The sequence below is a fragment of the Streptomyces albus subsp. chlorinus genome, assembly GCF_013302895.1.
GTDB classification, from domain to species: domain Bacteria; phylum Actinomycetota; class Actinomycetes; order Streptomycetales; family Streptomycetaceae; genus Streptomyces; species Streptomyces chlorinus.
Genome location: NZ_VJOK01000001.1, coordinates 4,032,204 through 4,087,394, shown reverse-complemented (window position 1 = coordinate 4,087,394; position 55,191 = coordinate 4,032,204). Strand labels below are relative to the sequence as shown.

Here is a 55,191-nt window from a genome sequence, read left to right as displayed (position 1 = left end):
GTGGACGCCTTCCTCAGGGCGGCGACGTCCGGCTCGTAACCGGTGCAGCCGCGCATGTTCTGGCCCAGCAGCGGGTCGTCCCGGGACCCGTCGTCCCCGGTGGGCAGCCCGAAGGCGGCCGGGTCGGGAGCGGGGCGGCCGGCCCAGTCGGCGGAGAAGGGGCCCGTCGCGCCGGTGAGGGCGATGAACTTCGCCATCGCCGGGCCCATGCCCGCCCGCAGGTACGTCTCGTGGACGTCCACGCACGCCGCCCACGCGTACTCGCGGTCCGGCAGCACCCGGATCGCCGGCGGCTCGTGCGCCACGTACGTGCGCACCAGGTCGGGCCGCGCAGCCACCAGCGCCAGCCCGTTCACCGCGCCACCGCTGCTGCCGAACAGGTCCACCGGCCCGACGCCGAGCGCCTCCATGATCCGGCGCAGGTCGTCCGCGTGCGTGTCCGGCACCAGCTCGCCGGTGCCGTCCGTCCGCACGCTGCGGCCCGTACCGCGCGGGTCGTAGGTGACGACGACACGGTCGGTGAAGTACGACGCGAGCGTGGCGAACCCGCTGGCGTCCATCGGTGAACCCACCAGCAGCAGCGCGGGATTGTCCGCACCGGCCTCCGCCAGGTCACCCCGGACGTCGTACCGGAGCGTCGCCCCCGGAACCTCCAGCGTGCGGGTCTCGGTGTGTACGGCGGTCGCCATGGGTCTCCCTCTGGTCCCACGCCCGCGGTCCGTCCGCGGGGCGCTCCTGGTGCCTCTCGCCTCTACCGACCCGCGAGCCCGCCCGAACTCATCGCCCCACACATACTTTTCCCGCACAGATCTTCCAACCCGACTCCCCCACGGGCCGCCCCGGCTGGGCCGCCCGCCGGAGGGGCCGCCCGCCGGAACGGGACTTCGGGGGCTTCCGTCTCCGGCGGGGATCCGTCCGTCTCTGGCGGGTGTTCGTTCACCTCCGGCGGGCCTTCCGGTGGGGCGAGCCTCCCGGCGGGACTTCAGCTGACGCGCGGGCGCCGACCGGGGGGCGCCGACGGAGCCCGACGGACGCAAGCAGGCGCAGGCAGGCGCAAGCAGGCGCAGGCAGGCGCCTCCGTACGACAGGTGGGCGCCGCTCTGCCAAGTGGGCGTCGCCGTACCACAAGTGGACGCCGCGCTACCGCGCCGCCCACGGCACGCGGCACACGTGGGGCGCGTCGCCCTCGGGGCACAGCGCGCCGAGGACGGCCTTGCGGAGGGCGCGCCAGACCTTCAGCGAACACCGCACGCCCACGGCGAGTTCCACCGGCTGCCGCGCGCCCGGGTCCTCACCGGGATGTTCGTACGCCCACTGCCGCCCCAGCTCCTCGTACAGTTCGGCGACCGGGACCCCGCCGAGCACCTCGCGCTCTTCCCGCCACTCCACCAGCCGGACGGCCCGGCCGCGCGCCTCGCGCCGGACGAGGTCCTTGACCAGTTCGACCCCGTCCTCGTCCGCGTACAACCCGAACCGCAACCATCGCATCCGGGCACGGTAGCCGCGCACCGGCAGGGCGCGCTCACCTTTAAGGGGAAGGCGGGACGGCCCTTCAAAGGGAGGCAGGGAGAGGCAAGGGGAAGCAAGGCGAGGGCGGGACGGGCCGCGCGGAGAGGGCACCTCTTCCCGGTGTCACTCCTCCGACGTCACCCCTCTCCGACGTCACCCCGCCCCGGCGTCGCCCCTCTCCGACGTCAGCCCACCCCGGCGTCAGCCCCCACCCCCTCATCAGCCCTTCCCGCGACCCGCCTTCTGCTTCATGCGCCGACGCTGCCGAGGGGTCGGCTCCTTGCGGCCGGTCTGGCGCAGGTAGACCTCTTCGCGATGCTCGTTCGTCACCTCGGACCGCCTCTCCACAAGGTGTGCGCTCGCCACAGGACGTGCGGTTCTCCACAGGGTGTGCGAGGGCACGGGTGGGGACTGTGCCCGCCCCCTCAGGGTGCGCCCGGGGAGCGCCGCCCGCATCCGGAGGCGGTCATCTCGAAGACAGCGGCGGTGACCATCCCGTACGTCAGGTGGGGGACGAGGTCCGCGAGCCAGTCCGCGGGCCGCCAGTTTCGGGGGTCGGAGACCTTGAGCGCGGCCATGGGCACGTCCGACCCGGCCATCGCGCCCAGCCCCGTCAGCAGCCCCGCCAACGGCACCGAGGGCCGCCACGGCAGGGAACGGGACGCCCCGTAGAGGGCACCGACGCCCACACCGGTGACCATGCCCAGGACGGCACCCACCCCCGAGACCCGGTTCTCGCGGGTCTCCCCCTCCCCGGGCACCGGTATCCCGGTACGGTCGCTCAGCTCCTCCACCAACTGCTGGGGCGCCGCACTCCCACCCCGGCCCCGCAGCACCATGTCCAGGTACGTAACAGCGTTGAGCGCAGTGGTGCCGGCGGCCCCCGCCACGGCCCCTGCCAGTGCCAGACGCATCATGCCCCTCGCGGTTCCCAACGGGTTCCCCCGGAAACACCGGAAGCCCCGGCCCAGAGAAACTCTGAACCGGGGCTCACCAGTAGGCCGTGTGGGACTCGAACCCACAACCAATGGATTAAAAGTCCGCTGACGCTCCATGTGGTCTGGTCCGGTCTCGGTCGACTCTGTCGGCTATTGCTTGCCTGACCTGGCGTTTTCCCTCGATCCGTAATGCGGTTTGATCTGGTCTCGTCGGGCCTCGTTCGGCCTTGTTCGAAGTCGTTCGGAATCGTTCGGGCCAGCAGCGCGCCAGCGGAAAGCTCCCGCCACCCGCGACGACGAGGACTGTGTGTGCACTGGCTGCCGGGACCGGCGACGACGACGTACTGCGCGCCGTCATCGCCGAACGCTCCCCACTCCGCCCGAACGAGAACAACACCGACGGCAACCGGGCGTTCTACGAGTTCGAGTGCGTCAACCGCGGTGACGGCAAGGACACCCGGCCGTTCGTCCAGCGCGACGCCATGGTGCGCGCCAGCGCCGCCCTGCTGCGCGCCCACGGCTGGAGACGGGGCGGCTCCGCCTCGGTCATCGGTCACCTGGAGTGGACCAACCAGAAGATCGACCCGCGCCCGGCGCGCGGCAACGCCGACGTCCGCATGTCGACCATCCGGCGCCTGGTAGCCGACCGCCTCGACCACGCCCCGAGCTGGTTCCCGAAGAAGTGAGGAACCCGATGCCGCAGAAGTTCGTGCTCGACCTGCTGGAGCGCTCGGATCGGACCGGCGTGCAAGCCGCGCTCGGCCTGGTCACCGTCGAGCTGGCCGACGTCCCCTGGGTGGGCCGCGCCCGTCGCGCTGGTGGCCTCGTCCGCGAAGTCGTGGGTGGCCGAACGCCTCGGTCAGTCCGGCACCGCAGCCACGCTGCCCGCCGGACACGACCCGGCCGGAGGCGCCGGGTGACGCCCAACGCGCCGATCCCGGACGGCTCGGTCATCATCACCCCGACCAAGGTGTGCGCCGAGGTCCGCGCCACCCACGACGAGGTCAAGCAGGTGTCCGCCAAGCTGGATGCCTTGCCGGAGCTGTCCGGGCGCCTGGACGACCACGAACAGCGCATCCGCACCCTGGAGCGGGGCCGCTGGCCGCTGCCAGCCCTTGCTGCCCTCACGGGGCTGGGGGCCTTGGTCCTCACCTTGTACGAGCTGCTCAATCGCTGACGCGCCCGGAGGCAGGGTGTACGCGGTGGGAGACTCGGGACGTTCCTATCCACCCGCTGGCTGCTGTGGAGGGAGGCCCTGCCGAGCTGTCGGCGGGGCCGCTGAGTACCAGTAGGTCGCCTTGTTCCGTCAGGTGCCTTTCCACGCCTGAACGATCAGAGTGCCCATCTGTCCCGTCTCGGGAGCTGGGTGGATGCGGGCATCAATGCGGTCGAACCCAATGCGCTTGAGTCGGTCGGCCCACTCCTGGGGCGGGTATTGCCACCGCAGCACCGTCAATTCTCGCTCGCGGCCTTCCAGCCACTTGCCGTGCATCTGCTGAGGCCCGTAAGCGTTACCGGGTTCGGCGTGGGAGAAGACCAGGACACCGCCGGGTGCCAGGCGCCGCCGGATGCGGGGCATCAGCTCGTCGGGATCGGTGAACCAGACAGCGCCCCAGTTGGAGAACACGGCATCAAAGGTGGTGTTGGCCTGGTCGAGGTAGCTGCACACCTCCGCGCACACGAAGGTGACACCAGGCTCGTCGGCCCAGAAGCGCCGGGCACGCTCCACCTGCACGGCGGAGAAGTCCACGGCGGTCACCTGGACACCGAGTCGGGCCAGATAGGCGGCTTCCGTGCCTTCCCCCGGGCCGAGTTCGAGAGCGGTCTTGCAGGGGCCGAGGAGGTCCGCGTCGGGGCCATGGCCCGGATACTGCGTCCAGTCGAACCGGTCCGCTGGCGGGGCGGGCTGTTCGCCTTCGCCGCGGTAGGGCTTGTACTTGTCCCAGTATTCGGGCAGGGACATCGGCAGCGTCGCGTGCGCCATGGGCCTCCTCGTGCGTCTGGTGGGGCCGGACACCGTAGCGACACTGGGGGTGCGACATGCCGGGGTGAACGAAGTCCATACGAAGAGGCCCGGAAGCGACCGCGCGCTTCCGGGCCTTGATGGTCACCAGTCAATGGCAGCTCTGCCCCGGTGCGCAGGGGCCGCACTTGCCGTAGTCGTGCTCCCACAGTGGCCAGTCCACGGGGAACCCGTTCTTGTGGAGGACCTTCGCGGTGCGCTCGACCGAGCCGTCGTACTTGAACTCGATCTCCGGGATGTGCTCCAGGAACCCGCCGTGGAAGTGCTCGGCGCAGAACTCGCGGTAGTTGCGGGTGTCGAGGATGAAGACGTGCACGGCGGTGTCCACCAGTCGCCCGCAGCACATCTCCAGACCCTGCCCGAACTTCTCCATCGCGGTGATCAGGTAGGCCACTGCCTGCCCGAACAGCCGCTCCGCCATGATCTCATCGAAGGGGTGGTCACGCTGGAGGAGGATCACCTCCCGATCCCACACCTCCGGCATCACGAAGGCTTTGGGGTCGCGGGCCTGGTCGGCTGGCAGAACGGGCCGGTCCATGACTGCTGTCGTCATCGTTGCCTCCCTCGATTCGGGGTCAGTGTTGACCTCTTCAGGACACCGCCATCCCGCGCGGGCCGGAAGGCGCAACGGGGGCTGCCGCACAGGGTGTGCGGGGTCGGCACACCGTGTGCGGGATGCGACGGCGGATCTGGGCGGGGTCGCGCTTCGGCGCTAGCGTGGGAAGGCTGAGGGGAGGGCTCCCATGGATGTGCCGATCTCCATCACCCCGGCGGACTTAGGCAAAGTTGTGCGGGCCGCCCGTGCAGCGGCCGGTCTGACTCAGGTCGAATTGGGGCGCCGCTGCGGATACTCGCACTCGGTGATCAGCCGCATCGAGAACGGGCACGTCACCCCGGACTGGCCCACCGTCGCCCGCCTGGCCACCGAGTTGCACGTCGCCCCGGAGCACCTCGGCCTGATCCATTCGGGGGCACCTGCACGAACGGGTGCCGCAGGCGCACCGGAGGCCACTAGTCTTCCGTCACATCCCACTGCCGTGGATGGGGAGGACGCCGTGCGCCGCCGCCACATGCTTACCCTGTCCGGATCTGCCGCGGCTGCGGTCGTCGTCGGCCCTCTCCACACTCCTGTAGACGCCGCCACACGCTCGGCCGCTGCCGCTTCCATCGACCTGTCCGGTCTGGAGGACGCGCTGCTGTACGGGCCGCCGCCGACCGCCGAGGAACCGACAGCGGCCGGGGTGAGCCGGACCGTGGCACGCGCCCGCGAAGCTCTTCACGCAGGTGCATACCGACAGCTGGTCGCCGCGCTCCCGCAGCAGCTCGCACTCGCCGAGGCTCTGGCCCAAGGCGGCGAGCACCCCGAGGGCTTGTCTGCGCTGTACGCGATTGCCGCCCGAGCAGCAATCAAGGCCAGCGACGACCGGCTCCTGGTGGTAGCCGCTGACCGGGCAGTGCAGGCAGCACGCGCCGGCGGGCACGTCCTGGCGCTCGCGGAGGCGTGCCGGATGGTCTCCAGCGGCTACCGCCGCGCAGGCCGCTACGACCGCGCAGTCCAGGTCGCCGCTCGGGCAGCTGACGAACTCGCTTCCGACCGCAACGCCCCGCCAGCGGCCCGAGCGTCGGCGCAGGGTCAATTGCTCGCCACAGCCGCCTACACCGCGGCCAAAAGCGAGGACAGTCAAAGCGCTCGGGAACTGCTCGCCCAAGCCGCAGTCTGTGCAAACCGGACCACCGAAGAACGGACCGGAACCGGCTGGTTCGGGCCCCGTCAGGTGGCGTTGCACGAGGTGTCCGTACTCCAGGTGCTTGGCGACCCGCCCGGCGCCATCACGGCAGCTCGCCGTGTCGAGACACGCGGTATGCCGCCGGAGCGCGCTGCGCGTCTCGGTCTGGATGTCGCCCGCGCCTTCGCGGACTGGGGACGGCCCGAGGATTGTTACAGGGCGCTGTTGGCAGTCGAACGCGCTGCGCCGCAGGAAGCGCGGCGCAGCAGCGTGCACTCCCTGACGAAGAGGCTGCTGCACCACGAGCACCGGCTGGATGGCGTCCGCGACTTCGCGCGCCGCACCGGGGCAGTAGCCAGCTAGACAACGCCGATCGCTATTCATCTGGCTGGCTGTGGTAGCTGGAAGGCCCCGTCGGCAACCACTCGGCGGGGCCTTGGCACAGCCCAACCGGGTGCCAGGAAGTGGAGCACGCGGCGGCCGTGGGGTATGTCAACGGCCCCTACCGGTTGAGGAGTAGGGGCCGCTGGCCCCTCCCGGCTCTCGGCGCCCTCACCGTGCTCGGCGCCCTGGTCCTGACCCTCTACGAACTGATCGCACGCTGACGCGCCCCCGTCCTCGTCCGGGAGGGCGGGGACGTTCACGCATGTGCAGCCAACAGATGAGCAACCCCGCGCGCGGGGATCACCAGCTGAATGTCGGCATCGACCGCATCGAGATGGGACCACCCCCGCAGGCGCGGGGAGCACCCGCACAGGGCGCACAGGGCGAGAGAGGCGCCCGCCGGGACCACCCCGCAGGTGCGGGAACCACCGCCGCACTGTCGGTCTACCACACGTCGAGGCCGCCGCGGCGCCACCCGATTTAGCTCACGAACGGGACATCCGAGTTCAGCCCATGGTCTATGCGTTGCCTCAGCGCCGGATGAACGGCATACGAGGGCAGGTCGGCAGGCGGGACCCAGCGAATCTCTGCTGCCTCGGACGGGTCGGGCGTGATCGTTCCTCCAACGACCTTGGCCCGCAGGCAGATGTTGATCGGCTGCCGCACCTCGTCCATCCGGTCACCGTGCATGTAGACGATGACGTGATCCGGAGTGGAGAACACGCCCACCAGGCCGACGATCTCGACGTCCAGCCCGGTCTCTTCCCTGCACTCGCGAACGCCGGCCTGGCCGACCGTCTCCCCCTTCTTCACCCCTCCAGTCGGGATTGTCCACAGGTCGTTGTCTACGCGCCTCAGCAGAAGCACTCGCCCGGTCTCGTCCTGTACGAAGACGCTGGCAGAAGTCTTCCGAGAGGTTGGCTCGGGCGCGGCGGGGTCGCGCCAATAGTCGATCCGGCGCGTAGCACTACTCACTAGTCCTCCACTGTTCTCCCGGCGGTACGGGCGCTTACCCAAACGCGTTCGTAGGACTCGATGTACGTGTGGAAGAACGCGCCGTCGATACGTCGCAGATGCATAGTCGGGGTGTGGGCCGCGAGAACGCCGTATGCATGAACGTTGACGAGCATTTCATCGTCAAAACGGTAGATGCTGTTGTATAGCGGGGTGTCATGGAGGCGGATCTCCACCTGTTCCGGCATGCGTTGCCGGTAGTAGTTGAGTACTGCGACGACTCTCCCTGCCACGCCGCCGCCGATGCGGTACTCAGCGTCCCGAGCGGCGAGCTGCACGCCCCGGGGGTCGCCCAGCAGCAACCGCACGCGCGCCCCTTGCTGTGCCTTCTGCGCCACGGTCGGTAGCCAATCCGTGTGCTCCTCCGTCAGGAACAGCCCTGCAAAGGCGAGAAGGTCAATGTCTCGCTGGGCCGCCCGGAGCAGTTCCGTCCATAGGTGGCGTGGAACATCACCGCGTCGGGGGTAGGTGGCAACCAGCTCCGCGCCCGCAAGCGAGGCGGAATTGGTGCTTTCAGGCCACAGATAAGTCTCGTCTTCCTGGAGTACGGCAGCCACACGGTAGCGGGTGCGGGGCACGGGACAGAATCGCCGCTGAGCCACCGCTCCACGCTCTTGGTCGAGACCTCAACGGCTGCGGCCAGGCCTTGGATATCCAGGCCAGCACGATGCATTGAGCGCCGGAGGCGTTCGTTCACCATCTGGCCAGGATGACACCTAGGGACGTCTAGCGGCAGGCAGATGTCCGAAGATGTCGCGCAGTGTCGATGCGCTGTCTGTAACCGCTTCTGATCATTGCGTTACAGGTCCCCGGGCCACCCGCAGCGGCACCAGGGGCTTCGTCAACGCTTCTAAGGAGCGTCAACGCGTGAACACCACTTCACCCACGAGGCCGTCAGCACGCCCTCCCTGTGATGTGAGACCGGGGGCGACTTTCGTAAACCCGTCCACCGCTTGCGAACGTGCCCATCTCGCAAGGCGGTTGGAGGGGGATGCTCGATCGTGAGCCGTATGACGATCCGCGTCTCCCGCGACTCGGGCCGCTCCTGGACCAGGCCGCGTATCGTCCGCGCTGCGACGGTGCCGGCGACCATGCGGTGGCCTGCCTGCCGGTGCCCGTGGTGCCGCCACCGCAAGGACGGCCGCCGTGATTGAGCCCGTCCCCGCACGCCTCGCGCTGCACCGGCCCGGCTGATACGGCACCTGTCCGCACTGCCGAAGGCCGCTGACCGTCCGCAACGACTACTGGACGACGGCATCAGAAGCATCGGTGCCCACTGCCGCGACTGCTCGGGCGAGAAGACCCCCACGCCCGGCCCCGCCGACAAGAACACTGGAGGAACGAGCAGATGAGTGCCGGATGGTGCCAGTGGCACCAGGCCCACGCTGATGACGTCGAGATCATCGACGTCATCGAACGCGGTTCGGGCCCTCCCGCTGCAGCGTCCGCCTGCCTGCCGTGCGCCCGGAAGATCCGCGGCATCCCCTACGGCGAGGTGGCCCGCGCGGCCGTCCAGGCACTGGAGCAGCGTGAGGCCGCGTCGAAGGGGCGGACCCATGCCTGAGAACAGGGTGCTCACCCTTGCCCAGCTGATGGCCGGCTTACTGGAGCGGGACGGCGGGATCGATGCCGTGTTGACGAACCGCTTCCTGCGGGTGCTGTGGAAGAACAGCAGCACCGAGGACCGGGCCGGCGTGCTGGCCCGGCACGCGTGGCAAGCCCGCAACTCGACGGTCACGACATCCAGAACACGCGACGCCTACCACCTCACCCGGCAGCTGCGCCAAGCCGCCCTCCAGCACACCGGCGACCCGTTCACCGTTGCCTCAGCCGACCTGCCCGGTGACGTGACGACCCACCTGGAGGCAGCCGTACTGCTGCTGTGGGCCTCATGGGAAGAGGAGGAGCGGACCGCATGAGCACGCGGCCAACGGTCATCGGAGCCTTGCTCTTCACCGCCTGGTTCTGCCTGGGCGGGGCAGTCCTCAGCGCGATAGGCCGCGGACCCTCCTACGTCGTGAAGATGCCCGGAGAGACCGGACCGCCCAGCCTGGGCGAGGCCGCACGGCGGGCCTGCTCGTGGCTCGCCTGGTGCTGTATCTGGCCCCGCGCCCTGTACCGCTGGGCCCGCGGCTACGGCGAGGTCCACGGCCACTTCGCCGCCGACTGCCCGCACCGTATCGAGATGGGAGGTGCCGACGATGCGACACCGCCGTGGGACCGCTACCGGCACGGCAAGGCGTGCCGTCGGCAGAAGTGACGCCGTGCGCGCCCACGTCCTCTACATCGCCGTCGTGCTGGTGCTGATAGCTGCCCTGGCCTACGGCACCACCGCCCACTGACCCCCCACCCCGACCAAACCCCGTGGGCGACCGGCGGGGGAGGGGACCGTCTCCGGCGGCTGCCCCTGCCCGAGGGGGGGCTGCCCGTCGAATACACCAACTCTGCCCTCCGACGTGCGGGGTGACGGCCACACGACCGGAGGGCGGGCCACGGCCGCCAACGGGGTAACCATTGACCGGCCCTGACCACCCGTGCCTCCCCCATCACAGACAGTCAGGGTCATGCACATGACATACACCCGCCTGCGGAGTGACATACTCCACGCCCCTCCCAGGCGCAGACGTCCGGCGCGTACCCCGTCGCGTTGCGGACACCAGGAGCCGCCGGGCACATGCCCGGCGGCTCCGTCGTGTTCACCAACCGCTTGCGGTCCCTTCGGCGTTGCTCACCCTCCCGGGCCAGCAGCGGGCCGGCAAACGATCTACGGCACCCCCTGAACGCCAAGAACCCCAGGTCGGATGTGCTCTGACCTGGGGTCCCGCGGTAGGCCGTGTGGGACTCGAACCCACAACCAATGGATTAAAAGTCCACTGCTCTGCCAATTGAGCTAACGGCCCGCACCGAGCAGCATAGCCCGGGGGTCGGGCGGGGTTCGAAGGCATTCCGGGTTGCATGCCTTCGGGGCTGTGCTCGGGCACGCGTTCGGCAGCCCCTCCCCGGGGCTGCCGAACGCTGCTCGGCGGGGGCCGGCAGGGGCCGCGTCGGCCTCAGCCGGCGTCAGCCGTTGCGCTTCCAGCGGGGCTTGTCGGCGCGGCGGTCCGGGGTGCGCGGGGCGGCGCGGCCGGGGCCGTGCGAGGTGGAGCGGTGGTCGCCGGTGCGGCCGACGGGGCGGCGGTCGTCGCGACGGTCACGGTGGTACGGGCGGTCGCCACCGCGGTATCCCTCGCGGAAGCCGTCGCGGCGGAAGGGACGGTCGCCACCGTCCCGGTCGCGGCGGACGTCGTCGCGGTCGCGGCGGAACCCGCCCTCGTCGCGGCGGTAGCCGCCACGCGCGCCGTCCCGGCCACCGTCACGCCGGTCCCGATCCCGGTCACGATCCCTGTCCCTGTCACGGCCGTACGGGCGGTCGTCACGGTCACGGTCGCGGTCCCGGCCGCCGTACGGGCGGTCGTCACGGTCACGGCGGAACCCGCCACGGTCCCTGTCCCTGTCCCGGTCCCTGTCACGGCCGTACGGACGGTCGCCGCGATCCCGGTCGCGGTCGCGGTCCCGGTCCCGGTTGCGGCGGTCGTAGGACGGACGGCCGCCACGGTCTCCGCGGTCGCCCCTGTCGCGGTCGCGCTCGGCGCGCTCCCGCTCGCGGCGCTCCGCCTCGGCCTTGGCCTCGCGGGCGGCCTCGGCACGGGCCTCCTCGGCGGCCTGGGCCGCCTCCGCCTCGGCCGCGGCAGCGACGGCCGCCTCCGGGTCCTCGCCCCGCTCGCGCGCGGCACGCGCGACCAAGAGGGTGGCCTCCTCGCGCAGTTCGGCGGCGCGGCGCTGGAGCTTCTCCAGCTGGCGGCTCAGCTTCTTGGCCTCGCGCTCGGCCTGGCGGGCGGAGTTGGCGGCGGACTCGGCCTGGACCTCGGTGAGGGAGCGGGCGCCGGTGATCCGCGCCACATCGTCGTCGAAGACGTCACCGCGGCCGATGATGTGCCGGGTCGCGTCCACACCGGCGTCCTCCATCAGCCGGAAGATCTGCCTCCGCTGGTGCGGCAGCGCCAGCGAGACGACCGTGCCGGACTCGCCCGCGCGGGCGGTACGCCCCGAACGGTGCAGGTAGTCCTTGTGGTCCCCGGCCGGGTCGACGTTCAGGACGAGGTCGATGCCGTCGACGTGGATGCCGCGGGCGGCGACGTCCGTGGCGACCAGCACGTTGACCTTGCCGCCCTTGAAGTCCTCCAGGGTGCGGGTGCGGGCGCCCTGCGTCATGCCGCCGTGCAGCGCGTCGGCGCGTACGCCCGCCTCCCGCAGCTGCTCGGCGACGCGGTCGGCACCGAGCTGCGTGCGGACGAAGATGATCGTGCGGCCCTTGCGGGCGGCGATGGCGGCCGTGACCGGCGCCTTGTCGCGCGGCTTCACGACGAGCACGTGGTGCGTCATCGTCGTCACCGCGCCCTGCGCCGCGTCCACCTCGTGCGAGACGGGGTCGACGAGGTAGCGCCGCACCAGCGAGTCGATCTCCTTCTCCATGGTGGCGGAGAAGAGCATCCGCTGGCCGCCCTCGGGGACGAGGTCGAGGATCTCGGTGACCTCCGGCAGGAAGCCGAGGTCGGCCATCTGGTCGGCCTCGTCGAGGATCGCGGTCGCGACGTCGTCGAGGGAGCAGGAGCCGCGGTTGATCAGGTCGCGCAGCCGGCCGGGGGTGGCGACGAGGATGTCGACCCCGCGCTCCAGCGCCGAGATCTGGTTGGCCATCGACGTGCCGCCGCAGACGACCTTCAGCCGGAGGCCGAGCGTGTCGCCGTACGGCTGGAGCGCGTCGGAGACCTGCATCGCCAGCTCGCGGGTCGGCGTGAGGATGATGCCGCGGGGGCGCTTGCGCTCGGTGCGTCCGCCGCTGAGGCGGGCGAGGAGCGGCAGGCCGAAGGAGAGGGTCTTGCCGGAGCCGGTACGGCCCCGGCCGAGCACGTCCTTGCCCGCCAGCGCGTCCGGGATGGTGGCGGCCTGGATCGGGAACGGCCGGGTCACGCCGTTCTGCGCCAGCTTGCGGACGACGGCCTCGGGCAGCCCGAGATCGGCGAAGGTGAGCGAAACCTCGGCAGCCTCCCCGGCCTCTGCGGGCTCCGCGACGTTCTGGATGTCCATGGCGTTCTGGGTGTCCACGGCGTCCTGGGTGCCAACGGCGTTCTCGGCGTCCACGCTGTTCTCGATGTCCGAGATGTTCTCGGCGTCCGAGGCGTGCCCGATATCGGAGACGTTCCCTCCGTCCTCGACGCCTCCGACGCCCTCGACGGGGGAGGCGCCTGCGGTCTGCTCGACGTCCACGACGTCCTCGGTGAATGCGGGCTCGATGGCCTCAGGTGTGGTGACAGACATACGAACTGCGAACCTTCCGGAGTAACTGGCACGCGCCCTTGACTCCGCGAAATCGCAAGAAACCGCCTCGATGCGGTCAGCCACGGCAAGAGAGAGAACGCGCCACACGGCGCGCTGTGATGACGGCGCCGGGCAAATGGGATCAAACGATCTACCAGCATACGCGGCCCGTACGGCAAGGCGCAAACGGGCCCCGGACGCCGGCTGGAGACTGGCATGTTCCGATCAGGCTCGATCAGGATCAGGTCAGGTGCCGATCAGGCCGGACTGGCGTCGGTACGGCGTGCGAAGGCGTCGGAACCGGTGGGCGACGCCGTGGTCCGGGTGGGTGAGGGGTCAGGTTCCGGCCGGGTCGGCGAGGGGGTGGGCGAGGTCGTGGGGGAACCGGAACCGCCGCTGTGACCGCCGCCGGCCCCTCCGGTACCACCGGAGCCGGCCGTACCGCCGGACGGCCGGGGCCGGGGCGGCCGGTTGCGGTCGCCGCCCGACGCGCCGCCGGGACCGGACCCCGCGTCGCCGCCGGAGGCCGTCTCGCCGCCCGTACGGCCACCGTCCGCGCCGCCCGGGCCCCCGTCGCCGGAGCGCCCGCCGTCACCGTCCTTGCCGTGCTTGCCGCGCTTGCCGCCCTTGTCGTCGTCGCGCCGGTGGCGACCGCCCGCGCCGTGGCCGTCACCGCCGACGCGGCCCTTGCGGTAGCCCGCGCCGTCGAGGCCGCTGTCGGGCTCCACCGCGCCGCCGTGGTCGTCGGAGCGGCTCCCCACCGGGGCGGCGCCGCCCTCGCCCGCGTCGTCGGTGCCCTGCACCGTCATGCAGCCGCTGAGCGTAGAGACCGCCGCGAGCATCAGCGCGCCGACGGCGGACCGGGCCAGCAGCGCCGCGCCCGAAGCCGTTCCGGAACGGGGGACGGAAGCCGCTTCGGAACCGGAACCGGAACCCAAACCAGAACCGGAACCGGAACCCGAAAGGGAAACGGGATCGGAACCGGAAGCCGTCCTGGCGGCGGGGGCCGTCCCGGAAGCACGAGCCGTCCGGGCAGCGGTAGCCGTACGGGAGGCGGTACGGGATCGGCGCACAGCGGGACCTCCTGCGGGGCTTCGGCGAGTGCTGTGCTCAACTCCCTGTCACCCCAACAGGTCACGCCCGCGCCGCGCACGGCGCCCTTCACGGCGCTCCCCTACCCCGCGGCGCGCCCCCACCCGGGCGACGCGCCCCGCACTCCGCCCGCGCCCCCACCCGCGCCCGCGAAGGCGCGCAGCCGCCGGCCGCGTCTAGCCGTATCCCAGCGCGTGCAGCCTCTCGTCGTCGATGCCGAAGTGGTGGGCGATCTCGTGCACCCACGGATGCCCACCGAACACAGGCCCGAAAGTCGGGTTTAGGCTGCTTTGGGTATCCGCGTCGTCTACGAGACCGGTTGCCGGTTCATCTCGATCGCTGACGGAATCGACTCCGACAACGCGGGCTGGGAGCTCCAGCTCATAATGGCGGCTCAGCAGGCGCACACAGAGTCCAAGAACACAGCGATCCGCGTCACCGACCTGCGGGCGGACGAACGTGATGAGGGCCGGTGGATGGGCTCCCGGCCGTACGGGTTGGACTCCAGGGAACCGGCGTCCCTGCGATCCGTCGCAGGCTGGCTCAATCGTTCAGCCCGTGGAGCGGGAGAGCGTCGCGCTCCAAGTGGCCAGCAAGCTGAAGACGGACCGCACCAAGGTCCACATCCCCATCGTGCAGACGGACGCGGGCGCGTCCTTCGTGGCGGAGGGTGAAGAGATCGCCGCCACGGACGCCGTGATAGGAGAGCTGGAGGTCATCCCGGCCAAGTGCGCGGGCCTGTCCATCGTGTCGTCCGAACTGGCCGAGGACAGCGACCCGGATGCGCAGAAGCTCGTAGGCGACGGCCTTGCCCGCTCCATCGCCGGGGCCCTGGACCGCTCGTTCTTCGGGTCCCTCTCCGCTCCCAACCCGGCGGGCCTGGAGGGCGTGGACGGCGTGGGCACCGTGGACGCCGGGGCCAAGTTCACCAACCTGGACGCCTTCCAGGAGGCCATCAACCGGGCGGAGGACGTGGGCGCCACGATCACGGCGTTCGCCGCGAACCCGGTAGACGCGCTGACCCTGGCCCAGCTCAAGCAGACCAAGGACAGCAACGTCCCGCTACTGGGCTCCGACCCGACCACGCCGACTCGACGCACGGTGTTGGGCATCCCGCTGTACGTCTCCAACGCCGTGACCGCCGGGACCGTGTGGGGAATCCCGCGTGACCGCGTGATGGTCGTTATGCGGCGGGATGTGACCCTGGACGCCTCCAAGCACGCCCGGTTCTCCCACGATCAGGTCGCCATCAAGGCCACCATGCGGGCCGCGCACGCGTTCCCGCACCCGGCGGCGATCCAGCGCGTCAGTCTGACCAAGGCGGCGTGAACTCGTCGCGGCGGGCCCAGAGTTCGCCCATGACAGCTTGGGCCCGCCGCGCGCTACACGGGAAACGATTCACGCTTCCTCGTGTCACGCGCGAACACCGAGAAGATCGGATAACCGGACGCAAATACGCTTCCGACTAGTCGGCACGACGTGGAGGCCCTGGGGGTGACCCCCGACCTGATCGGCCGGAGGACCGAAGGGTGATAGCGGCTCGGCATCTGTACGGGTTCCAAGGTCGCTGAAGCAGCCGCCATTGGTTCAAAGGGGGCTAGCTGGCCGGCCCCAGAGCCTGAGTGGTCAAGTACCCTACGGTTCCAATGGGCTTGATCCTCTTCGATTCGAAGACACGATTACGTTGCCTGGATGGCCGCTCCCGCTGCTGCGGAGCTGGCCGTCCAGGCAACGCGTGCCAGTACTTCGCTCCTTGCCCCCGTGGCCGCCCCTTTCGCCGGGCTCGCTGCGGGGGCTTCGCTGCGTTCTTGCACATGTACAGGCGGTCTTGACGGACTGGTCCGCAGGCGTGATGGTCGTGCACATCCGTGCAACCCGCTAGCGGAGGAGTGCGCAATGGCCCTTAAATTCCTGGGTATTTGGCCCAACACTCCGGACGATGGCTCACCGACCATCTGGTTGGACGACACGACCGGGGACCTGATCATCCAGTCTTGGAAGGCTGATGAGGCAACTGTCCGTGAGGCGCAGGAGGTTGGGTCCGTCCCCGGACACTCGACGGACGTGCCGGACCACGAGACTGTGATCCGGTTGCCCGCAAACATGCTCCAGTTCATCCCCCGCCCGGACAGTGAGGACAACGGTGGCAACAGCGGTACGTGAAGCACTCGCCAAGGCGCAGCGTTCAGCGATGCACCTTGAGATGCGGGACAGCTACATGCGGGATGATCCCGAGTTCATCCGCTGGCAGCAGGGGCACAGGTATGACCCGGCCGACCGCGAGTCGTGGTGGCGGTCGTGGCTCGACGTGGTGGCGGAGACGACCGCCCGGGGCGTGGTCATGCGCCGGTTGCGGGTGGTGTCCGAACCGCTGAGTGACTACCTGCGGTACGAGTACGACGGGGCTTTTACGAACGTGGCTGCCGGAGAGTTGGTTCGTTGGCTGCCCCGTTCGCGGGCGCGCGATCTTCTGTTGCCCGCGCTGGACGGCTGGGTCATGGACGAGGAGACCGTGATCTTGCATCACTTCAGCGGAGAAGGGCAGTGGACCGGCCCGGGCATGGAGGTCTGCCACGATCCGGCGTTGGCCAAGCGGTACGCAGAAGCGTATGAGGCGGCATGGCAACGAGCCATTCCGCACGAGGAGTACCGGCCCGCCTGAAGATCACGCACTATGGCTGTCTCTCCGTCCTCAAGCGCCCAGCAGGCCCGGCAGGCTCTAGCGGATCGCCTCGCTGAGCTGTGCCGGGATGCTGGGCTCAACGGTATTGAACTGGCCGCACGTTGCGGCTGGCATCCGTCCAAGTCGTCGCGGATCATGAATGCCAAGACGCCTCCTTCAGCCGACGATATTCGGGCCTGGTGCCATGCCTGCGGCGCTGAAGGGCAGACGGCGGACCTGATTGCCTCTCTGCGAGCTGTTGAAGGCATGTGGGTGGAGTGGCGCCGTATGGAGAGGGCGGGCCTGCGGCGCGCCCAGGAGGCGCGATTGCCGCTGTATGAGCGAACGCGCCGGTTCCGGTCGTACTCCTCTTGGCTCGTGCCTGGGCTGATTCAGACGCCCGGTTACACCGAGGCCGTGTTGCGCGCTGTCCAGCGCCGCCGAGTGCCGATTGATGACGTGGCCGACGCCGTGGCCGTCCGCATGGACCGTCAGCGCGTCCTGTACGAGGGACAACGGCGCTTCGCGTTCCTGGTTGAGGAGTCCGTCTTGCGGAACGGACACGGGGACGAGGACACGCAGGCCGAGCAGCTAGAACGGCTGCGCCTCCTCGCTGACGGCGAGTTGCCGCATGTGAGCTTGGGCGTGGTCCCGTCACGGCTGGGCCGGTCGCGTATGCCCGTTGAGGGCTTCTGGATTTACGACAAGGCCCAAGTCAACGTCGAGTTGGTGTCCGGGTACCTCACGCTCACACAGCCCAGCGAGGTAGGCGCGTACGCGGACACGTTCGCATCACTGGCCGACATGGCTGCGTACGGGGAGAACGCCCGCAGGCTGATCACTACGGCGATCAACTCGCTCGGGTGACTCGCATGCAATCGCATGCAATCTCGTAGCCGCCAACTCTCGACGCTTTCTAGCGTCTTGGGCATGGCTACGGACTCAGGAACGGGCCGCCCGCTGGTCAGCACCCGGGAGGCCCTACGGCGACGGAGCGCGACGTGTGGCGGAATTCTCCTCGGGCCGCAGGAGACCGAAGATGCCAAGGGCGCAGATCTCCCCCCGGGCTCCATGGCGTACCCGCCGTGCCAGTGCCCCCGCCACCGGAACCGCTCCCAGGAGGGTGCGGACGCGCCGCTGAGCGTCAGGTCAGCGTGTGCTGATACGAGAGGCGGCGAGGTGGCGTGACGCGCTCGATCCTGCGCTTCGTGAATTGGCGCAGCCACCCCAATCCCGTCCCTGGCCGCCCGGCCACAGTGCATCGCTTCGAGTGCCTGACGGCTGGCTGTAACGCCGCTTCCCCGGCCGGGGAGTTCGGCCCGGCACAGAACTGGTCCCAGCGGCACTCCGGCCGCAATCCGAGCCACAGGGACTTCCGGGAAGTCATCGAGCGCCCTTGGCGCAATGAGCCCCAGGAGTGAACTCCCCATGAAACAGCGCCTGTTCATAGGGCTCCTAGTGGCGCCCGCCTTCCTGATTCCCGCATGGATCATCTGGGGTCCACGCCTCTAGACCCCCACCCCCGCCCGGTCGTACCGGACGGTTCTCCCACGCCAAGAAAGTCCCGGCCGGGGGTGGGCCGCTCCCGCCGTCCCTGCTCCACCAGCCGACGGCGAGAGCGAACCGGAGCACCACCGACGCAACGGAGGTACCACCGTGACCGTAGTGCAAGAGCGCCCGGTGACCGACGCCCGCACGCTTCTGCACCCCGAAACCCGGGCACTGCTGGCGGCGGACGTACAGAAGAAGTTCCCGGACATGTCCACCTCGCTGGCAGAGCGCGGCGTGGGCCAGATGCTGGCCTTCCTCGCAGCCGGAACCCAAACGGCCGAGCCCTTGAGCCCGTCTCCGATCGTGGATGAGTTCTGGCACGCCTTCATCCTGCACACCGAGGCGTACGCGGAATTCTGCGATCAGACGTTCGGCCGGTTCATCCACCACCGCCCGGAGTACCTGGACCCGGCCATCCATGGCGGGGCCAAGGCTGTCCGCGCGCGCACCATCGACGCCATCACGGCGGCCGGGTACGTCGTGGACGCGGAGCTGTGGCCGGAGCTGGACGTAGCGGACTGCAACCAGTGCCACGCCGGGTGCTACGACAGCCCGAACGGCAACAACTGACACCAGAACGGCGATCAGGGGCGGCCGTCCGGACACAAGGCTCCGGAGGGCCGCCCGCCCCGCACACAAGAGACGGAAGCGCATGACCGACGTCAAGGCATGGGACACCTACTCACGCTCCAAGGAGCCCCGACGGGAGGCGAACGCGGCTGGTGAGCGCACGTGGTTCAACTGGACGCAGTTCCCCGATCACGGGCCGGGGGCCGAAGTGCTGACTGTCGCTCCCGGCACGGCGGTGCTGGATCTGGGATGCGGCAAGGGCGGGAACCTCGCCCACGTCGCCACACTCGGCGCTCGCGCTGTCGGCGTCGATGTGTCCCCCGCCCAGCTCCAGGCCGCCCGGGAACGATGGGGAGACCTGGAGGGGATCGAGTTCCACCAGCGGGCCGCACTGGACTTCCTGACCGACACCGGCGAACGGTTCGACGCGGTGTTCTCCGTCTTCGGCGCAGTGTGGTTCACCGAGCCGAGTACGTTGCTTCCCGCCGTGCGGGACCGCCTGAAGCCCGGCGGCGTCCTGGCCTTCTCCCAGCGGCCCCCGGTCGAAGGGTGCTACGGCGCTCAGGCGTCGTACATCAACCGGCCACAGGATGAGGACCCGCTGGTGGTCAAGCGCTGGGACTACGAACCGGAGGTGTGGGTGGACATGCTCCACGCCCACGGCTTCGTCCGGGCAGAGGCCCGGGTGATCGACGCTCCGGAGGGCAGCAACCGCACCGGAACACTCCTGGTGCGCTGTCAGAACCCGACCGGCTGAGACGCCGCGTAAGCGCCCCGCCGCCCGCTGCCCCGTGGAGGGACGGCGGGGCTGCTGTGTCCCGTGTCCGTGCTCTCAGGACGGGTGACAATGGCCGTGTGCTGGAGATGACGCGCGAGACGTTCGAAGAGCTGGTGTCCGACGCGCTGGACACCATCCCTCCGGAGCTGACACGGATCATGGACAACGTGGCCGTGTTCGTCGAGGACGAGCCTCCAGCCGATGACCCGGAGCTACTGGGCCTGTACGAGGGGACGCCCCTCACCGAGCGGGGCGAGTGGTACGCGGGCGTTCTGCCGGACCGGATCACGATCTACATGGGGCCGACGCTCCGCATGTGCGAGGACCGGGACGAAGTGGTTCACGAGGTGGCCACGACGGTCGTTCACGAGGTGGCGCACCACTTCGGCATAGATGACGAACGGCTCCACGCGCTGGGCTGGGGCTAATAACAAGCCCTGTGGCGTCACCCGATCAGGCGGTAGCTGTCCCGAGAGGTGTACGACGGGTTATCGTGCACGACGGTGATCTCGACCTCCTCCACGACTCCCTCCCGGTCTCCCCCGGCCTCCCGCTCCACCATCCGCAGGGTCGGCCCCCGGTAGACGGTGATGCGGTCCGGGAGCACGCCCGCGTACCACTCGCCGCGCTCGGTCAGCGGCGTGCCCTCGTACAGCCCGAGCAGCTCGGGATCGCTCGCCGGGGGCTCGTCCTCGACGAAGACCGCGACGTTGTCCATGAGTCTGGTCAGTTCGGGCGGTATGCGGTCGAGCGCCTCGGCGACCAGTTCCTCGAACTCCTCACGCGTCATCTCCAGCACTCGCCCATTGTCGGCCAGCGCCCCCGGCACCGCGTCCGTGTGCCGTACACGCGCTGTGCACAGTCCCCGGACGGCACGCATACGCACCCCGCACAAGGGGCATACCGGCCGACATGGCCAGCCATGCCACCAAGCCGACGCGCACCGCGAGGGGCTGGTACCGGCGGCTCGCCGCCCACGTGACCGCCCACATGATCTCCCCCGTCACCGCGCGCCTCACCACCCGCCTCCGCCGTCGCCCCGGGAGCGGGCCCCCCTCCGGGAGCGAACCCCGCCCCGGGAGCGACCGCCGCCGCGCCTGGCGGCGTGCCGCCGGCCTCGTCGCCGTGACGCTGCTGGGGGCCTGGCTGGGGCTCCTCGTGGTGGGGAACGTGCGCACACCGGTCGGCCCCGTCGACACGACGATGACGCTGCGCCCCTCCCTCACCGGCGGCACCAAGGTGAACATCTCCCCGCTGGGCGCCCTGGAGCTGCGCAGCCACGCGGCGCCGCTGCGCCTGGACGTCGACGTCGACCAGCTGGACCAGGAGCGCTCAGCGGCGCTCGTCAACCACCCGGAGCGGATCGAGGGCTTGGAGGACGAGATCGCCGGGGACGTCCGGTCGGGGGCGCTCGATCTCGGCCTGCGGTCGGCCGTCGCGGTGCTGACCGGCTCCGGCGCGCTCGCGCTGGCCGTCTACCGCCGCCCGCGCCGGGCCCTGGCAGCCGGCGGCCTCTCACTCGCCCTGCTGGTGGCCTGCGCCGCGACGGCGGCCGCGACCTGGAACCCCAAGTCGGTGCTGGAGCCGAGGTTCTCGGGGCTGCTGGCGAGCGCGCCGCAGGTGGTGGGCGACGCCCGCAGCATCGCGACGGAATTCGACGTGTACCAGAAGGAGTTGGCCCGCCTGGTGACAAACGTCACCAAGCTCTACGACGCCACCTCCACCCTCCCCGCGTACCAGCCGGATCCGTCCACGACACGGGTGCTGCACGTCTCCGACATCCATCTGAACCCGGCCGCGTGGCACATCATCCGCTCCCTGGTCGAGCAGTACGACATCGATGTGATCATCGACACCGGCGACACCATGGACCACGGCACCGCCGCCGAGAACGGCTTCCTCGACCCCGTACCCGACCTCGGCGCCCCCTACGTGTGGGTGCGCGGCAACCACGACTCCGCCGCCACCCAGAAGGCCGTCGGGAAACTGGGCGAGAGGCGCGGGGCGCGGGTGCACGTGCTCGACTCCGGGGTGCCGGTGAACGTGGCCGGGCTGCGGATCTCCGGCTGGGGCGACCCGCAGTTCACCCCGGACCGCTCGGTCGCCCCCGAGGGGGACCGAGCGGAGCGCGCCGAGGGCCGCAAGCTGGCCGGCACACTGCGGGCCCAACGCGCCGCCGGGACGCCGGTGGACATCGCCGTCGGCCACAACCCGGTGCTGGCCGAGCAGACCGACGGCCTGGTCCCGCTGGTGCTGGCCGGTCACACCCACAACCGCAGGACGAGGGTGCTGCCGCACGACACCCGGCTGATGGTGCAGGGCTCCACGGGCGGCAGCGGACTGCGGGCCGTGGAGGGCGAGAAGCCCGACAAGGTGCAGGCCTCCGTGCTCTACCTGGACCGCGACAGCGACCGGCTCCAGGCGTGGGACGAGATCACCCTCGGCGGTCTGGGCCTGTCCAAGGCGGAGGTCGCCCGCCACCTCCCCGACGACGTCCGGCCGGGCTCCTCCCCCCGGCCGTCCCCGTCCCCGTCGCAGTCGCAGACGCGGTCGTCCCGCTCCCCTTCCCCGCCCCAGTCCTCCCGGCCCCCGTCCGCCTCCCCGTAGGTCTCGTTCCTCCCGTAGCCCCCAGTAGTCCCCGTAGCCTCGTCGCCCTCGTCGCCCTCGTGGTCCGGTTCGTCCGGTCCCGCGCGGGCGGGTCCGGGCGCGGGCCGCTGCGCATGGGCGGGCGTCCGGAGGCGTGCGCGGGGACGGTTGCCACCCGAATATGTTTTGGCGAACGGTCCGCCCATCCCCTATGCTGCCCAAGCCTGCCGAAGCGCTGTTCAGCGCCCGGCCGGGCCGCCCGCCCTCATCGTCTAGCGGCCCAGGACGCCGCCCTTTCAAGGCGGTAGCACGGGTTCGAATCCCGTTGGGGGCACCATCGCACCACCCTCCGAAGCCTCTGACCTGCCACAGCGCCGGTCGGAGGCTTTCGTGTCGGGGCGGTCCGTCCGGGTCGCGGCGGTACGGCGGCGGCGGTAGGCGGCGAGGCAGCGGTGGTGCGGGGCAGCCCCTGGGGTCTGTTACTCTTTTCCGGCGACGTCACCCCCGCTGGGCAGCCCGGCGAAGCCCGCGAAAGCGGTTGGGAGCACACGTCGCACTGTGCGAGACTGGAGTTCGCACGAACGCTTGGTCCTGTGGAGCAGTTTGGAGTGCTCGCCACCCTGTCAAGGTGGAGGCCGCGGGTTCAAATCCCGTCAGGACCGCTGCCGTCAAGACGCCACGGCTCTCGACGGCCGCCCGACCGGGGCCCCGCCCCGGACCTCCGGGCTGGGTAGCTCAGTTGGTACGAGCGTCCGCCTGAAAAGCGGAAGGTCGCCGGTTCGACCCCGGCCCCAGCCACAGTGCGTGACCGAGGCCCCGTCCCCCTGGGACGGGGCCTCGGTCGTGCTCGGGGCCGGGACGGCAACAGCCCGGGACCCGGGACGGGGTCAGCCCGGGGCGGCGGCGTGGGCGGCGGTGCGGTCGCGGCCGCCGGGGTGGCGGTGGCGCCAGATCCAGAAGACGGTGCAGGAGACCAGGGCCCAGCCGGCGAGGACCAGGTACGGCTGGAGCAGCTGGTGGTCCGGGAAGTAGACCGCCGTGTGCTGGGCGTTCACGGAGGCGCCGGGGGGCAGCCAGCGGCCGATCGCGCCGAGGACCGAGGGCAGCAGCGGCCAGGAGACGGCGCCGCCGGAGGACGGGTTGCCCAGCAGGATCATCAGGCCCCAGGTCGGCACCATGGCCCAGCGGCCGACGAGGGTGTTGAACATGGTGAAGACCATGCCGCTGGCGAACATCGTCAGCGCCAGGATCAGCCACGAGTGGGCGAAGGGCAGCTTCAGGGCGCCCAGTCCCCAGTCGACGACCGCGGCGATGACGAAGCCGCCCAGCAGCGCGTAGCCGGCAGTGAAGGCGATGCGCTCGGGCGGGTTGAGGCCGCGCGCGTGCACGCTGAGCTGGATGGCGCCGACGAAGCCGATGATGACCGCGGCCAGGGAGATGTAGAAGATCGCCAGGCCGCGCGGGTCACCCTTGGCCAGCGGCTTGAGGTCCCGCACCTGGACGGGGACGCCGATCTTCTTGCCGACCTTCGGCCCCGCCTCCTCCAGCAGCTCCGCGACGGAGGCACCCGAGGCGCTGGAGACGTCCAGCTCGACGCCCTCGGGGCGCTCCACCCGCAGGACCGCGAACACCTGCTGGGCCTCGATGGCCTGCTTCGCGCCCGCTTCCGTACGGAAGTGGCGCAGCTTCAGGGAGGAGCCGAGCCCCTTCTCCATGCCCGCCACGAAGGCGTCGCGGTCCTTGGCGGTCTCGGGTGTGCCGACGACGGCGACCGGGACGTGGTGCGGGGTGGGGTTCGCCATGGCGTAGGTGTAGGAGCCGGCGAAGAGGCCGGCGGCCGCGGCCAGGATCAGGGCGAGGACGGTCGCGGGGAGGAACGGCGAGTGGCGGAACTCCCGCCACAGGTCGGAGGGGGTGCGCCGGGTGCGGTGCCTGCCGCGACCGCCGCCTCCGCCGTTTTCGCCGCGACCACCGGCTCCACCACTTCCGCCGTGACCGCCGCCTCCACCGTTTTCACCGTGACCGCCGCTGCCGCCATGACCACCGCTGTCGCCATGCCCGCCGTGACCACCGGTCCGGCTGTGACCGTCGTGACCACCGCTCCGGCCGTGACCACCGTGACCGCCGTGACCGCCGTTGCTGACGCCCTCGCTCATGACCGTCAGCCTAAGCGGGCAAAGCGCGCATTCCGGGCAAGGGCGGCTCGGGTGGCCCGCACCGAGCGGCCCGCACCGGGCGGCCCGCACCGGGCGGCCCGCACCGGGCGGCCCGCACCGGGCGGCCCTCCCCGCGACGTGGTGTCCCGCTAGCCGTCCGTACGCGTGCGGCGGCGTGCCCTCAGTGTGCGGACCAGGGCGACGAGACCGGCCGCCGCGGCCAGCACCACCAGCAGGGCCCCGTCCGGCACCGCGTCCCCGACCCGCCGGGCCCAGTTCTCCGCGGCGAAGGCGCCGTCCACGTCCGTCAGGCCGGGCAGGCCCGCGGCGCCGTCGAAGGCGAGGAAGAGTGTGCCCAGCAGGACGAAGAACAGGCCCGAGAGGAGCGAGGTGGTGTGCACCCGGAACCGGCCGCCGATCCGCACCTCCCTCCCCCGCAGCCAGCGGCGCCGCCCCAGTTCGAAGCGCTCCCACAGCAGGGCCAGCACGAACAGGGGGACGGCCATGCCCAAGGCGTAGACCGCCAGCAGTACTCCGCCGTAGACGGGGTTGCCGCTCACGGCGGCGACGGTCAGCACGCTGCCGAGGATGGGGCCCGCGCAGAACCCGGCCAGTCCGTAGACGGCGCCGAGGGCGTAGACGGACAGGGCGGTCGTCGGGCGGATGCGTCCGGACGCCTCCGCCAGGCGGCGCGGCGCGAAGCCCAGGCCGACGATCTGGGCGGCGCCGAGGGCGATGATCAGCCAGCCGCCCGCCGCCACCAGCAGGTCGCGGTGGGTGGAGAAGAGCCGCCCGGCGAACGAGCCGGCGGCGCCCAGCGGCACCAGGGTCGTGGCGAGGCCGAGGTAGAAGATGCCGGTGCGGGCCACGAGCCGGCTCGCCGTGTCGATCGAGTACGCGAAGAACGCGGGGAGCAGCAGGGCGCTGCACGGGCTGAGCAGGGCGAGGAGGCCGCCGAGGAAGGCGGCCAGGTAGCCGACGTCCATCACTTGTCCCCGCTGCCGCCGGACTTCTTGGCCGCCGCCGCCGCGCGCTCGACGGCGTCGGTGAAGACCTCGTCCGGCTGGGCGCCGGCGATGGGCTGCCCGTTGACCAGGAAGGCGGGGGTGGCGGCGGCACCGAGCGAGGACGCCTCGGCGCTGTCCCTGGCCAGCAGCTTCCTGGCGGCCTTGCCCGCGCGGTCGCGGTCGAAGCGGTCGAGGTCGCGCACGCCCGCCTGCCGGGCCAGGTCGCGCAGGTGGGCGTCGGTGAAGGCGTTCTTCTCGTTGCCCTTGTCGGCGTAGACGGCCTCGTAGAACTGCCAGAACCGGCCCTGCCGGCCGGCGGCCCAGCCCGCGAGCGCCGCCCGCTCGGAGCCCTTGCCGAAGACGGGGAAGTTGCGCCACTCGATGCGCAGGACGCCCGCCTCGACGTACTTCTTCACCAGCTTCGGCTCGGTGTCGCGGGCGAACTTGCCGCAGAACGAGCAGCCGAAGTCGGCGTACTCGATCATCACGACGGGTGCGTCGGCCTTGCCGCGCGCGTACGGGTCGTCGGCGTCCCGGCGTGCGAGCCTCATCAGCGCGGGGTCGCCGGCCGCCGTGTTGTCGGACCGGCCCTCGGCGGTGACGCCGCCGGAGCCGGACCCGCCGCCGTCCGAGGAGCGGCCGCCCACGGCGTACTGGGACAGCCAGCCGGCCAGCAGCGCGGCGACGGCGATGAGAGCCGCGATGAGGACGCCCCTGCGGGGGCGCCGCTGGGACGTGGAAGGGGAGGAGGGAGAGGAGAGGGAGGGGGAAGGGGAAGGCATACGGACGTCTCCTGGTCCTGGTGACGGTGCGTGTGTGCGTGGCGTGGGCAGGGGCCGCCGCGGAGCCGTACGCGGGCGTACGGGCACACGGCGCCGGCCGGCGCCGCTATACGCGCAGGACGGAGAGGTCGATGGGGGTGGGGGGCGGTGCGGGCGCGGGTCCCCGCACGGGCGGCCTCGCGTGCGCGGTGCCGATCGCGGTGTGCGACTCGGGCACCGGGCAGGCCGACAGGGCCAGCGGCAGCAGCTGTTGCTGGGCGGTCGAGGGAGCCGCCGGGGGGACCTCGCGCCCGCCCTGGGACTTGTGGCAGCGGGAGGGCCCCGCCTCGTCACCGCTGCTCGCGACGGGGGAGCCAGCGGCAGGGGCGTCGTACGACACGGAGGCGGCGGCCCGCTGCCCGGACCCGGCACCGTGACCGGACACCCCGGCACCGTTGCCGGACAAGCCGACGCGGTGAGCGGACAACCCGGCACCACCAGCGGGCCCGGCACCACCGGCGGACCCGGCACCACCAGCGGACCCGGCACGGGGCGAGGAGGCGCCGGCGGCAGGTGCGGCGCCCGCACCATGCGGGGCGCCGGTGTCGTGGGTGGCGCCAGGGCCGCGCAGGGCCGCCCCGGGACCGTGCGCGGCGCCGCACAGGGCGAACAGCAGCAGGCCCGCGACGCCCAGCAGGCCCGCGAGCAGGGCGGTGGTCCTTTGGGACCCGCCTGCCGTCTGCCTGCCGCCGCTCATGGCGTCAGCCTAACGGGACACATCGGCCCCTCGCCTCATCCCAGGACGCGGCGCAGCACCCCCGCTATCTGGTCGGCCGTCATCAGCGGCCCCGTCTCCTCGCCGTCGGGGGTGTACGCCTGCTCGATGTGGCCGCGCGCCCCGTCCAGGTCCCCGCGGCGCTCCGCGACGCGGGCCAGCAGGTGGCGGGCGGTGCGGTGCCGCGGGCTCTTCTCCAGTACGGGGGCGAGCAGTTCCTCGGCCTCCTGGTCCGCTTCGGGCGTCGCCACGTCGTTCACCAGCAGCGTCGCCAGGTCCATGGCCGGGTCGAAGAGGGAGGTGAGCATGAAGCCGCTGTAGCCGAGCCGCACGATGTGGTGGACCTCGCAGGCGGTGCGCAGCCACTCGGCCGCCTCGTCGGTCTTCCCCTGCCCCTTCAGCGCGAGCCCCAGCCAGTAGGCGGCCTCGTGCAGCGGGTCCTTCTCCCGGCGCCCCGTCCAGGCGAGCCGCAGCAGCTCCTCCGCCTCCGCGTGGCGCTTCCACTGGACGAGCCGCATGCCGGCGCGCCAGCCGTACCAGACCTTCCCGCCCTTGGCGGCGCGCGCCCACCAGCGGACGGCCTCCTCCATGTCGCCGTAGTCGTCCCCGACCCGGTTGCCGACCCAGCCCGCGGCCTCGGCGCGCCCGAACCTGGCCGCCCTGCGCAGCCACGGCTCCGCCTTGACCGGCTGGTCCATGCGGACGTACAGCGCGCCCAGTCCCTCGATCGCGTCCAGGTCGCCCTCGCGGGCGGCCGGCAGGTAGAGGGGTACGACGGCCTTCTCCTGGGCGCCGCACTCCTCGTGCAGCATGCGGCCCCGCTCGAAGGAGGCCGTGGGCGCCAGGGCGGCGGATCCGTCGGCGGCGCGCCTGTAGTGGTGTGCGGCCTCCTGGTGGCGGCACAGCTTCCGCATCAGGCGGCCGAGTTCGAGGTGGGCCGCCGGGTCGCCGGAGCCGGCCGCCTCGCGCAGCGCGGGCAGCCGGTCCTCCTCCTCGGTGTCGAGGACGGGTGGGGCGGACCGTTCCGCCTCCGCCAGCTCGGTGAGGGCGTCGTCCGGGCCTTCGAGGGGGTCGCCGTCGTCCCCGGTGCCCTCCTTCGCGGCCTCCAGCCAGCGGCGGGCCTCGGGCAGCCGCCACTGGTCGCGGTAGAAGCCGCCGAGCCGCCACTGCTGGACGGGGTCGCCCGCCTCGGCGCTGAGCAGCAGGGAGGTCTCGTACGCGTCCAGTTCGCCGTACCGGATGTGGACGGCGCTCAGGGTGCGGGACAGCAGCCGGGAGCCGGGGTGGCGGGTGAGGGCCTCCTCCAGGACCCGGCAGGCGTCCTGGTAGCGGTCCAGGTTGTAGTGGAGGAGCGCGTGCCAGTGGTCGGTGCGCGGGTTGCCGAGCGCCCGCGCCTCCTCGTACGCCTTGACCGCGTCCGGGAGGAAGGACGGGTAGGAGGTGAACCACTCGGGGTCGGTGTGCAGTTCGCTGAACGGCGCGACCTCCTCGTCGTCCTCCAGGAACTCCTCGACCTGCTCCTCGATGCCGGCGGGGCGCTCCTCGGGCGGCAGCGCGCACAGTGCGGCCAGCTCGGAGATCCGCCACCGGTAGTGGTCGATCCGGTCGCCCAGCTCGTGCATCCGTTCCTCGATGCGCGCGGCCACATGGTCGTGGGGCGCCGCCTCGGCCAGTTCCGCGTCGGCCTCGCTCTTGCGGCCCTGGCTCAGCAGGAGCAGGGCGCCGTTGGTGCGGCACTTCACGCTGCCGAGGGCGGCCCCCTTCGCGTACCACTCGGCGGCCCCCTCCTCGTCGTCGAGCCGCTCCCACAGCAGCTCCGCGAGCCCGAAGGCGCAGTCGCCGTCCCGTTCGGCCGCCGTCCGGTACCAGTGCTCGGCGACCGTGTACTGGCCCCGGTCCTTGGCGGCGACGGCCCGCAGCCGCGCGGCCCGCGCGTCGCCGGCGCGGGCCGCCTCCTCCAGCCAGGGGAGGGCGTCGTCCACCCGTCCCCTGCCGACGAGGTACTCGCCCAAGGCATGCTGGTCCGCCGCCCCGCCCCGCCCGGCGGCGGCGCGGAGTTCCTCTTCCTCGGGGCTGGTGGCGTGGGTGGCTGTCATGAGTACCTGTCGCTTTCGTACGGGTGTTTCACTGGTGTTTCACGAGTGCCTCACGAGCGCTTCACCGGGTGTGCGCGGTGGCGAGGGGGGTCGTGCGGTGGAGGTGCGGCCCCGGGCGCGACGCGGCGGAGCGCGCGAGGGCGCGCTCCACCCCCCGCTCCCGTGGGCCGAGAAGGTGCGGGTCGGGCGTGAACGCCGCGTCGAACGCCGCCTTCACCGCGCCGGGCAGCTCCCGGAACCCGCCGGCGAACCAGGTCAGGTCCCGCGGCTCGTCGACCGGGACGCCGGTGGCGTCGATGCCCGCCGCCCGGCACAGCGCCAGGGCCCGGCGCACGTGGTAGTCCTGGCTGACGAGCAGCGCCCGGCGCACCCCGAAGACGCGGGCCGCCCGGGTGCACGAGTCCCAGGTGTCGAAGCCCGCGTGGTCCGTGACGACGCGGGACGCCGGGACGCCGTGTGCGGTGAGGTAGGCGCGCATGGCGCCGGGTTCGTCGTAGTCGCGGCGGCTGTTGTCCCCGGAGACGAGGAGCACGCGGGCCTTGCCGGCGCGGTAGAGGCCGGCGGCGGTGTCGAGGCGGTGCGCCAGGTAGGGGGAGGGCTCGCCGTCCCGCAGGCCCGCGCCGAAGACGACGGCCACCGGCGCCGCGGGGGCCCGGTCCGCGGCCCTCACGCGGCCGTCGGTGGACAGCCGCAGCCAGGTCGCGGGCAGCAGCGCGAGGACGCAGACCAGCACGAGCGCCCGCGTCCACCGCCTGCGGCGCGCGGTCGCCCCGGCGCTCGTCCCCGTCGCCGCTTTCCCGTCGTTCCCCCGTGTCCCCACGCAGGGATCGACGCGGAACCCCTCGCCCCGGTTGCAAACCGTTCGCCACCCGGGCCCGCGGGGTGCGATCCTTGGGCACGGTATGTCGACTTCCATCCCCTCCCCCCGCCAGCTGGCGGCCCGCCTCCCCGACCTCATGCTGGGCGACCAGCACCGGCTGGCCCGCCGGCTGGCGGGTGCCCGGAAGATCCGCAAGGAGGAGGCCCGCGCTTCGGTCCTCGCCGAGATCTCCGCGGCGATGGACGCCTCCGAGCTGCGGGTGGCCGCCCGCCGCGAGGCGCTTCCGCGGATCACGTATCCCGAGCAGCTGCCCGTCAGCCAGAAGAAGGACGCGATCCTCGAAGCCGTCCGCGACCACCAGGTGGTGATCGTCGCGGGCGAGACGGGCTCGGGCAAGACGACGCAGATACCGAAGATCTGCATGGAGCTGGGCCGCGGCATCCAGGGTGTGATCGGTCACACCCAGCCGCGCCGTATCGCCGCGCGGACGGTCGCCGAGCGGGTCGCGGAGGAGCTGGGGACGCGGCTGGGCGAGGCCGTCGGCTGGAAGGTCCGCTTCACCGACCAGGTGAAGGACCACACGCTGGTCAAGCTGATGACCGACGGCATCCTGCTGGCGGAGATCCAGCAGGACCGCGAGCTGCGCCAGTACGACACGATCATCATCGACGAGGCGCACGAGCGCTCGCTGAACATCGACTTCCTGCTCGGCTACCTCGCGCAGCTGCTGCCGAAGCGGCCCGACCTGAAGGTGATCATCACCTCGGCGACGATCGACCCGGAGCGGTTCTCCCGGCACTTCGGTGACGCGCCGATCGTCGAGGTCAGCGGGCGGACGTATCCGGTTCAGGTGCGCTACCGGCCGCTGCTGGAGGAGGACGAGGAGCCTTCCGCGGCTCCGGACCGCGACCAGGTGACCGCGATCTTGGACGCGGTGGACGAGCTGCACGCCGAGGGGCCGGGCGACATCCTGGTGTTCCTCTCCGGCGAGCGGGAGATCCGCGACACGGCGGACGCGCTGGAGAAGAAGTTCAAGCGCGTCCAGGGCCACCAGCCGGGCCGCGGGGACGTGGAGATCCTGCCCCTGTACGCACGGCTCTCGCACGCCGAGCAGCACCGCGTCTTCCAGCCGCACACCGGCCGCCGCATCGTGCTGGCGACCAACGTGGCGGAGACGTCGCTGACCGTCCCGGGCATCAAGTACGTCATCGACCCCGGCACGGCCCGCATCTCGCGCTACAGCCACCGCACCAAGGTGCAGCGGCTGCCGATCGAGCCCATCAGCCAGGCGAGCGCCAACCAGCGCAAGGGCCGCTCCGGCCGTACGTCGGAGGGCATCTGCATCCGGCTGTACTCGGAGGAGGACTTCCTCTCCCGGCCGGAGTTCACCGACCCGGAGATCCTGCGCACCAACCTCGCCTCCGTCATCCTCCAGATGACGGCGGCCGGCCTGGGGGACATCGAGAAGTTCCCCTTCATCGACCCGCCGGACCACCGCAGCATCAAGGCGGGCGTGCAGCTGCTGGAGGAGCTGGGCGCGCTGGACATCCAGCAGGACGGGACGCGGAGGCTGACGAGGACGGGCCGCAGCCTGGCCCAGCTGCCCGTCGACCCGCGGCTGGCCCGCATGGTGCTGGAGGCCGACAAGAACGGCTGCGTGCACGAGGTGATGGTGATCGCGGCGGCGCTCTCCATCCAGGACCCGCGCGAACGCCCCGCCGACAAGCAGCAGCAGGCCGACCAGCAGCACGCCCGGTTCAAGGACGAGAGCAGCGACTTCATGGCGTTGCTCAACCTGTGGCGCTATGTGCGCGAGCAGCAGCGGGAGCTGTCCTCCTCCGCGTTCCGCCGCATGTGCAAGGCGGAGTTCCTCAACTACCTGCGGATACGCGAATGGCAGGACATCTACAGCCAGCTGCGGCAGGTCGCCAGGACGATGAAGATCCGGCTGGGCGAGCCGGACGGCCAGGAGGCGTCGCCGGACGCGGTGCACCAGTCGCTGCTCGCGGGCCTGCTGTCACACATCGGCCTGAAGGACACCGACAAGAACGAGTACCTGGGGGCGCGGGGCGCCAAGTTCGCCGTCTTCCCCGGCTCCGCGCTGTTCAGGAAGCCGCCGCGCTGGGTGATGTCGGCGGAGCTCGTGGAGACCTCGCGGCTGTGGGCGCGGGTCAACGCGAAGATCGAGCCGGAGTGGATCGAGCCGCTCGCCCAGCACCTGGTCAAGCGCACCTACAGCGAGCCGCACTGGGAGCAGAAGCAGGCGGCGGTGATGGCGTACGAGCGGGTGACGCTGTACGGGGTGCCGATCGTCGCCCAGCGGAAGGTCAACTACGGCCGGATCGACCCGGAGACCTCGCGCGACCTGTTCCTCCGCAACGCGCTGGTGGAGGGCGACTGGCGCACCCACCACCAGTTCTTCCGCGACAACCGCAAGCTGCTGGACGAGGTGGAGGAGCTGGAGCACCGCGCCCGGCGCCGCGACATCCTCGTCGACGACGAGACGCTGTACGACTTCTACGACCAGCGCGTGCCCGAACACGTCGTCTCCGGCGCGCACTTCGACTCCTGGTGGAAGAAGAAGCGGCGCGAAGAGCCCGACCTGCTCAACTTCGAGAAGTCGATGCTCATCAGCGACCGGGCCGAGGAGATCTCCGCCTCCGACTACCCGGACGTGTGGCGGCAGGGCGGGCTGGCACTGCCGGTGACCTACCAGTTCGAGCCGGGTGCCGACGCGGACGGCGTCACCGTGCACATCCCGCTCCAGGTGCTCAACCAGGTGACGGCCGAGGGCTTCGACTGGCAGATCCCGGGCCTGCGCGAGGACCTGGTCACCGAGCTGATCCGCTCGCTGCCCAAGGCGGTCCGCCGGCACTACGTGCCCGCGCCCAACTACGCCAAGGAGTTCCTGCGCCGGGCCGCCCCGGGCCAGGAGCCGCTGACGTACACGCTGGCGCGGGAGCTGCAGCGGATGGTGGGGGTGCCCGTCTCCGCCCAGGACTTCGACTGGGCGAAGGTTCCCGACCACCTCAGGATCACTTTCCGGGTGACGGACGAGCGGCGCCGCAAGCTCGCCGAGAGCAAGGACGTCGAGGAACTCCAGGTACGGCTCAGGGCGCAGACGCGGACGGCGCTGTCGAAGGCGTTCGAGTCCTCGGCGCGGGCGGCGGCCCACAAGGCGCACAAGAGGTCCCGTGGCGGCCCCGGGGGAGCTTCCGGAGCGGCCGGCGGGGCGGCGGAGCCGGCCGGCTCCCTCCAGCGCACCGGGCTCACCAGTTGGACCGTCGGCACCCTCCCCCGCACTTTCGAGACGCGGCGCGCGGGCCAGCCCGTCAAGGCGTACCCGGCGCTCGCGGACGAGGGCGCCTCGGTGGCGGTCCGGCTGTTCGACACCGAGGCGGAGCAGCGCAGGGCGATGTGGCACGGCACCCGCCGCCTCATCCTGCTCAACCTCCCTTCCGACCCCGCCAAGTACGCCCAGTCGAAGCTGAACAACCAGCAGAAGCTGGCGCTTTCGCGCTCCCCGCACGGCAGCGTGCAGGCCCTGTTCGAGGACTGCGTCGCCGCCACCGTGGACCAGCTGGTGGCCGCCCACGGCGGCCCCGCCTGGGACGAGGAGGGCTTCCGCAAGCTGTTCGACGCCGTGCGGGCCGACCTGGTGGACGCCACCTTGCGGACGGTCCGCCAGACCCAGGAGGTACTGGCGGCCTGGCACGCGTGCGAGGGCCGCCTGCGGGCGACGACCAGCCCCGTGCTGGCCGACTCCGTCGCGGACGTGCGCGAACAGCTCGGCGAGATGATCAAGCCGGGGTTCGTGACCGAGCACGGCGCCGGGCGGCTGCCCGACCTGATGCGCTACCTGATCGCCGCCGACCGGCGCCTCCAGCAGCTCCCGCACAACGTGGAGCGGGACCGCACGCGGATGGCGAAGGTGCACGAGATGCGGGACGAGTACCTGTGGCTGCTCGAACAGTTCCCGCCGGGGCGGCCGGTGCCGCAGGCCGCGCGGGACATCCGCTGGATGATCGAGGAGCTGCGGGTGAGCTACTTCGCGCACGCGCTGGGCACGGCGTACCCCGTCTCCGACAAACGGATCATCAAGGCGGTGGACGCCGCCGCGCCGTGAGCGTCCCGTCGCTGTGAGTGAGTTCGCTCTTGGGGCCTGACCTGCTGTAGAGTTCCATCTCGCGAGGTCCTGTGGAGCAGTTTGGAGTGCTCGCCACCCTGTCAAGGTGGAGGCCGCGGGTTCAAATCCCGTCAGGACCGCTCGTCGACGAGGCCCGGGTGACCACGGTTACCCGGGCCTCGTTGCTGTGCCCGCCCCTTCACCCACTGCCGCACCCCTACCGCAGAGCGCTCCTCCGCCGCGCTCCTCCGCCGCCCGGACGGCCTCCGCCCCTCGCCGCACGGAGGGCGGGCTCACTCGCCCGATGGCCCCGCCGTGTTGACGCGGACGGGGGGCGGGGGTAGTCCTGGCCGTGGAGGTGAGGGCGATGGCCGGGTTCCAGGAGGCGGTGCGCGCGGAGGCACGGGTGCTCCTGCGGACGCATCTCGCCGCCGCCGGCCGCCGCCGGCACGCGAGGCGGCACTGCCCGGTCTGCCACCGGCTGCTGCGGCTGGCGCTCGCGGGCGGGCCGCTCCGGGGCGCCCGGACCCGCAAGTGACGTGCTGCGCCCAGTCGTTGGCGCATTACCGTACGGGTGGCGCCGCTCACAAGACCCCCCGTGTGTGGCAGGTGTCACTCAACTGAGCCGTTCCGGCAGGGAACCTGAGGCCCCCTCAGAAGCCCTCAATTTAATATGTGCAATTGCACCGGCGTCCGGTCCCGCCGCAGCATCCCCGCTCCGGACCGCTGCGACCGGCCTCCCACAACCGCGCAGCAGCGCTCAGCAACCCCCAGCGACCTGCGGTTTCCGGGCACAAAAAAGATCGCGCCGGACCCGGCGGAGTCCGGCGCGATCAACGGACAAGCCCTGTTGGGGCAGCGGCCTGGCCGTGTGGTGCTGAGCGGGCGATCTCGTGGGGTGGGGGCCCCGTGAGTACCCTTAGGTGGTGCTGTTGTGCCTGGTCAGTGGGCTGATCAGGCCTCGCTGCGCTGCTGCGGGATACCCGCCAGCAGGGCGCGAACCTCCGCCTCGCGGTAGCGGCGGTGTCCTCCGAGCGTGCGGATGGACGTGAGCTTGCCCGCCTTTGCCCAGCGCGTGACCGTCTTGGGGTCCACACGGAACATCGTGGCAACCTCAGCCGGGGTCAACAGCGGCTCGGCATCAGGGGTGCGAGCGGTCATGAGCGGCCTCCTCGGGAGAACCGAACCATCACGGTTCTTTCCTCTAAATTCTGCACCTTGACCCGCGTTGCCCGATATGGCGGACGCGAGCCGAGTCGGTTATAGGACGAACGGCTTGTCCTCGGCACTACAACTACACCATCTGTCCAGCCACGTCGGCCAAACCGATGGAATTGCCCTCTCAGGTGTTCAACCTCGGCGGAAGCCGATGGACCATCCCATAGCGGACAGTCATCCCGCTGTAACGATCAGTCACAACGGGAGCAGGGGTCATCAGACCCACCAAGGAGCGCAATACCGATCTATCCACCCATAGTTGGACGGAAGGAGTCCTGTGCGAACTCCTTGTCCTATTTTGACACGAGGGATAGCTCTGAGAGCAAGACCCGTTTAAGTGCAATCCATCACGCTTGAGGCAAAGACCCGGTTCGGGACGTAGGTCCCACTCCTCCCCCGCCGGACGGCGGGGCCGCCCAGGCGGCCTCCCCCGCCGTCCGGGGGGTGGGGGCCCTGGGCGGGCCTCAGCTCGCGTACTGGAGCTGGCGGACCGCCCTCCAGCGCTCCGTCAGCCGCTCGTACACCGCACCCGCCCGCTCGGCGTCTCCCTCACGGAGGGCGGCCAGGCCCTCCGTGACGTCGGCCGCGGAGTGGTCTCCCGCGAGCTGCTCCTCGGGGATCGCGTGGACCAGCCCGCCGTAGTCCAGCTCGACGAGGGAGCGCGGGTGGAACTCCTCCAGCCAGCGGCCCACGTCGACCAGTCCGTCGACGAGCGGTCCCTCCTCCAGCTCTTCGCGGAGCACCTTCAGGCCGCGGGCGAGGCGTCGCCTCGCCTCCACCATGGGAGTGCGGTAGCGGAGAACGAACTGCTGTCCGCTCTCCTCACCCGTTTCCGGCTTCGCAAACTCCCTTTCTTCGTCCACGAAAAGAACGAACCACCGCACCGGCACATGCCACAGCGCCGTACGGATCCAGGGCCGCGCGTCCGGGTTGCGCTCCCGCCACCGTTCGTAGTCGGCCGTGGCCTGGCGCCGTACGACGGGCGGCAGCGCGGCGTCCAGCACCGGCTGGGGAAGGTCGAGTTCCCGGTTGCCGGCGGCCTGGGTGAGGGCAGTGAGCGCCTGCCAGCCGCGCAGCCGGGTGCGCCAGGGGCAGACGCAGGTCACCCCGTCCACCTCCGTCACGAACGCCTCGGCGCTCTCCCGGACGGGGACCACCACGGGCGGCACCGGCACCAAGTCCGCCAGCGCGCGGCGGATTTCGTCCTGCGCGGTCGGAAAGCGCCCGGCCTTCGCATATGCGATCCAGTGGGAGCGCTCCGGCTCCGGGAAGGCCGCCAGCGGTTCATAGACCCGCAGATACGCCGCGTACGGGACGACGACCGGCGCTGTGTCAGCCACGCATTTCCTCCAAGCATCGACCAAGCCTCTGCGAACCGTCCGAACCGTTGCGGGACGGGCCTGGCAGACAGTTGACTACCCCGATCGTGGGACCGCAACGTGCCCTCGCCGCGCGGGTCGTACGCTGCTTGCGGACCGGCCCTCCCGGGCCGTGACCGCCACAAGCGGCCGGTCCGGCACGAGGGCCCAGACGCGATTCCAGGAGTCACCACCGTGATCGAGGTACCACCTTCCGCCGGCGTTCCCTCCGGTGTCCCCGCCGGGGACCCGGTCACCTCCACCCTCTTCCGCTCCGAGCAGGGCGGCCACGAGCAGGTCGTCCTCTGCCAGGACCGCGCCAGCGGCCTGAAGGCCGTCATCGCGATCCACTCCACCGCGCTCGGCCCCGCGCTGGGCGGCACCCGCTTCCACGCGTACGCGGGCTCGGCCGATCCCGAGCGGTCCGCGGTGCTCGACGCGCTCGACCTGGCGCGCGGCATGTCGTACAAGAACGCGCTGGCCGGCCTCGACCACGGCGGCGGCAAGGCCGTGATCATCGGCGACCCCGAGCAGCTCAAGTCCGAGGCCCTGCTGCGGGCCTACGGGCGCTTCGTCGCCTCCCTGGGCGGCCGGTACGTCACCGCCTGCGACGTGGGCACCTACGTGCGGGACATGGACGTGGTGGCCCAGGAGTGCCGCTGGACGACGGGCCGCTCCCCCGAGAACGGCGGCGCCGGCGACTCCTCCGTGCTGACCGCATTCGGCGTCTTCCAGGGGATGCGGGCCAGCGCCCAGCGGCTGTGGGGCGCGCCCACGCTGCGTGAGCGGCTGGTGGGCGTCGCCGGGGTCGGGAAGGTGGGCAAGCACCTGGTCGGCCACCTCCTCGAGGACGGCGCCCGCGTCGTCGTCACGGACGTGCGCGAGGAGTCCGTGCGCGCCGTGCTGGCCGCCCACCCCGGCGCCCCGCTGACGGCCGTGGCCGACACGGAGGCGCTGATCAGGACGGAAGGGCTGGATCTGTACGCGCCCTGCGCGCTGGGCGGCGCGCTGAACGACGAGACGGTGCCGCATCTGACCGCCAAGGCCGTGTGCGGCGCCGCCAACAACCAGCTCGCCCACCCGGGCGTCGAGAAGGATCTCGCCGAGCGCGGCATCCTCTACGCGCCGGACTACGTGGTGAACGCGGGCGGTGTCATCCAGGTCGCGGAGGAGCTGCACGGCTTCGACTTCGCACGTGCGAAAGCAAAGGCGAGCAAGATTTTCGACACGACGGCGGCCATCTTCGACCGGGCCGCCGCCGACGGCGTCCCCCCGGCGGCGGCAGCGGACCGGCTCGCCGAGCAGCGCATGGGCCTGTGAGCACACGGTGAACGCTGCGTGAGCACCCGCGGAGGGGCCCGTGACAGTGGTCTCACCACCCCACGGCGGGTCTCTCCGCTACAGGAAGGTAAAATCGCCACTGACCAGCACGAGAAGGGTCGAGGGGCGCGTCGGACAGCGGCCGTGTCGTGCGGGCGACGTACCGTACGGCGGCGGAAGCAGGTACCGTTGAAGCCCTGAGTACCGGTCTCTCACCTGAGAGGCCGCTATGAACCATGAACGCGTGTCAAGACTCTGGGGCCGTCGAGCCCCGTCGTTGAGGGGGTCGAGCCATGGGGCGCGGCCGGGCCAAGGCCAAGCAGACGAAGGTCGCCCGCCAGCTGAAGTACAACACTGGCGGGACGGACCTCTCGCGCCTGGCCGAGGAGCTGGGCGCATCGACGTCGAACGAGCCGCCGAACGGCGGCCGCTTCGAGGACGATGAGCAGGACCCGTACGCACGGTACGCGGATCTGTACAACGACGAGGAGGACGAGGACGACGAGTCGTCCCGCCCCCAGTCGAAGCGCCGCGGCGCCTGACGTTCCCTATCCGCACCGAGCCCGGTCCGGCGTCCACCGGACCGGGTTCTCACGTGCGCCTGGTCAGCGTGCATAGTCACCCGTGAGAGTGACCGCCTCCCCGCGGTCACCGCGCTCGGTGATCTCGCCCGCGACCCAGGCGTCCACGCCTCGGTCGGCCAGGGTCTCCAGCGTCGCGTCGACGGCGGACGGCGGCACGACCGCGATCATGCCGACCCCCATGTTCAGCGTCTTCTCCAGCTCGGCCCGCGCCACGTTCCCCGCGCCGCCGACCACGTCGAAGACCGCGCCGGGCGCCCAGGTCCCCCTCTCCACCGTCGCGTGCAGCGCATCGGGGACGACCCGGGCCAGATTGCTGGCCAGCCCGCCGCCGGTGATGTGCGAGAAGGCGTGCACCTCACTCGTGCGGGCCAGCTCCAGGCAGTCGAGCGCGTAGATCTTGGTGGGCTCCAGCAGTTCCTCGCCCAGCGTGCGCCCGAACTCCGGCACCTGCCTCTCCAGCGTCCAGCCCGCCCGGTCGAAGACCACGTGCCGCACCAGCGAGTACCCGTTCGAGTGAAGCCCCGAGGACGCCATCGCGACCACCGCGTCGCCCGCCCGGATCCGCTCCGGCCCCAGCACGGCGTCGGCCTCCACCACGCCGGTCCCCGCGCCCGCCACGTCGTACTCGTCGGGTCCCAGCAGCCCCGGGTGCTCGGCCGTCTCGCCGCCCACCAGGGAGCAGCCCGCCAGGACGCAGCCCTCGGCAATCCCCTTCACGATCTGCGCGACCCGTTCGGGGACCACCTTGCCCACGCAGATGTAGTCCGTCATGAACAGCGGCTCCGCGCCGCACACCACCAGGTCGTCCACCACCATCGCCACCAGGTCGTGGCCGATCGTGTCGTGGACGTCCATGCGCTGTGCGAGCGCCACCTTGGTGCCGACCCCGTCGGTGGCCGAGGCCAGCAGCGGGCGGGTGTAGCCCTTGAGGCGGGATGCGTCGAAGAGACCCGCGAAGCCTCCCAGCGCGCCGACCGACTCGGGACGCTGCGTCTTGGAGACCCACTCCTTCATCAGCGTCACGGCGCGGTCGCCGGCCTCGATGTCGACCCCGGCGTCCGCGTAGCTGGCGCCGTCGCCTTGGCTGTTCGTCATGGGATACGTCTTCCTGTGCGGGGGAGGTGCTCGGCGGAGAAGCCGCGTCGGGTCCGGGGCCCCGAGGGACCGCGGGGGAGCCGCCGGACGGCCACCGGGCCGTCGCGCGGGGGCAGCCCCCGCGGCGGAGGTGGCGGGTCCGCGGCACGCCCCTGGGCGGCGCCGGCCCCCGGGCGGGGCCGTCGGGACGGGCCCGGCCCGGACGGGGTCCGGCGGGGGCCCGGCGCGGTGAACACGAGGGGAGGCGGATCGGGACGGCTACGGGCGCTTCAGCGCGTCGGCCGCTCCCACACCGGAGGCGAGGGTACCGACACCGTCGACGTCGCTGGTGGCCTCGGCCTCCAGCAGGTGCTTGCCGAGCAGTTCGGGGTCCGGCAGCTCCATCGGGTACTCCCCGTCGAAGCAGGCGCGGCACAGCTTGTCCTTGGGGATGGCCGTCGCCTCGATCATCCCGTCGGTCGAGATGTAGGCCAGCGAGTCGGCCCCCAGCGAGGTGCCGATCTCGTCGGTGGACAGCCCGTTGGCGATCAGCTCGGCGCGGGTCGCGAAGTCGATACCGAAGAAGCAGGGCCACTTGATCGGCGGTGAGGAGATGCGCACGTGCACCTCGGCGGCCCCGGCCTCGCGCAGCATCCGCACCAGGGCGCGCTGCGTGTTGCCGCGCACGATCGAGTCGTCGACGACGACCAGCCGCTTGCCGCGGATGACCTCGCGCAGCGGGTTGAGCTTCAGCCGGATGCCCAGCTGCCGGATGGTCTGGCTCGGCTGGATGAACGTCCGGCCCACGTAGGAGTTCTTGACCAGGCCCGATCCGTAGGGGATGCCGCTGGCCTCCGCGTAGCCGATCGCCGCCGGGGTGCCGGACTCGGGAGTCGCTATCACCAGGTCGGCGTCGGCCGGGGCCTCGGCCGCCAGCTTGCGCCCCATCTCCACCCGGGAGAGGTAGACGTTGCGGCCGGCGATGTCCGTGTCGGGCCGGGCGAGGTAGACGTATTCGAAGACGCAGCCCCGCGGCTTTGCCTCAGCGAACCGTGAAGTGCGGAGCCCGTCCTCGTCGATGGCCACCAGTTCGCCCGGCTCGATCTCCCGGATGAAGCTGGCGCCGACGATGTCGAGGGCCGAGGTCTCGCTGGCGACGACCCAACCGCGCTCCAGCCGGCCCAGCACCAGCGGGCGGATGCCCTGCGGGTCGCGGGCCGCGTACAGCGTGTCCTCGTCCATGAAGACCATCGAGAACGCGCCCTGGACCCGGGGCAGCACCCGCGGGGCCGCCTCCTCGACGGTGAGCGGCTTGCCGTCGTCGTCGGTCTGGCCCGCCAGCAGGGCGGTGACCAGGTCGGTGTCGTTGGTGGCCGCCACCTGGGTGGCGCGGCCGTTGCCGGTGGCGGCCTGTTCGGCGACCATCCCGGCGAGCTGGGCGGTGTTGACCAGGTTGCCGTTGTGGCCCAGGGCGATGGAGCCGTGGGCGGTGGCGCGGAAGGTCGGCTGGGCGTTCTCCCACACCGAGGCGCCGGTCGTCGAGTAGCGCGCGTGGCCCACGGCGATGTGGCCGCGCAGGGACCCGAGGGAGGTTTCGTCGAAGACCTGGGAGACCAGGCCCATGTCCTTGAAGACCAGAATCTGGGAGCCGTTGCTCACCGCGATTCCCGCGGACTCCTGGCCGCGGTGTTGCAGGGCGTACAAGCCGAAATACGTGAGCTTCGCGACCTCTTCACCGGGCGCCCAGACACCGAAGACGCCGCAGGCGTCCTGGGGGCCCTTCTCACCGGGGAGGAGGTCGTGGCTGAGCTTTCCGTCACCACGTGGCACGTCTTCGAGTCTACGGTCCCCGCTCGCGGGGCGCCGAACCGGGGAACGCGCCTGCCGGGCGGGGGGCCTTGACGGATCGGCCCGGACGCGGTCACCATCCGGCCCGCCCGGCCCCGGCCGACCCCCGCGCGAGTGCCGCAGGGGGGACGTCGGTCACGGCGCGGGTGCCCTCTGTCGCTGCGGGTGAGCATCCTCGTCGCTGCGCGTGAGCACGCCTGTCGCACTGTTCCCCCGTCCCTCCTCTCCCCTCCGGGAAGCGGGCGGGCGGGCGGTGATGTTTGCCACGCCGCCCGGTTCGCGGCGCGTGTGCGCTCGGGGCGGCCACCGACCCGTATGCCCGGAATGCCCGGACATACCGGGGATCCGGGCGGCGCCGCTCAGCCCAGTACCGGCAGCAGCGCCGAGAGGTCCGAGCGCTCTCCGCTCGCCGTCAGCTGCCCGGTGGCCAGCGCCTCGCTCCACGTCGTCCGGCCGGTGGCCAGGCGGAGCCACGTCAGCGGATCCGCCTCCACCACGTTGGGCGGGGTGCCCCGGGTATGGCGGGGCCCCTCGACGGCCTGGACGACGGCGAAGGGCGGGATCCGCACCTCCACCGAACCGCCGGGTGCCTTCGCGGCGAGCGCGTCGGCCAGCACCCGGACGGTGGCGGCCAGGGCCTGCCGGTCCAGCGCGACGCGGACGCCCGTGGCACGGGCCAGGTCGTCGCTGTGCACCACCAGCTCCACCAGCCGCGTCACCGTGAAGTCCAGCATGCGCATCGGACCGAAGTCGTGCGGGATCACCAGGTCCTCGCGGACCGCCGACTCGATGACCGGCTCCAGCTCCGCCACCGCCTGGTCGACGCGGGCCGGGCCGTCGGGGGCCGCGGCGGCCTCCTCGCGGGTCGCCGCGTCCAGCCGCTCGGCGGCGGTCGCCGTGGACAGGGCCCAGCGCGAGAGGGAGAGGTGCCCGGCCTTCGTGGAGACCTCCGTCTCCGGCCGGCTCAGCTGCCGGGGCACCGCGTCGATCTGCTGTGCGAGGTGGACGAGCAGATGGTGCACGTCCCAGCCGGGCAGGCCGGAGGGGAGGGAGTACTGCTGTGCGCCGAGCCGGTGCGCGGCATCGGTGACCGCTTCCACCTGGTTGATGAGCGCGGTGCGGACGCGGTTCGGGTCGTACGTGCGCCGGTCTCTTCCGGAGGGGGTGCGTCGGGCAGGCGGCATACGCGTGAGACTAGCCGCCCCCTGGCGCGGTGCGGGAGAAGGCTTCACCCTCCCGCGTCACCGCCGGACCCCGGGCACACGGCTTTGGGGCCCGGCGGTGAGGCGTGGCCGGCCGGCCGGTCAGCCGAAGAGGGCCGGGAGCGTGGCCTCGTGGGCGTGCCGCAGCTCGTCCAGCGGGAGGGTGAACTGCCCCTGGATCTCCAGCGCTTCCCCGTCCACGACACCGATCCGCGCGGCGGGCATCCCCCGGGCCGCGCACATGTCGGTGAACCGCACCTCCTCGCTCCGCGGCAGGGCCACCAGGGCCCGGCCCTGCGACTCGGAGAAGAGGAAGACGAAGGGGTCCAGCCCGTCGGGGACGACGATCCGGGCGCCCTTGCCGCCCTTGAGGCAGGACTCGGCCAGCGCCTGGATCAGGCCGCCGTCCGACAGGTCGTGCGCGGCATCCGCCATCCCGTCCCGGGAGGCGGCGATCAGGATCTCGGCCAGCAGCCGCTCCCGCTCCAGGTCCACCCTGGGCGGGCGTCCGCCCAGGTGGCCGTGGGCGACCTGGGACCAGGCCGAACCGCCCAGCTCCTCGCGGGTCTCGCCCAGGAGGTAGATCAGATGGCCCTCGTCGCGGAACGCCATCGGGGTGCGGCGGGCGACATCGTCGATGACACCCAGCACGCCGACCACCGGGGTGGGGTGGATGGCGGCCTCGCCGGTCTGGTTGTAGAGGGAGACGTTGCCGCCCGTCACCGGGGTGCCCAGCTCCCGGCAGGCGTCGGCCAGCCCTCGGCACGCCTCGGCGAACTGCCACATGGCGGCCGGGTCCTCGGGGGAGCCGAAGTTGAGGCAGTCGGTGACGGCGAGCGGGCGGGCGCCGGTCGCGGCGACGTTGCGGTACGACTCGGCCAGCGCGAGCCGCGCGCCCTCGTACGGGTCCAGCTTGGCGTAGCGGCCGTTGCCGTCGGTGGCGAGGGCGACGCCCAGGCCCGTCTCGGCGTCGATCCGGATCATGCCGCTGTCCTCGGGCTGCGCCAGTACGGTGTCGCCCAGGACGTAGCGGTCGTACTGGTCGGTGATCCAGGACTTGGCGGCCTGGTTCGGGGAGGAGACCAGGGCGAGGGCGGCGGCCCGCAGCTCGTCGCCGTCCTTCGGGCGGGGCAGGGCGGCCGGGTCGTCGGCCTGGAGCGCGTCCTGCCACTCGGGGCGCGCGTACGGGCGCTCGTAGACGGGGCCCTCGTGGGCGACCGTCTTCGGGTCGACGTCCACGATCTTCTCGCCGTGCCAGAAGATCTCCAGCCGGTCGCCGTCGGTGACCTCACCGATGACGGTGGCCGTGACCTCCCACTTCTCGCAGATCTCCAGGAAGCGCCCGACCTTGTCGGGCTCGACCACGGCGCACATGCGCTCCTGCGACTCGCTCATCAGGATCTCCTCGGGGGAGAGCGAGGAGTCGCGCAGCGGCACATCGTCCAGCTCGACGCGCATGCCGCCCGAACCGTTGGAGGCCAGCTCGCTGGTGGCGCAGGAGAGCCCGGCCGCGCCCAGGTCCTGGATGCCGACGACGAGCCCGGCGTGGAACGCCTCCAGGGTGCACTCGATGAGCAGCTTCTCCTGGAAGGGGTCACCGACCTGCACGGCGGGGCGCTTGCTGGGCTTCTCCGTGTCGAAGGTCTCGGAGGCCAGGATGGAGGCGCCGCCGATGCCGTCGCCGCCGGTGCGGGCGCCGTAGAGGATGACCTTGTTGCCGGTGCCGGCGGCCTTCGCCAGGTGGATGTCCTCGTGCTTCATCACACCCACGCACAGGGCGTTGACCAGCGGGTTCCCCTGGTAGCAGGCGTCGAAGACGACCTCGCCGCCGATGTTGGGCAGCCCCAGGCAGTTGCCGTAACCGCCGATGCCCGCGACGACGCCCGGCAGCACCCGCTTGGTGTCGGGGTGGTCGGCGGCGCCGAAGCGCAGCGGGTCCATCACCGCGACCGGGCGGGCGCCCATGGCGATGATGTCGCGGACGATGCCGCCGATACCGGTGGCCGCGCCCTGGTACGGCTCCACGTACGAGGGGTGGTTGTGGGACTCCACCTTGAAGGTGACCGCGTAGCCCTGGCCGACGTCCACGACGCCCGCCTGCTCGCCGATGCCGACGAGCATCGCGTCGGCCCCCGGCCCCTCGGTGGGCGCCTTCTCGCCGAACTGCCGCAGATGGACCTTGCTGCTCTTGTACGAGCAGTGCTCGGACCACATCACGGAGTACATGGCCAGTTCGGCGCCGGTGGGACGGCGGCCCAGGATCTGGCGGATACGGGCGTACTCGTCCTCCTTCAGGCCCAGTTCGGCCCAGGGGAGGTCGGTGTCGGGAGTCTGTTCCGCGTGCTTGACGGTGTCCAGGCTCTGGGAACTCATGAGGTGACCAGCTTCTTGACGGCCGAGGTGAAGAAACCGAGCCCGTCGGTGGTCGGCCCCGTCAGGGCCTCAACGGCGTGCTCGGGGTGCGGCATGAGGCCGACCACGTTCCCGGCCTCGTTGGTGATGCCGGCGATGTCGCGGCGGGAACCGTTGGGGTTGACGTCCAGATACCGGAAGACCACGCGGCCCTCGGCCTCCAGTTCGTCCAGGGTGCGCTCGTCGGCGACGTAGCCGCCCTCGCCGTTCTTGAGCGGAACGGTGATCTCCTGGCCGCGCGCGTAGTCCGACGTCCAGGCGGTCGCGTCGTTCTCGACCCGCAGGCGCTGGTCGCGGCAGACGAAGTGCAGGTGGTCGTTGCGGGTCAACGCCCCCGGAAGCAGGTGGGATTCACACAGGACCTGGAAACCGTTGCAGATCCCGAGCACCGGCATTCCGGCCTTCGCCTGTTCGACGACGGACTCCATCACGGGCGAGAACCGGGCAATTGCGCCGCACCGCAGATAGTCGCCGTAACTGAAACCGCCCGGCAGCACGACCGCGTCCACCTGGTGCAGATCCTTGTCGCGGTGCCACAGCGCGACCGGTTCGCCCCCCGCGATACGGATGGCGCGGCGCGCGTCGCTGTCGTCGAGGGAACCGGGAAATGTGACGACGCCGATACGGGTGGTCACGCCGCGGCTCCTTCGGACGCGGCGTGGGAAGCGGCCGGGACGGGCCGCTCGGCGCCGTCGGCCTCCTGGACGCGGACCGTGAAGTCCTCGATCACGGTGTTGGCGAGAAACGTCTCGGCCAGCTCCTGGATACGGGCGAGGGCGTCCCCGTCCACGGGGCCCTCCACTTCGAGCTCGAAGCGCTTGCCCTGGCGGACATCGGAGATTCCTTCGAAGCCCAGGCGGGGCAGTGCACGCTGCACCGCCTGTCCCTGGGGGTCGAGGATCTCCGGCTTCAGCATGACGTCGACGACGACGCGAGCCACAGGTACTCCTAGTGCTTAGCGGGGCGCTGCGCTGGCCAGCGTACCCGCCATGAGAATCTACGCGCGTTGATATGGTCCGGGGTTCTCCACGGCGGCCGAGAAGCGCTCATCCGCGCGTGACGATCCTGGTGGGACTTCGCGAAGCACTGGGAAAACCCAGGAGAAAAAAGTAGGGTCCCGATTGCGGCCGGAACCCGATCCGAATTCCGGGCCATAATGTTTGTGCGCCCCCGGGCGCGCGCAGCATCCAACAGAATAAGCACTTGACTCCGTCTCCTACCCGGGTTCACCCGCATACATCCCGCCGCATGCCGGCGGACCGTCCCGGCAACCACCGGGAAAGCCGGGCGACCCCCTTTCGCGATCCTGAGGGAAGGACCGATATCCGTGGCACAGCGTGTAGTAGTGATGCTCTCCGATGACATCGACGGCGGAGAAGCGGCGGAAACGGTCTCCTTCGGACTCGACGGGAAGACCTACGAGATCGACCTGAACACCGACAACGCCGAGCGGCTCCGCAAGGAGCTGGCGCCTTTCGTCGAGGCCGGCCGCAAGCGGGCCAGGTCCGGGAAGGCGTACCGCCGCACCTCGATCGACCCCGACCCGCGTGCCGTGCGGGCCTGGGCGGAGTCGAACGGCTTCGATGTGCCCGCCCGCGGGCGCATCCCGAAGAAGGTGTACGAGGCGTTCCACGCCGCCCGCTGAGACCTCCCGCCTTGCGCCTTGGGGCGGCCCCCTCGTGGGGAGCCCGCCCCAAGGCACCTCCCGGCGCATGCCGGATGAAGGGGCTCGCTCCCCTTCGCCCCCTCGTCCCCCGTCCCCCGTCCCCCGTCCCCCGTCCCCCGTGCCGAACGAAGGGGCTCGCACCGTCCGCCCCTGCGGGGGCTCGTCGTCGGCGGGCCTCTGGTTGCGGACGGGACGGCACCTGCCGGGACGGCCCCCGCTTCCCGCCGTCACGGCAGGGAAGCGGGGGCCGTCCCGGCTAGGACAGAGGGCTGCCGTGGCGGGGAAGAGGAGGGAAGGAGGGGCGACTTGCCAGGGGGTGTGGGTGATCGGATAGAGTCGGGGCAACGCCGCGGCGGGGAACCCCGGAAGGGGGACCGCAAGGTGAGCGTGCGGGTGTAGCTCAGTAGTAGAGCGCCCTCTTTCCAAGAGGGAGGCGCAGTGTGCGATTCCTGTCACCCGCTCTCCACTCCGTACCGTCGGTCGGAAACGATCAGGTAGAGTAGTGGTCGCGCCATTCGGTGAGAGCCGGATGGAGGCATGCGGACGTAGCTCAGTTGGTAGAGCGCAACCTTGCCAAGGTTGAGGTCGCGAGTTCGAGCCTCGTCGTCCGCTCAGGGAAATGAAGACCCCGGTCATTGCGGCCGGGGTCTTCTTTTTGTGTGGACGCGGACGCGGGGGTGCCGCATGACATTCGTCATCCGCACTCATGACGGCCCGCACTCGATTCGGGCTCTTCCCGGCGGAAGCCTGGCTCCATGGAAGCGATCGAGGTCGAGGGGCTGAGGCGCCGCTACGAGGCGGCGGGCAGGAGCGGCGGGGGCGGCGGTTTCGAGGCCGTCCGCGAGGTGTCGTTCTCGGTGCGCGAGGGTGAGATCTTCGCGCTGCTCGGTACCAACGGTGCGGGCAAGACGTCCACCGTCGAGGTGCTGGAGGGGCTGGCGCGGCCGAACGCGGGCACGGTGCGGGTGCTGGGGTTCGATCCGTTCACGGAGCGCGCCTATGTGCGGCCCCGGACGGGTGTGATGCTCCAGGAGGGCGGCTTCCCCTCCGAGCTGACCGTCGCGGAGACGGCGACGATGTGGGCAGGCGTCACCAGCGAGGCCGGGCCGCCGGGTGAGGCGCTGGAGCGGGTGGGTCTCGGTGGCCGGGCGGACGTCCGGGTCAAGCAGCTCTCGGGTGGTGAGCGGCGGCGGCTGGACCTGGCGCTGGCGCTCATCGGCCGGCCGGAGGTGCTGTTCCTGGACGAGCCGACGACGGGTATGGACCCCGAGGGCCGCCAGGAGGTGGCCGAGCTGGTGCGGGGGTTGCGCGCGGAGGGGACGACGGTCCTGCTGACGACGCACTACCTGGAGGAGGCCGAGCAGCTGGCCGACCGGCTGGCGATCATGCAGGCGGGCCGCATCGTGGCGACGGGCACGCCGGAGCAGGTGGTGGCCGAGCGGCCGTCGCGCATCTCCTTCCGGCTGCCGGCGGGTGTGGCGGCCGAGCGGTTGCCGTTGGGCGTCCCGGCCGCGGTCCAGGGGCGCACCGTGTCGGTGCGGACGCGGGAACTCCAGTCGGCGCTGACCGAACTCCTGCTGTGGGCGCGGGAGTCCGGCGTCACGCTGGAGAACCTCCAGGCGCGGTCCGCCTCGTTGGAGGAGGCGTTCTTGGAGATCGCCCAGGCGGGCGACCGGGCGGACGCGGGCGTGGCGGAGCGGAAGGAAGCGCGGGCATGACGGATACGGGCGGAAGCGCGGGCGCGGGCGGGGCGACGGCCACCGGGGCGCGGGCCGCGAGCGGGGGCCGGGTGAGCAGGCTGTCGATGCGGAGGGTGCGCGCGCTGGCGCGGGCGGAGCTGACACTGCTGCTGCGCAACAAGTCGGCGTTGTTCGTCGTCCTGCTGCTGCCGGTGATGCTCACCTTCTCGATCAAGTCGGCCGCCGACCAGGCCGATCTGTCGGGGACGGGCCTCTCGCTGGGCACGGTGGTGCTGCCCGGGGCGGTGGGGATGGTGCTGCTGTTCGCCGTCTACAGCACGCTGGTCGGCGTGTACGTCGCCCGGCGTGAGGAGCTGGTCCTCAAGCGGCTGCGCACCGGTGAGGCCGACGACCTGGAGATCCTGGGGGCCGGGGCGCTGCCCTCGGCCGTGATCGGGCTGGCCCAGGCCGTGCTGCTGCTGGCCGGCGGGGCGGTGCTGCTGGACGTCGGAGCCCCACAGCGGCCGGACCTGCTGGTGGCCGGGGTGGTGCTGGGGCTGGTGATGACGGCCTCGCTGGCCGCCGCCTCCGCCGCCTTCACCCGCACCACCGAGCTGGCCCAGCTCACCCCGATGCCGCTGATGCTCGCGACGTTCGCGGGCTCGGGGATCTTCGTCCCGCTGGAGGTCTACCCGGACCGGGTCGCGGAGGTGTGCCGGTATCTGCCGATGTCGCCGGTGATGGACCTGCTGCGGAGCGCCTGGACACAGCAGCTGAGCGGGACGGGCACGCTGCGGGCACTGGCGGTCGCCGTGGCCTGGACGCTGCTGGGCGCCTCCGTGGTGCGCAAGCGCTTCCGGTGGGAGCCGCGCCGCTGAGCCGGGCGCGGGGCCCGCGCCGGGGCAGTGGCCGCCGCCGGTCACCGTCGTCGGCCCGGCGGCGCTGGTCCGCACGTACGGTGAGGGGGCGGGACCGGGGCCGGGGGGCTCGGCCGCGACGGCGCGGGGACACGTGCACGGGGACGGGACGGACGGGAACGGGGACGGGACGGACGGGCGCGGGGACGGGACGGACGGGCGCGGGGATGTGCACGAGCACGGGGCGGACGAGCAGGGGACAGACGGGGACGGGAGGCGGTCGCCGGTGATCCGCTGGGGCAGGGAGAGGCGGCACAAGTGGCAGCGGCGCAGCCGGCTGGAGCAGGTCGAGGTCTCGACGCGGTGGATGGTGCTGAGCACGCCGTGGATCTTCTACCTGAGCGGTATCCCGCAGTTCCTCGCCGAGACGTCGCAGGCACGGCTGCCCCTGACGCTGGCCTGCGTGGTGGCCGGACTGCAACTGGTGGTGGGCGTGCTGAGCATGACCGCCCTGCCGCGTGCCCTGGACTGCTACCTGGGCGCGGAGGAGCCGCCCCGCCGGCTGATGGCCGTCGCGCTGGGGTTCTTCCTCGCCGCCACGGCCCTGGTCACGCTGATGATCGGCAAGGGCTGGGCCGGTGACTCCGCCGGGCCCGCGATGGCCCTGTTCGCCGGTCTGCCGAGCCTGGTGGGCGTGTACGGGCTGACGGTGCCCAGGCGGCGCGCGATGGCCGTGGTGTTCGGCGGCGCCGTCCTGATCGCCGCCGTCTTCAGCACGGCGACGACGAGCTGGCTGCGGCTGCTGCCCACCCTGTGCGTCCTCGTCCTCGCGGGCCTCTCCGGCGTCTTCACACCGCGCTCCTCGGCCTGGTACATCGCCGTCATGCGGGAGCTGGACGAGGCGAAGGAGGCGCAGGCGCGACTGGCGGTCGCCGAGGAACGGCTCCGCTTCAGCCGCGACCTGCACGACGTGATGGGCCGCAACCTGTCGGTCATCGCGCTCAAGAGCGAGCTGGCCACCCAGCTCGCCCAGCGGGGCGCCGACTCCGCCCTCGCGCAGATGAGGGAGGTCCAGCGGCTGGCCCGCGAGTCGCAGACCGAGGTGCGCGAGGTCGTCCGGGGCTACCGCGAGGCCGGGCTGGAGACCGAACTCGCCGGCGCCCGGGGCGTGCTGCGGGCCGCCGGGGTGGACTGCCGCATCGAGTCGGCGGAGCCGGTGAGGGGACCGGTCCGTGCAGTCGGCGCTCGGCTGGGTGGTCCGGGAGGGCGCCACCAATGTGCTGCGGCACGCGGAGGCCGGGCGCTGTGTGATACGCCTCACCTTGGGCGCGGCCGGTACGGCCGTCCTGCTGATGGAGAACGACGGTCTGCGGCCGGAGTCCACCCGGCGCGGTTCCGGCCTGACGGGGCTCGCCGAACGCCTCGCCGCCCTGGGCGGCACCCTCACGGCGGACCGCGACGAGGCGGAAGGGCTCTTCCGGCTGCGCGCCGAGGTCCCGCTCACGGCCCCGGCCGACGCGGGCGGCACCGCGCTCACGGCCCCGGCCGGCAGTGGCGGCGCCGCGCATGCCGCGCATGCCGCACGTGCCGATGCCGGGGAGCCGGTGGAGGCCCTGGCAGGGGGCGTGGGCAGGGACGAGGGGCCGGGCGCGCCTACGGATACGGGCACGGGCGCGGGCCCGCATGCGGATGCGGATGCGGGGCCGGGTGTCGCGGACCCGGGTGCGGCTTGGGGTGCCGCGGGTGCGGTGGAGGGCGCGGCGGGTTCCGCCGCGGTCGGGAGTGCGGGTGGCGGGTTGGTCCGCCAGGTGTTCCCCGGCGCGAGGGCGGCCGGGGAACGGGAGGAGCCGGGGAAGCGATGGTGAGCGGGAACGCCGAGGTGGGGGGCGGGGACCCGAGGGTCCCGATCCGGGTGCTGCTGGCGGACGACGAGCATCTGATCCGCGGGGCGCTGGCGGCGCTGCTCGCGCTGGAGGACGATCTGGCCATCGTCGCGGAGGCGGCCTCCGGGCCCGAGGCGCTGGCGATGGCCGGTGCGCACCGGCCGGACGTGGCCGTGCTCGACCTCCAGATGCCGGGCGCGGACGGCGTGCGGGTCGCGGCGGCGCTGCGGGACGCGGTGCCGGAGTGCCGTTCCATGATCGTCACCAGCCACGGCCGGCCGGGCCACCTCAAGCGGGCGCTGGCCGCGGGCGTCCGCGGTTTCGTGCCCAAGACCGCCTCGGCCGAGCAGCTCGCCGAGATCATCCGTACCGTGCACGGCGGCAGCCGCTATGTGGACCCCGAGCTGGCGGCCGACGCCATCAGCGCCGGGGACTCGCCGCTGTCCGCCCGCGAGGCCGAGCTGCTGGAGCTGGCCGCGGACGGCGCCCCGGTGGCGGAGATCGCCAGGAGGGCCTCGCTGACCCAGGGGACGGTCCGCAACTACCTCTCGGCCGCCGCCGCCAAACTGGGCGCGGAGAACCGGCACGCGGCGGCGCGAATGGCCCGCGAGCGCGGGTGGATCTGACCTCCCGGGCCGCCCCGGAAGCCGTGCCGGGCCGTGCCGGAGAGCGGCTATACTGGGCTGCGCACCACGGCGGCCCCCAGAGGTCCGGCGGTGGAGCACGCGGACGTAGCTCAGTTGGTAGAGCGCAACCTTGCCAAGGTTGAGGTCGCGAGTTCGAGCCTCGTCGTCCGCTCCGAGAAGCGGGAAGGCCCCGGTCGAAGGACCGGGGCCTTCTTTTCATGTCGCGGCCGGGGCCGGGCCGGGCGGGCCCGGACGGAAGGCCCCCCGCAAGCGCAGTACACCCGACACCCGAGAGCCCACGGCCCGCCGGGCACTGGATGTCGGGCGCGTCGGGCGTCGGAGGGCACCCCCGCCGGAACCCGCACAGGGTTGCGGCGGGGCCGCCCGGCAGGCCCTAGCTCCAGGGCACCCCCGTCAGCCGTTCGTAGGCCTCGATGTAGCGGGCGCGGGTGGCCTCGACGACGTCGGAGGGGAGGGCGGGCGGGGGCTGTTCCGAGGCGCGGTCCCAGCCGGAGGCGGAGGAGACGAGCCAGTCGCGCACGTACTGCTTGTCGAAGGAGGGCTGCGCGCGGCCGGGCTGCCAGGTGTCGGCGGGCCAGAAGCGGGAGGAGTCGGGGGTGAGCACCTCGTCGGCGAGGGTGAGCCGCGGCTCGGTGCCGTCGCCCGCCTCGTCCCAGCCGAACTCGAACTTGGTGTCGGCCAGGACGATGCCGCGCTCGCGGGCGATGTCCCGGGCGCGGTCGTACGCGGCGAGGGTGGCCTGGCGCAGTTCGGCGGCGGTCTCCGGGCCGACCTCGCGGGCCACGTCCTCGTAGGAGACGTTCTCGTCGTGCTCCCCGACCTCCGCCTTGGTGGCGGGGGTGAAGATCGAGCCCGGCAGCTCGGAGCCGTCCTCCAGGCCGGGCGGGAGGGCGAGCCCGCAGACGGTCTGGGACCGCTCGTACTCGGCCAGGCCCGATCCGGCGAGGTAGCCGCGGGCCACGCACTCGACGGGGATCATCCGCAGGGAGCGGCACACCGTGGTGCGGCCCTCCCAGTCGGCGGGCGCGCCCTCGGGGACGTCCGTGCCGAGGACGTGGTGGGGCAGCAGGTCCTCCAGCTGCTCGAACCACCACAGGGACAGCCGCGTGAGAATGCGGCCCTTGTCGGGGATCTCGGTCGGCAGGACCCAGTCGAACGCGGAGATCCGGTCGCTGGCGACTATCACCAGGTCGCCGGCCTCGTTCCGGTAGAGGTCGCGGACCTTGCCGGTGTGCAGATGCACCAGGCCCGGTACCTGGGCGGGCTCGGGTTTTTCGACGAATCCCGTCACGTTCTCATTCCTCCCTGGGGGCAGCCGGCCACACGGCGGGTGCCCCCGATTCTCCCCTGCCACCCGAGCGCGGTGCCTGTCGGGCGGACCGGGCGCCGCCGCGGGCGGGGGCACGGGGGTGCTGCCCCGGTCAGTCCCGTTTGCAGATGCGGTCCAGCAGGTTGCAGGTGGCCCGCTGGATACGGGCGTCCACATAGCCGGGGCGGTCCAGCGCGGGGGACCAGGCGAAGGTGCCGGAGGAGAAGACGAGGGCGCCGGAGGGCGCGCGGTACAGGGAGGTCTCCTGGTGGCGCAGGGCTCCGGTGCGGTCCTGGTACGGGGAGTGGGCCAGCAGGATGCGGCTGGTGTGGTCCGGGAGCACGGTGCGCGGGTAGTAGCGGTCGGCCTCCCCCGCGACGAGGCCGGGCAGCTCGTCGCCCTCGCCGGCGCCGGTGGCCTCCCACAGCCAGTGGTCGGCGTTGCGGACGATCAGCGGGTAGGGCTCGGCGACCTGGCCCGCGTACTGGATGCCCAGCAGGGCCTGTTCGGGCTCGCCCTGCTCGCGCCAGAGCGCGGGGCGCCCGGGGCCGCGCCGCTTGCGGCAGGTGAGCAGGCGGTCGGGGGCGCCGGAGGGGAGCGCGTCGAGTTCGACCTGCCAGTACATGGTGTTGGCGGAGAGGAAGACCAGCGCGGTGCCGCTGTCGCGGGCGCGCTCCACGGACCGGCGCATCGCCCGGGACCAGTACTCGTCGTGGCCGGGGAAGACCAGCCCCCGGTACTGCGTGGGGTCGATGCGCCCCGCGTGCAGGTCGCGGGTGTCCGCGTAGGCCAGGTCGTAGCCGTACCGTTCCGCCCAGCGGATGAAGTCGTACGCGTGTCCGATGTGCAGGGGCAGGCCGGAGCCCGCGTAGGGGCGGTCGAAGGAGACCGTCATGGCCGCCTGGCTCTCCCCCAGCAGGCGGCCGTCGTCGTCCCAGGCGTGGTACAGGCTGGCGCCCGTACGGCCGTCCTCGGGGAAGAGGTTGTACGCCTGCCATGTCACGTCCGGCAGGACGAGCAGCAGATCACCCGGGTCCCGGTCGCGGACCGTGAAGGGGATGTGGGAGCGGTGCCCGTCGGCGGTGGTCAGGACGGCGACATAGGCCCCGGTGGACCAGTAGTCGGGGATCTGGAGCCGCCAGGAGAGCCACCAGTGGTGGCAGGAGACGGTGCGGTCCGCGGTGAGCGGGGCGGGCTGCATGATGCCGGACAGCCGGGGACTGGTGGTGATCTTCATGGCACCCGCGCCGCCGTAGTGGCCGATCCGGTAGACGTCCACGCTGAAGGGCTGCGGCGGGTTGACGGTGACGCGGAAGTCGATGGACTCGCCGGGAGGCGTGCCGCCGGCCACCGAGGCGAAGCCCTTGATCTGGCAGCGCACGTCGTCGGCGGTGGGCGGGGCGCTGCTGGACAGGCCGCGGGTGCGGGGCTTGGGGAGGGTCTGGCCGCCGCCCGCCAGGTCCCGCACCAGTTCGGGGGTGCGGGAGGTCTGGCCCGGGGCCTGGTCGACGCAGTCCACGTACCACGGGACGAGACGGCCGTTCTCGAAGTAGTTCTCGCTCACCCGCAGCCAGGGCAGCGGCCCCTGGCCGAAGGGGTCGGTCACCGCGTGCGCGAGTGCTCCGGACTCCCACCGCCTCAGCGGCCCGGGGCCGGGCTCGGGCTCGCGCACGGCCTGTCCGGGGCGGCCGGGGCACTCGGTCCGTTCGGTTCCCATGTACTGCTCCTCCCCGTCGCCCTCGCTCCGTCTCCGCGCGGTGTGCCGTGCGTGTGACGGCAGACAGCACATCACATTACGCACGGGCGTCGTCACCCTTCGTCGCTAAATGGCTGGAGATGATCTTCAGACGAGCCGTACGGGCTTCTCCGGTCGTACTCCGACCCTCGCCAGCCAGTCGCGCAGCCCCTCGGTCTCCCCGTCCTCGACCAGCGCCAGCACCAGACCGGCCAGTTCACCGGTGCGCTCGCCGTCCACGAACAGGGCCGGTCCGTCCAGCCAGTCGAGCCCGGGGACGGCACCGGCCGTGTCCACGGCGGCACAGCAGACGGCGGCCGTGACGTGATCGGCCAGCAGCTCCTTGCCGCTGCGCGGCGGCTGGAGGGGCAGCCCCATGGGCGCGGGCGGCGCGGGGTGCGCCTCCCCGGCGCCCGCCGACGGCCCCACGCCGGGGCTCGCACCGATGACACCAGGGGCGCTCGCG

51 protein-coding genes, 9 tRNA genes and 3 pseudogenes (1 of these 63 cut by a window edge) are annotated in these 55,191 nt (G+C 71.8%); 32 read left to right on the top strand and 31 right to left on the bottom strand.

The window, feature by feature from the left end:
- The 4 genes from FM076_RS17895 to FM076_RS17880 all read right to left on the bottom strand — a co-directional run.
- On the bottom strand, positions 1 to 689 hold the 5' portion of the coding sequence (locus FM076_RS17895) for an alpha/beta fold hydrolase (RefSeq protein ID WP_173871944.1). Its footprint begins 199 nt before the window's first position; only the first 689 of its 888 coding nucleotides appear in the window; the start codon lies at positions 687 to 689; its stop codon lies beyond the left edge, outside the window.
- A gap of 451 nt (positions 690 to 1,140) precedes the next feature.
- Entirely contained in the window at positions 1,141 to 1,488 is a 348-nt protein-coding gene (locus FM076_RS17890; RefSeq protein WP_173871942.1) for a hypothetical protein, read from the bottom strand.
- 446 nt (positions 1,489 to 1,934) lie between these two features.
- Positions 1,935 to 2,426, bottom strand: a complete 492-nt coding sequence (locus FM076_RS17885) for a hypothetical protein (protein WP_173871940.1) — start codon at positions 2,424 to 2,426, stop codon at positions 1,935 to 1,937.
- A gap of 83 nt (positions 2,427 to 2,509) precedes the next feature.
- Positions 2,510 to 2,571: transfer RNA gene (locus tag FM076_RS17880), tRNA-Lys, on the bottom strand.
- 181 nt (positions 2,572 to 2,752) lie between these two features.
- Between FM076_RS17880 and FM076_RS17875 the strand changes: the two genes are divergently transcribed.
- Positions 2,753 to 3,133 (top strand): peptidoglycan recognition protein family protein, encoded by a 381-nt coding sequence (locus FM076_RS17875; protein WP_345945069.1) that lies wholly within the window; start codon positions 2,753 to 2,755, stop codon positions 3,131 to 3,133.
- Between the two features lie 8 nt (positions 3,134 to 3,141).
- Complete coding sequence (locus tag FM076_RS33965) at positions 3,142 to 3,624, top strand: hypothetical protein (RefSeq protein WP_243274552.1); 483 nt, start codon at positions 3,142 to 3,144, stop codon at positions 3,622 to 3,624.
- 129 nt (positions 3,625 to 3,753) lie between these two features.
- Here FM076_RS33965 and FM076_RS17860 read toward each other — a convergent pair whose 3' ends face one another.
- A complete protein-coding gene (locus FM076_RS17860; protein WP_173871935.1) occupies positions 3,754 to 4,431 on the bottom strand; it encodes a class I SAM-dependent methyltransferase in 678 nt (225 codons plus the stop codon).
- 130 nt (positions 4,432 to 4,561) lie between these two features.
- Positions 4,562 to 5,023, bottom strand: a complete 462-nt coding sequence (locus tag FM076_RS17855; protein WP_173871933.1) for a hypothetical protein — start codon at positions 5,021 to 5,023, stop codon at positions 4,562 to 4,564.
- A 190-nt stretch (positions 5,024 to 5,213) separates the two neighbouring features.
- Here FM076_RS17855 and FM076_RS17850 point away from each other — a divergent pair, with 190 nt between their 5' ends.
- Positions 5,214 to 6,560, top strand: coding sequence for a helix-turn-helix domain-containing protein (locus FM076_RS17850; protein WP_173871932.1), 1,347 nt, complete (start codon positions 5,214 to 5,216; stop codon positions 6,558 to 6,560).
- Positions 6,561 to 6,679: 119 nt separating this feature from the next.
- Complete coding sequence (locus FM076_RS34680) at positions 6,680 to 6,802, top strand: hypothetical protein (RefSeq protein WP_274598813.1); 123 nt, start codon at positions 6,680 to 6,682, stop codon at positions 6,800 to 6,802.
- Between the two features lie 259 nt (positions 6,803 to 7,061).
- Here the strand turns inward: FM076_RS34680 and FM076_RS17845 are convergent, their stop codons facing one another.
- Together FM076_RS17845 and FM076_RS17840 are read right to left on the bottom strand one after the other, a co-directional pair.
- A complete protein-coding gene (locus FM076_RS17845; RefSeq protein ID WP_345945068.1) occupies positions 7,062 to 7,556 on the bottom strand; it encodes an NUDIX domain-containing protein in 495 nt (164 codons plus the stop codon).
- Positions 7,556 to 8,152, bottom strand: a complete 597-nt coding sequence (locus tag FM076_RS17840; RefSeq protein WP_202034922.1) for an XRE family transcriptional regulator — start codon at positions 8,150 to 8,152, stop codon at positions 7,556 to 7,558. Before FM076_RS17840 ends, FM076_RS17845 begins: the two co-directional genes overlap by 1 nt.
- A gap of 791 nt (positions 8,153 to 8,943) precedes the next feature.
- Between FM076_RS17840 and FM076_RS17835 the strand changes: the two genes are divergently transcribed.
- The 3 genes from FM076_RS17835 to FM076_RS17825 are packed head-to-tail and all read left to right on the top strand — an operon-like array spanning position 8,944 to position 9,855.
- Positions 8,944 to 9,159: a hypothetical protein gene (locus FM076_RS17835; RefSeq protein WP_173871928.1), complete on the top strand. Its 216-nt coding sequence runs from the start codon at positions 8,944 to 8,946 to the stop codon at positions 9,157 to 9,159.
- The gene (locus FM076_RS17830) at positions 9,152 to 9,514 is read left to right on the top strand and encodes a hypothetical protein (RefSeq protein WP_173871926.1); all 363 of its coding nucleotides are present in this window, start codon (positions 9,152 to 9,154) and stop codon (positions 9,512 to 9,514) included. The genes FM076_RS17835 and FM076_RS17830 overlap by 8 nt, the downstream gene beginning before the upstream one ends.
- Positions 9,511 to 9,855, top strand: a complete 345-nt coding sequence (locus FM076_RS17825; protein WP_173871924.1) for a hypothetical protein — start codon at positions 9,511 to 9,513, stop codon at positions 9,853 to 9,855. Before FM076_RS17830 ends, FM076_RS17825 begins: the two co-directional genes overlap by 4 nt.
- Before the next feature lie 567 nt (positions 9,856 to 10,422).
- On the opposite strand, the gene FM076_RS17820 is transcribed toward FM076_RS17825, so the two are convergent.
- From FM076_RS17820 to FM076_RS17805, 4 genes and pseudogenes are all read right to left on the bottom strand, one after another.
- A tRNA-Lys gene (locus tag FM076_RS17820) sits at positions 10,423 to 10,495 on the bottom strand.
- A 160-nt stretch (positions 10,496 to 10,655) separates the two neighbouring features.
- On the bottom strand, positions 10,656 to 12,722 hold the full coding sequence (locus tag FM076_RS17815; protein ID WP_173874828.1) for a DEAD/DEAH box helicase: 2,067 nt from the start codon (positions 12,720 to 12,722) through the stop codon (positions 10,656 to 10,658).
- A gap of 488 nt (positions 12,723 to 13,210) precedes the next feature.
- Positions 13,211 to 13,762, bottom strand: a complete 552-nt coding sequence (locus FM076_RS17810) for a hypothetical protein (RefSeq protein ID WP_173871923.1) — start codon at positions 13,760 to 13,762, stop codon at positions 13,211 to 13,213.
- 459 nt (positions 13,763 to 14,221) lie between these two features.
- Positions 14,222 to 14,287: pseudogene (locus FM076_RS17805) on the bottom strand (metallopeptidase family protein); the annotation flags it as partial.
- A gap of 220 nt (positions 14,288 to 14,507) precedes the next feature.
- Between FM076_RS17805 and FM076_RS17800 the strand changes: the two are divergent.
- The 7 genes from FM076_RS17800 to FM076_RS17775 all read left to right on the top strand — a co-directional run bounded on the left by FM076_RS17800 (position 14,508) and on the right by FM076_RS17775 (position 20,034).
- A complete protein-coding gene (locus FM076_RS17800; RefSeq protein WP_243274551.1) occupies positions 14,508 to 15,374 on the top strand; it encodes a phage major capsid protein in 867 nt (288 codons plus the stop codon).
- A 567-nt stretch (positions 15,375 to 15,941) separates the two neighbouring features.
- Positions 15,942 to 16,208, top strand: a complete 267-nt coding sequence (locus FM076_RS33960) for a hypothetical protein (protein ID WP_243274550.1) — start codon at positions 15,942 to 15,944, stop codon at positions 16,206 to 16,208.
- Positions 16,189 to 16,707: a DUF6879 family protein gene (locus FM076_RS17795; protein ID WP_345945067.1), complete on the top strand. Its 519-nt coding sequence runs from the start codon at positions 16,189 to 16,191 to the stop codon at positions 16,705 to 16,707. Before FM076_RS33960 ends, FM076_RS17795 begins: the two co-directional genes overlap by 20 nt.
- Before the next feature lie 12 nt (positions 16,708 to 16,719).
- On the top strand, positions 16,720 to 17,574 hold the full coding sequence (locus FM076_RS17790) for a helix-turn-helix domain-containing protein (protein WP_173871919.1): 855 nt from the start codon (positions 16,720 to 16,722) through the stop codon (positions 17,572 to 17,574).
- Positions 17,575 to 18,363: 789 nt separating this feature from the next.
- Complete coding sequence (locus tag FM076_RS17785; protein WP_345945066.1) at positions 18,364 to 18,828, top strand: glycine-rich domain-containing protein; 465 nt, start codon at positions 18,364 to 18,366, stop codon at positions 18,826 to 18,828.
- Positions 18,829 to 18,910: 82 nt separating this feature from the next.
- A complete protein-coding gene (locus FM076_RS17780; protein ID WP_173871917.1) occupies positions 18,911 to 19,585 on the top strand; it encodes a class I SAM-dependent methyltransferase in 675 nt (224 codons plus the stop codon).
- A 98-nt stretch (positions 19,586 to 19,683) separates the two neighbouring features.
- Entirely contained in the window at positions 19,684 to 20,034 is a 351-nt protein-coding gene (locus FM076_RS17775) for a metallopeptidase family protein (protein WP_173871916.1), read from the top strand.
- A 17-nt stretch (positions 20,035 to 20,051) separates the two neighbouring features.
- On the opposite strand, the gene FM076_RS17770 is transcribed toward FM076_RS17775, so the two are convergent.
- Entirely contained in the window at positions 20,052 to 20,396 is a 345-nt protein-coding gene (locus tag FM076_RS17770) for a metallopeptidase family protein (RefSeq protein ID WP_173874825.1), read from the bottom strand.
- A gap of 200 nt (positions 20,397 to 20,596) precedes the next feature.
- On the opposite strand from FM076_RS17770, the gene FM076_RS17765 reads away from it, so the two are divergent.
- The 4 genes from FM076_RS17765 (at position 20,597) to FM076_RS17750 (ending at position 22,990) form a co-directional block, all read left to right on the top strand.
- Positions 20,597 to 22,213, top strand: a complete 1,617-nt coding sequence (locus FM076_RS17765) for a metallophosphoesterase (protein ID WP_173874824.1) — start codon at positions 20,597 to 20,599, stop codon at positions 22,211 to 22,213.
- A 240-nt stretch (positions 22,214 to 22,453) separates the two neighbouring features.
- Positions 22,454 to 22,529 (top strand) — tRNA-Glu (locus tag FM076_RS17760).
- Between the two features lie 250 nt (positions 22,530 to 22,779).
- Positions 22,780 to 22,854 (top strand) — tRNA-Asp (locus FM076_RS17755).
- A gap of 62 nt (positions 22,855 to 22,916) precedes the next feature.
- Positions 22,917 to 22,990: transfer RNA gene (locus FM076_RS17750), tRNA-Phe, on the top strand.
- Between the two features lie 89 nt (positions 22,991 to 23,079).
- Here the strand turns inward: FM076_RS17750 and FM076_RS17745 are convergent.
- The 6 genes from FM076_RS17745 to FM076_RS17720 form a co-directional block, all read right to left on the bottom strand.
- Complete coding sequence (locus FM076_RS17745; protein ID WP_243274548.1) at positions 23,080 to 24,348, bottom strand: ABC transporter permease; 1,269 nt, start codon at positions 24,346 to 24,348, stop codon at positions 23,080 to 23,082.
- 149 nt (positions 24,349 to 24,497) lie between these two features.
- Complete coding sequence (locus FM076_RS17740; RefSeq protein ID WP_173871914.1) at positions 24,498 to 25,334, bottom strand: cytochrome c biogenesis CcdA family protein; 837 nt, start codon at positions 25,332 to 25,334, stop codon at positions 24,498 to 24,500.
- Entirely contained in the window at positions 25,334 to 26,137 is an 804-nt protein-coding gene (locus FM076_RS17735; RefSeq protein ID WP_173871912.1) for a DsbA family protein, read from the bottom strand. The genes FM076_RS17740 and FM076_RS17735 overlap by 1 nt, the downstream gene beginning before the upstream one ends.
- Positions 26,138 to 26,243: 106 nt before the next feature.
- Positions 26,244 to 26,873: a hypothetical protein gene (locus tag FM076_RS17730; protein ID WP_173871910.1), complete on the bottom strand. Its 630-nt coding sequence runs from the start codon at positions 26,871 to 26,873 to the stop codon at positions 26,244 to 26,246.
- A 35-nt stretch (positions 26,874 to 26,908) separates the two neighbouring features.
- The gene (locus FM076_RS17725) at positions 26,909 to 28,987 is read right to left on the bottom strand and encodes an SEL1-like repeat protein (RefSeq protein ID WP_173871909.1); all 2,079 of its coding nucleotides are present in this window, start codon (positions 28,985 to 28,987) and stop codon (positions 26,909 to 26,911) included.
- 61 nt (positions 28,988 to 29,048) lie between these two features.
- Positions 29,049 to 29,720 (bottom strand): SanA/YdcF family protein, encoded by a 672-nt coding sequence (locus FM076_RS17720; protein WP_345945429.1) that lies wholly within the window; start codon positions 29,718 to 29,720, stop codon positions 29,049 to 29,051.
- Between the two features lie 169 nt (positions 29,721 to 29,889).
- Here FM076_RS17720 and hrpA point away from each other — a divergent pair, with 169 nt between their 5' ends.
- The 3 genes from hrpA (at position 29,890) to FM076_RS17705 (ending at position 34,471) form a co-directional block, all read left to right on the top strand.
- Positions 29,890 to 33,933, top strand: a complete 4,044-nt coding sequence (gene hrpA, locus FM076_RS17715) for an ATP-dependent RNA helicase HrpA (protein WP_173871905.1) — start codon at positions 29,890 to 29,892, stop codon at positions 33,931 to 33,933.
- Positions 33,934 to 33,998: 65 nt separating this feature from the next.
- Positions 33,999 to 34,073, top strand: a tRNA-Asp gene (locus FM076_RS17710).
- Positions 34,074 to 34,300: 227 nt separating this feature from the next.
- Positions 34,301 to 34,471, top strand: a complete 171-nt coding sequence (locus FM076_RS17705; RefSeq protein ID WP_173871903.1) for a DUF6274 family protein — start codon at positions 34,301 to 34,303, stop codon at positions 34,469 to 34,471.
- Positions 34,472 to 34,887: 416 nt separating this feature from the next.
- Here the strand turns inward: FM076_RS17705 and bldC are convergent, their stop codons facing one another.
- Entirely contained in the window at positions 34,888 to 35,094 is a 207-nt protein-coding gene (gene bldC / locus FM076_RS17700; protein WP_003949541.1) for a developmental transcriptional regulator BldC, read from the bottom strand.
- A gap of 521 nt (positions 35,095 to 35,615) precedes the next feature.
- On the bottom strand, positions 35,616 to 36,491 hold the full coding sequence (locus tag FM076_RS17695) for a hypothetical protein (protein ID WP_173871901.1): 876 nt from the start codon (positions 36,489 to 36,491) through the stop codon (positions 35,616 to 35,618).
- A 216-nt stretch (positions 36,492 to 36,707) separates the two neighbouring features.
- On the opposite strand from FM076_RS17695, the gene FM076_RS17690 reads away from it, so the two are divergent.
- Both FM076_RS17690 and FM076_RS17685 read left to right on the top strand, forming a co-directional pair.
- On the top strand, positions 36,708 to 37,829 hold the full coding sequence (locus FM076_RS17690; protein WP_428815159.1) for a Leu/Phe/Val dehydrogenase: 1,122 nt from the start codon (positions 36,708 to 36,710) through the stop codon (positions 37,827 to 37,829).
- 293 nt (positions 37,830 to 38,122) lie between these two features.
- A complete protein-coding gene (locus FM076_RS17685; protein WP_173871897.1) occupies positions 38,123 to 38,371 on the top strand; it encodes a DUF3073 domain-containing protein in 249 nt (82 codons plus the stop codon).
- Between the two features lie 63 nt (positions 38,372 to 38,434).
- Here the strand turns inward: FM076_RS17685 and purM are convergent, their stop codons facing one another.
- From purM to purS, 6 genes are all read right to left on the bottom strand, one after another.
- On the bottom strand, positions 38,435 to 39,508 hold the full coding sequence (purM, locus tag FM076_RS17680) for a phosphoribosylformylglycinamidine cyclo-ligase (protein ID WP_173871896.1): 1,074 nt from the start codon (positions 39,506 to 39,508) through the stop codon (positions 38,435 to 38,437).
- Between the two features lie 258 nt (positions 39,509 to 39,766).
- Positions 39,767 to 41,317 (bottom strand): amidophosphoribosyltransferase, encoded by a 1,551-nt coding sequence (purF, locus tag FM076_RS17675; RefSeq protein WP_173871894.1) that lies wholly within the window; start codon positions 41,315 to 41,317, stop codon positions 39,767 to 39,769.
- A 377-nt stretch (positions 41,318 to 41,694) separates the two neighbouring features.
- A complete protein-coding gene (locus FM076_RS17670) occupies positions 41,695 to 42,519 on the bottom strand; it encodes a maleylpyruvate isomerase family mycothiol-dependent enzyme (protein WP_173871892.1) in 825 nt (274 codons plus the stop codon).
- Between the two features lie 120 nt (positions 42,520 to 42,639).
- Positions 42,640 to 44,910 (bottom strand): phosphoribosylformylglycinamidine synthase subunit PurL, encoded by a 2,271-nt coding sequence (gene purL, locus FM076_RS17665; protein WP_173871890.1) that lies wholly within the window; start codon positions 44,908 to 44,910, stop codon positions 42,640 to 42,642.
- Positions 44,907 to 45,584, bottom strand: coding sequence for a phosphoribosylformylglycinamidine synthase subunit PurQ (purQ, locus tag FM076_RS17660; RefSeq protein WP_173871888.1), 678 nt, complete (start codon positions 45,582 to 45,584; stop codon positions 44,907 to 44,909). The genes purL and purQ overlap by 4 nt, the downstream gene beginning before the upstream one ends.
- Positions 45,581 to 45,889, bottom strand: a complete 309-nt coding sequence (gene purS, locus FM076_RS17655; RefSeq protein WP_173871887.1) for a phosphoribosylformylglycinamidine synthase subunit PurS — start codon at positions 45,887 to 45,889, stop codon at positions 45,581 to 45,583. Before purS ends, purQ begins: the two co-directional genes overlap by 4 nt.
- Positions 45,890 to 46,276: 387 nt before the next feature.
- Here purS and FM076_RS17650 point away from each other — a divergent pair, with 387 nt between their 5' ends.
- The 5 genes from FM076_RS17650 (at position 46,277) to FM076_RS17630 (ending at position 49,172) form a co-directional block, all read left to right on the top strand.
- Positions 46,277 to 46,594 (top strand): Lsr2 dimerization domain-containing protein, encoded by a 318-nt coding sequence (locus FM076_RS17650; protein ID WP_173871886.1) that lies wholly within the window; start codon positions 46,277 to 46,279, stop codon positions 46,592 to 46,594.
- Between the two features lie 410 nt (positions 46,595 to 47,004).
- A tRNA-Gly gene (locus tag FM076_RS17645) sits at positions 47,005 to 47,076 on the top strand.
- A gap of 78 nt (positions 47,077 to 47,154) precedes the next feature.
- Positions 47,155 to 47,227, top strand: a tRNA-Gly gene (locus FM076_RS17640).
- A 143-nt stretch (positions 47,228 to 47,370) separates the two neighbouring features.
- Complete coding sequence (locus FM076_RS17635; protein WP_173871885.1) at positions 47,371 to 48,333, top strand: ABC transporter ATP-binding protein; 963 nt, start codon at positions 47,371 to 47,373, stop codon at positions 48,331 to 48,333.
- On the top strand, positions 48,330 to 49,172 hold the full coding sequence (locus tag FM076_RS17630; protein ID WP_173871884.1) for an ABC transporter permease: 843 nt from the start codon (positions 48,330 to 48,332) through the stop codon (positions 49,170 to 49,172). Before FM076_RS17635 ends, FM076_RS17630 begins: the two co-directional genes overlap by 4 nt.
- A gap of 510 nt (positions 49,173 to 49,682) precedes the next feature.
- On the opposite strand, the gene FM076_RS33955 is transcribed toward FM076_RS17630, so the two are convergent.
- Positions 49,683 to 50,036: a hypothetical protein gene (locus FM076_RS33955; protein WP_243275232.1), complete on the bottom strand. Its 354-nt coding sequence runs from the start codon at positions 50,034 to 50,036 to the stop codon at positions 49,683 to 49,685.
- Here FM076_RS33955 and FM076_RS35015 point away from each other — a divergent pair.
- From FM076_RS35015 to FM076_RS17615, 4 genes and pseudogenes are all read left to right on the top strand, one after another.
- A pseudogene (locus tag FM076_RS35015) lies at positions 50,035 to 50,229 on the top strand (histidine kinase); the annotation flags it as partial. The gene FM076_RS33955 and the pseudogene FM076_RS35015 sit on opposite strands and share 2 nt — an antisense overlap.
- A 154-nt stretch (positions 50,230 to 50,383) precedes the next feature.
- Positions 50,384 to 51,016: a hypothetical protein gene (locus FM076_RS33945; protein WP_243275230.1), complete on the top strand. Its 633-nt coding sequence runs from the start codon at positions 50,384 to 50,386 to the stop codon at positions 51,014 to 51,016.
- Positions 51,010 to 51,660 carry a response regulator transcription factor gene (locus FM076_RS17620; RefSeq protein ID WP_173871883.1) on the top strand — a complete coding sequence of 217 codons (651 nt, stop codon included), beginning with the start codon at positions 51,010 to 51,012 and terminating at the stop codon, positions 51,658 to 51,660. The genes FM076_RS33945 and FM076_RS17620 overlap by 7 nt, the downstream gene beginning before the upstream one ends.
- A 99-nt stretch (positions 51,661 to 51,759) precedes the next feature.
- Positions 51,760 to 51,832, top strand: a tRNA-Gly gene (locus tag FM076_RS17615).
- 222 nt (positions 51,833 to 52,054) lie between these two features.
- On the opposite strand, the gene FM076_RS17610 is transcribed toward FM076_RS17615, so the two are convergent.
- The 3 genes and pseudogenes from FM076_RS17610 to FM076_RS17600 all read right to left on the bottom strand — a co-directional run.
- Positions 52,055 to 52,972 carry a phosphoribosylaminoimidazolesuccinocarboxamide synthase gene (locus FM076_RS17610; RefSeq protein WP_173871882.1) on the bottom strand — a complete coding sequence of 306 codons (918 nt, stop codon included), beginning with the start codon at positions 52,970 to 52,972 and terminating at the stop codon, positions 52,055 to 52,057.
- 130 nt (positions 52,973 to 53,102) lie between these two features.
- Positions 53,103 to 54,707 carry a N,N-dimethylformamidase beta subunit family domain-containing protein gene (locus tag FM076_RS17605; protein WP_243274547.1) on the bottom strand — a complete coding sequence of 535 codons (1,605 nt, stop codon included), beginning with the start codon at positions 54,705 to 54,707 and terminating at the stop codon, positions 53,103 to 53,105.
- A 126-nt stretch (positions 54,708 to 54,833) separates the two neighbouring features.
- Positions 54,834 to 55,191 (bottom strand): annotated as a pseudogene (locus FM076_RS17600) (hypothetical protein); the annotation flags it as partial.

Bases quoted from the DNA above. Each gene is read 5' to 3' on its own strand.
- FM076_RS17890 (WP_173871942.1), bottom strand. From the start codon at position 1,488: ATGCGATGGTTGCGGTTCGGGTTGTACGCGGACGAGGACGGGGTCGAA.
- FM076_RS17885 (WP_173871940.1), bottom strand. From the start codon at position 2,426: ATGATGCGTCTGGCACTGGCAGGGGCCGTGGCGGGGGCCGCCGGCACC.
- FM076_RS33965 (WP_243274552.1), top strand. From the start codon at position 3,142: ATGCCGCAGAAGTTCGTGCTCGACCTGCTGGAGCGCTCGGATCGGACC.
- FM076_RS17860 (WP_173871935.1), bottom strand. From the start codon at position 4,431: ATGGCGCACGCGACGCTGCCGATGTCCCTGCCCGAATACTGGGACAAG.
- FM076_RS17855 (WP_173871933.1), bottom strand. From the start codon at position 5,023: ATGACGACAGCAGTCATGGACCGGCCCGTTCTGCCAGCCGACCAGGCC.
- FM076_RS17850 (WP_173871932.1), top strand. From the start codon at position 5,214: ATGGATGTGCCGATCTCCATCACCCCGGCGGACTTAGGCAAAGTTGTG.
- FM076_RS17835 (WP_173871928.1), top strand. From the start codon at position 8,944: ATGAGTGCCGGATGGTGCCAGTGGCACCAGGCCCACGCTGATGACGTC.
- FM076_RS17830 (WP_173871926.1), top strand. From the start codon at position 9,152: ATGCCTGAGAACAGGGTGCTCACCCTTGCCCAGCTGATGGCCGGCTTA.
- FM076_RS17825 (WP_173871924.1), top strand. From the start codon at position 9,511: ATGAGCACGCGGCCAACGGTCATCGGAGCCTTGCTCTTCACCGCCTGG.
- FM076_RS17815 (WP_173874828.1), bottom strand. From the start codon at position 12,722: ATGGACATCCAGAACGTCGCGGAGCCCGCAGAGGCCGGGGAGGCTGCC.
- FM076_RS17810 (WP_173871923.1), bottom strand. From the start codon at position 13,762: ATGACGGTGCAGGGCACCGACGACGCGGGCGAGGGCGGCGCCGCCCCG.
- FM076_RS17800 (WP_243274551.1), top strand. From the start codon at position 14,508: ATGAGGGCCGGTGGATGGGCTCCCGGCCGTACGGGTTGGACTCCAGGG.
- FM076_RS33960 (WP_243274550.1), top strand. From the start codon at position 15,942: ATGGCCCTTAAATTCCTGGGTATTTGGCCCAACACTCCGGACGATGGC.
- FM076_RS17790 (WP_173871919.1), top strand. From the start codon at position 16,720: ATGGCTGTCTCTCCGTCCTCAAGCGCCCAGCAGGCCCGGCAGGCTCTA.
- FM076_RS17780 (WP_173871917.1), top strand. From the start codon at position 18,911: ATGACCGACGTCAAGGCATGGGACACCTACTCACGCTCCAAGGAGCCC.
- FM076_RS17770 (WP_173874825.1), bottom strand. From the start codon at position 20,396: ATGACGCGTGAGGAGTTCGAGGAACTGGTCGCCGAGGCGCTCGACCGC.
- FM076_RS17765 (WP_173874824.1), top strand. From the start codon at position 20,597: ATGATCTCCCCCGTCACCGCGCGCCTCACCACCCGCCTCCGCCGTCGC.
- FM076_RS17745 (WP_243274548.1), bottom strand. From the start codon at position 24,348: ATGAGCGAGGGCGTCAGCAACGGCGGTCACGGCGGTCACGGTGGTCAC.
- FM076_RS17740 (WP_173871914.1), bottom strand. From the start codon at position 25,334: ATGGACGTCGGCTACCTGGCCGCCTTCCTCGGCGGCCTCCTCGCCCTG.
- FM076_RS17735 (WP_173871912.1), bottom strand. From the start codon at position 26,137: ATGCCTTCCCCTTCCCCCTCCCTCTCCTCTCCCTCCTCCCCTTCCACG.
- FM076_RS17730 (WP_173871910.1), bottom strand. From the start codon at position 26,873: ATGAGCGGCGGCAGGCAGACGGCAGGCGGGTCCCAAAGGACCACCGCC.
- FM076_RS17725 (WP_173871909.1), bottom strand. From the start codon at position 28,987: ATGACAGCCACCCACGCCACCAGCCCCGAGGAAGAGGAACTCCGCGCC.
- hrpA (WP_173871905.1), top strand. From the start codon at position 29,890: ATGTCGACTTCCATCCCCTCCCCCCGCCAGCTGGCGGCCCGCCTCCCC.
- FM076_RS17705 (WP_173871903.1), top strand. From the start codon at position 34,301: ATGGCCGGGTTCCAGGAGGCGGTGCGCGCGGAGGCACGGGTGCTCCTG.
- bldC (WP_003949541.1), bottom strand. From the start codon at position 35,094: ATGACCGCTCGCACCCCTGATGCCGAGCCGCTGTTGACCCCGGCTGAG.
- FM076_RS17685 (WP_173871897.1), top strand. From the start codon at position 38,123: ATGGGGCGCGGCCGGGCCAAGGCCAAGCAGACGAAGGTCGCCCGCCAG.
- purM (WP_173871896.1), bottom strand. From the start codon at position 39,508: ATGACGAACAGCCAAGGCGACGGCGCCAGCTACGCGGACGCCGGGGTC.
- FM076_RS17670 (WP_173871892.1), bottom strand. From the start codon at position 42,519: ATGCCGCCTGCCCGACGCACCCCCTCCGGAAGAGACCGGCGCACGTAC.
- purL (WP_173871890.1), bottom strand. From the start codon at position 44,910: ATGAGTTCCCAGAGCCTGGACACCGTCAAGCACGCGGAACAGACTCCC.
- FM076_RS17635 (WP_173871885.1), top strand. From the start codon at position 47,371: ATGGAAGCGATCGAGGTCGAGGGGCTGAGGCGCCGCTACGAGGCGGCG.
- FM076_RS17630 (WP_173871884.1), top strand. From the start codon at position 48,330: ATGACGGATACGGGCGGAAGCGCGGGCGCGGGCGGGGCGACGGCCACC.
- FM076_RS33955 (WP_243275232.1), bottom strand. From the start codon at position 50,036: ATGACGGCGATGTACCAGGCCGAGGAGCGCGGTGTGAAGACGCCGGAG.
- FM076_RS17620 (WP_173871883.1), top strand. From the start codon at position 51,010: ATGGTGAGCGGGAACGCCGAGGTGGGGGGCGGGGACCCGAGGGTCCCG.
- FM076_RS17605 (WP_243274547.1), bottom strand. From the start codon at position 54,707: ATGGGAACCGAACGGACCGAGTGCCCCGGCCGCCCCGGACAGGCCGTG.